This window comes from Suilimivivens aceti, from assembly GCF_025567405.1.
GTDB classification, from domain to species: Bacteria; Bacillota; Clostridia; order Lachnospirales; family Lachnospiraceae; genus Suilimivivens; species Suilimivivens aceti.
The window spans coordinates 115,343-172,095 of record NZ_JAOQKJ010000002.1 but is presented as its reverse complement, the minus strand read 5'-3'; the positions used below and the strand labels follow the sequence as shown (position 1 = coordinate 172,095).

General features: G+C 42.7%; 62 protein-coding genes and 4 pseudogenes (2 of these 66 running past the window's edge). 48 read left to right on the top strand and 18 right to left on the bottom strand.

What is annotated here, in order from left to right; all coding sequences use genetic code 11:
* The 9 genes from OCV77_RS02590 to OCV77_RS02550 form a co-directional block, all read left to right on the top strand.
* Positions 1-425, top strand: partial view of a DAK2 domain-containing protein gene (locus OCV77_RS02590; RefSeq protein WP_262573360.1) — the end only. It extends 1,192 nt beyond the left edge of the window; 425 of the gene's 1,617 nt are visible here — the last part of the coding sequence; its start codon lies off the left edge, out of view; it ends in the stop codon at positions 423-425.
* Between the two features lie 72 nt (positions 426-497).
* Positions 498-2,555, top strand: a complete 2,058-nt coding sequence (gene recG, locus OCV77_RS02585) for an ATP-dependent DNA helicase RecG (RefSeq protein ID WP_262573098.1) — start codon at positions 498-500, stop codon at positions 2,553-2,555.
* A 77-nt stretch (positions 2,556-2,632) separates the two neighbouring features.
* The gene (locus OCV77_RS02580; protein WP_262573095.1) at positions 2,633-3,499 is read left to right on the top strand and encodes a DegV family protein; all 867 of its coding nucleotides are present in this window, start codon (positions 2,633-2,635) and stop codon (positions 3,497-3,499) included.
* 21 nt (positions 3,500-3,520) lie between these two features.
* A complete protein-coding gene (locus tag OCV77_RS02575; RefSeq protein WP_262573092.1) occupies positions 3,521-5,443 on the top strand; it encodes a DNA gyrase/topoisomerase IV subunit B in 1,923 nt (640 codons plus the stop codon).
* Between the two features lie 19 nt (positions 5,444-5,462).
* Positions 5,463-7,703 (top strand): DNA gyrase/topoisomerase IV subunit A, encoded by a 2,241-nt coding sequence (locus OCV77_RS02570; RefSeq protein ID WP_262573090.1) that lies wholly within the window; start codon positions 5,463-5,465, stop codon positions 7,701-7,703.
* An 11-nt stretch (positions 7,704-7,714) separates the two neighbouring features.
* Positions 7,715-8,269, top strand: a complete 555-nt coding sequence (gene rsmD / locus OCV77_RS02565; protein WP_262573088.1) for a 16S rRNA (guanine(966)-N(2))-methyltransferase RsmD — start codon at positions 7,715-7,717, stop codon at positions 8,267-8,269.
* The gene (gene coaD, locus OCV77_RS02560) at positions 8,266-8,760 is read left to right on the top strand and encodes a pantetheine-phosphate adenylyltransferase (RefSeq protein ID WP_118796961.1); all 495 of its coding nucleotides are present in this window, start codon (positions 8,266-8,268) and stop codon (positions 8,758-8,760) included. Before rsmD ends, coaD begins: the two co-directional genes overlap by 4 nt.
* A gap of 12 nt (positions 8,761-8,772) precedes the next feature.
* Positions 8,773-9,384, top strand: coding sequence for an MlaD family protein (locus tag OCV77_RS02555; RefSeq protein WP_262573085.1), 612 nt, complete (start codon positions 8,773-8,775; stop codon positions 9,382-9,384).
* Positions 9,385-9,474: 90 nt separating this feature from the next.
* Positions 9,475-10,662 carry an N-acetylmuramoyl-L-alanine amidase family protein gene (locus tag OCV77_RS02550; RefSeq protein WP_262573083.1) on the top strand — a complete coding sequence of 396 codons (1,188 nt, stop codon included), beginning with the start codon at positions 9,475-9,477 and terminating at the stop codon, positions 10,660-10,662.
* On the opposite strand, the gene OCV77_RS02545 is transcribed toward OCV77_RS02550, so the two are convergent.
* Positions 10,610-11,545 (bottom strand): hypothetical protein, encoded by a 936-nt coding sequence (locus tag OCV77_RS02545; protein ID WP_262573081.1) that lies wholly within the window; start codon positions 11,543-11,545, stop codon positions 10,610-10,612. The two genes, OCV77_RS02550 and OCV77_RS02545, sit on opposite strands and share 53 nt — an antisense overlap.
* Before the next feature lie 41 nt (positions 11,546-11,586).
* On the opposite strand from OCV77_RS02545, the gene OCV77_RS02540 reads away from it, so the two are divergent.
* From OCV77_RS02540 to rsfS, 22 genes and pseudogenes are all read left to right on the top strand, one after another.
* Positions 11,587-12,324 (top strand): pseudouridine synthase, encoded by a 738-nt coding sequence (locus tag OCV77_RS02540; protein ID WP_262573079.1) that lies wholly within the window; start codon positions 11,587-11,589, stop codon positions 12,322-12,324.
* The gene (locus OCV77_RS02535; protein WP_118796965.1) at positions 12,309-12,956 is read left to right on the top strand and encodes an HAD family hydrolase; all 648 of its coding nucleotides are present in this window, start codon (positions 12,309-12,311) and stop codon (positions 12,954-12,956) included. Before OCV77_RS02540 ends, OCV77_RS02535 begins: the two co-directional genes overlap by 16 nt.
* 12 nt (positions 12,957-12,968) lie before the next feature.
* Positions 12,969-13,538 carry a hypothetical protein gene (locus OCV77_RS02530; protein ID WP_262573077.1) on the top strand — a complete coding sequence of 190 codons (570 nt, stop codon included), beginning with the start codon at positions 12,969-12,971 and terminating at the stop codon, positions 13,536-13,538.
* Between the two features lie 11 nt (positions 13,539-13,549).
* Positions 13,550-14,578 carry an RluA family pseudouridine synthase gene (locus tag OCV77_RS02525; protein ID WP_262573075.1) on the top strand — a complete coding sequence of 343 codons (1,029 nt, stop codon included), beginning with the start codon at positions 13,550-13,552 and terminating at the stop codon, positions 14,576-14,578.
* Positions 14,550-15,089, top strand: a complete 540-nt coding sequence (locus OCV77_RS02520) for a Holliday junction resolvase RecU (protein ID WP_118796968.1) — start codon at positions 14,550-14,552, stop codon at positions 15,087-15,089. The genes OCV77_RS02525 and OCV77_RS02520 overlap by 29 nt, the downstream gene beginning before the upstream one ends.
* Before the next feature lie 140 nt (positions 15,090-15,229).
* Complete coding sequence (gene hisZ / locus OCV77_RS02515; RefSeq protein WP_262573072.1) at positions 15,230-16,363, top strand: ATP phosphoribosyltransferase regulatory subunit; 1,134 nt, start codon at positions 15,230-15,232, stop codon at positions 16,361-16,363.
* Position 16,364: 1 nt separating this feature from the next.
* Positions 16,365-17,015, top strand: coding sequence for an ATP phosphoribosyltransferase (hisG, locus tag OCV77_RS02510; RefSeq protein WP_118796970.1), 651 nt, complete (start codon positions 16,365-16,367; stop codon positions 17,013-17,015).
* Between the two features lie 70 nt (positions 17,016-17,085).
* Positions 17,086-18,381 (top strand): histidinol dehydrogenase, encoded by a 1,296-nt coding sequence (gene hisD, locus OCV77_RS02505; RefSeq protein WP_262573070.1) that lies wholly within the window; start codon positions 17,086-17,088, stop codon positions 18,379-18,381.
* A 14-nt stretch (positions 18,382-18,395) separates the two neighbouring features.
* Complete coding sequence (gene hisB / locus OCV77_RS02500) at positions 18,396-18,983, top strand: imidazoleglycerol-phosphate dehydratase HisB (RefSeq protein ID WP_118796972.1); 588 nt, start codon at positions 18,396-18,398, stop codon at positions 18,981-18,983.
* 49 nt (positions 18,984-19,032) lie between these two features.
* Positions 19,033-19,344: pseudogene (gene hisI / locus OCV77_RS02495) on the top strand (phosphoribosyl-AMP cyclohydrolase); the annotation flags it as partial.
* 85 nt (positions 19,345-19,429) lie between these two features.
* On the top strand, positions 19,430-19,831 hold the full coding sequence (locus OCV77_RS02490) for a hypothetical protein (protein WP_262573068.1): 402 nt from the start codon (positions 19,430-19,432) through the stop codon (positions 19,829-19,831).
* A 54-nt stretch (positions 19,832-19,885) separates the two neighbouring features.
* Positions 19,886-21,808: a TIGR03960 family B12-binding radical SAM protein gene (locus OCV77_RS02485; protein ID WP_262573066.1), complete on the top strand. Its 1,923-nt coding sequence runs from the start codon at positions 19,886-19,888 to the stop codon at positions 21,806-21,808.
* Positions 21,792-22,469 carry a TIGR03936 family radical SAM-associated protein gene (locus OCV77_RS02480; RefSeq protein WP_262573064.1) on the top strand — a complete coding sequence of 226 codons (678 nt, stop codon included), beginning with the start codon at positions 21,792-21,794 and terminating at the stop codon, positions 22,467-22,469. The genes OCV77_RS02485 and OCV77_RS02480 overlap by 17 nt, the downstream gene beginning before the upstream one ends.
* Before the next feature lie 104 nt (positions 22,470-22,573).
* A complete protein-coding gene (locus OCV77_RS02475; protein WP_262573062.1) occupies positions 22,574-23,656 on the top strand; it encodes a ribonuclease E/G in 1,083 nt (360 codons plus the stop codon).
* 126 nt (positions 23,657-23,782) lie between these two features.
* Entirely contained in the window at positions 23,783-24,088 is a 306-nt protein-coding gene (gene rplU / locus OCV77_RS02470) for a 50S ribosomal protein L21 (RefSeq protein ID WP_118796977.1), read from the top strand.
* Between the two features lie 14 nt (positions 24,089-24,102).
* Positions 24,103-24,417, top strand: coding sequence for a ribosomal-processing cysteine protease Prp (locus tag OCV77_RS02465; protein ID WP_262573060.1), 315 nt, complete (start codon positions 24,103-24,105; stop codon positions 24,415-24,417).
* A 3-nt stretch (positions 24,418-24,420) separates the two neighbouring features.
* Positions 24,421-24,705: a 50S ribosomal protein L27 gene (gene rpmA, locus OCV77_RS02460; protein WP_118796979.1), complete on the top strand. Its 285-nt coding sequence runs from the start codon at positions 24,421-24,423 to the stop codon at positions 24,703-24,705.
* Between the two features lie 63 nt (positions 24,706-24,768).
* Positions 24,769-26,064, top strand: coding sequence for a GTPase ObgE (gene obgE, locus OCV77_RS02455; RefSeq protein WP_118796980.1), 1,296 nt, complete (start codon positions 24,769-24,771; stop codon positions 26,062-26,064).
* Between the two features lie 14 nt (positions 26,065-26,078).
* Positions 26,079-26,369 (top strand): ribosome assembly RNA-binding protein YhbY, encoded by a 291-nt coding sequence (gene yhbY / locus OCV77_RS02450; protein ID WP_118796981.1) that lies wholly within the window; start codon positions 26,079-26,081, stop codon positions 26,367-26,369.
* A 27-nt stretch (positions 26,370-26,396) separates the two neighbouring features.
* The gene (gene nadD, locus OCV77_RS02445) at positions 26,397-27,011 is read left to right on the top strand and encodes a nicotinate-nucleotide adenylyltransferase (RefSeq protein WP_262573057.1); all 615 of its coding nucleotides are present in this window, start codon (positions 26,397-26,399) and stop codon (positions 27,009-27,011) included.
* Positions 27,012-27,053: 42 nt separating this feature from the next.
* Complete coding sequence (gene yqeK, locus OCV77_RS02440) at positions 27,054-27,617, top strand: bis(5'-nucleosyl)-tetraphosphatase (symmetrical) YqeK (protein WP_262573359.1); 564 nt, start codon at positions 27,054-27,056, stop codon at positions 27,615-27,617.
* Between the two features lie 26 nt (positions 27,618-27,643).
* Complete coding sequence (gene rsfS, locus OCV77_RS02435; protein ID WP_262573055.1) at positions 27,644-28,006, top strand: ribosome silencing factor; 363 nt, start codon at positions 27,644-27,646, stop codon at positions 28,004-28,006.
* Positions 28,007-28,011: 5 nt separating this feature from the next.
* Here rsfS and OCV77_RS02430 read toward each other — a convergent pair whose 3' ends face one another.
* A complete protein-coding gene (locus OCV77_RS02430) occupies positions 28,012-28,878 on the bottom strand; it encodes a helix-turn-helix domain-containing protein (RefSeq protein WP_118796983.1) in 867 nt (288 codons plus the stop codon).
* 344 nt (positions 28,879-29,222) lie between these two features.
* Between OCV77_RS02430 and OCV77_RS02425 the strand changes: the two genes are divergently transcribed.
* The 6 genes from OCV77_RS02425 (at position 29,223) to gnpA (ending at position 36,269) form a co-directional block, all read left to right on the top strand.
* Positions 29,223-30,599 (top strand): ABC transporter substrate-binding protein, encoded by a 1,377-nt coding sequence (locus OCV77_RS02425; RefSeq protein ID WP_262573048.1) that lies wholly within the window; start codon positions 29,223-29,225, stop codon positions 30,597-30,599.
* 75 nt (positions 30,600-30,674) lie between these two features.
* Complete coding sequence (locus OCV77_RS02420; protein WP_262573045.1) at positions 30,675-31,553, top strand: carbohydrate ABC transporter permease; 879 nt, start codon at positions 30,675-30,677, stop codon at positions 31,551-31,553.
* Positions 31,546-32,352, top strand: coding sequence for a carbohydrate ABC transporter permease (locus OCV77_RS02415; protein WP_262573042.1), 807 nt, complete (start codon positions 31,546-31,548; stop codon positions 32,350-32,352). Before OCV77_RS02420 ends, OCV77_RS02415 begins: the two co-directional genes overlap by 8 nt.
* Positions 32,352-32,813, top strand: a complete 462-nt coding sequence (locus OCV77_RS02410) for a hypothetical protein (RefSeq protein ID WP_262573040.1) — start codon at positions 32,352-32,354, stop codon at positions 32,811-32,813. The genes OCV77_RS02415 and OCV77_RS02410 overlap by 1 nt, the downstream gene beginning before the upstream one ends.
* Complete coding sequence (locus tag OCV77_RS02405) at positions 32,764-34,062, top strand: right-handed parallel beta-helix repeat-containing protein (protein WP_262573037.1); 1,299 nt, start codon at positions 32,764-32,766, stop codon at positions 34,060-34,062. The genes OCV77_RS02410 and OCV77_RS02405 overlap by 50 nt, the downstream gene beginning before the upstream one ends.
* Positions 34,063-34,106: 44 nt before the next feature.
* Positions 34,107-36,269 (top strand): 1,3-beta-galactosyl-N-acetylhexosamine phosphorylase, encoded by a 2,163-nt coding sequence (gnpA, locus tag OCV77_RS02400; RefSeq protein ID WP_262573034.1) that lies wholly within the window; start codon positions 34,107-34,109, stop codon positions 36,267-36,269.
* 84 nt (positions 36,270-36,353) lie between these two features.
* Here gnpA and lexA read toward each other — a convergent pair whose 3' ends face one another.
* Positions 36,354-36,968: a transcriptional repressor LexA gene (gene lexA / locus OCV77_RS02395; RefSeq protein ID WP_262573031.1), complete on the bottom strand. Its 615-nt coding sequence runs from the start codon at positions 36,966-36,968 to the stop codon at positions 36,354-36,356.
* Positions 36,969-37,220: 252 nt separating this feature from the next.
* Here lexA and OCV77_RS02390 point away from each other — a divergent pair, with 252 nt between their 5' ends.
* Positions 37,221-37,595 (top strand): hypothetical protein, encoded by a 375-nt coding sequence (locus OCV77_RS02390; RefSeq protein WP_262573029.1) that lies wholly within the window; start codon positions 37,221-37,223, stop codon positions 37,593-37,595.
* Between the two features lie 3 nt (positions 37,596-37,598).
* On the opposite strand, the gene OCV77_RS02385 is transcribed toward OCV77_RS02390, so the two are convergent.
* Positions 37,599-38,615: a tyrosine-type recombinase/integrase gene (locus tag OCV77_RS02385; protein WP_334307694.1), complete on the bottom strand. Its 1,017-nt coding sequence runs from the start codon at positions 38,613-38,615 to the stop codon at positions 37,599-37,601.
* Between the two features lie 168 nt (positions 38,616-38,783).
* On the opposite strand from OCV77_RS02385, the gene OCV77_RS02380 reads away from it, so the two are divergent.
* The 6 genes and pseudogenes from OCV77_RS02380 to OCV77_RS16600 form a co-directional block, all read left to right on the top strand.
* Positions 38,784-40,103: an AI-2E family transporter gene (locus OCV77_RS02380; RefSeq protein WP_262573023.1), complete on the top strand. Its 1,320-nt coding sequence runs from the start codon at positions 38,784-38,786 to the stop codon at positions 40,101-40,103.
* Between the two features lie 56 nt (positions 40,104-40,159).
* A complete protein-coding gene (gene dtd / locus OCV77_RS02375; RefSeq protein WP_262573020.1) occupies positions 40,160-40,612 on the top strand; it encodes a D-aminoacyl-tRNA deacylase in 453 nt (150 codons plus the stop codon).
* Positions 40,613-40,651: 39 nt separating this feature from the next.
* On the top strand, positions 40,652-40,906 hold the full coding sequence (locus OCV77_RS02370) for a hypothetical protein (protein ID WP_262573017.1): 255 nt from the start codon (positions 40,652-40,654) through the stop codon (positions 40,904-40,906).
* 249 nt (positions 40,907-41,155) lie between these two features.
* Complete coding sequence (locus OCV77_RS02365) at positions 41,156-41,332, top strand: hypothetical protein (protein WP_262573014.1); 177 nt, start codon at positions 41,156-41,158, stop codon at positions 41,330-41,332.
* Between the two features lie 149 nt (positions 41,333-41,481).
* Positions 41,482-41,568 (top strand): annotated as a pseudogene (locus OCV77_RS16790) (relaxasome subunit MobC); the annotation flags it as partial.
* Positions 41,551-41,817 (top strand): annotated as a pseudogene (locus OCV77_RS16600) (DUF362 domain-containing protein); the annotation flags it as partial. The pseudogenes OCV77_RS16790 and OCV77_RS16600, both read left to right, overlap by 18 nt.
* A gap of 223 nt (positions 41,818-42,040) precedes the next feature.
* On the opposite strand, the gene OCV77_RS02350 reads toward OCV77_RS16600, so the two are convergent.
* Complete coding sequence (locus OCV77_RS02350; protein WP_262573012.1) at positions 42,041-42,937, bottom strand: LysR family transcriptional regulator; 897 nt, start codon at positions 42,935-42,937, stop codon at positions 42,041-42,043.
* A gap of 125 nt (positions 42,938-43,062) precedes the next feature.
* Here OCV77_RS02350 and OCV77_RS02345 point away from each other — a divergent pair, with 125 nt between their 5' ends.
* From OCV77_RS02345 to OCV77_RS16875, 4 genes are read left to right on the top strand one after another with little or no spacing between them, the layout of a single operon-like run.
* Positions 43,063-43,824, top strand: coding sequence for a DUF4866 domain-containing protein (locus tag OCV77_RS02345; protein ID WP_262573009.1), 762 nt, complete (start codon positions 43,063-43,065; stop codon positions 43,822-43,824).
* Complete coding sequence (locus tag OCV77_RS02340) at positions 43,811-45,151, top strand: threonine/serine exporter family protein (protein WP_262573006.1); 1,341 nt, start codon at positions 43,811-43,813, stop codon at positions 45,149-45,151. The genes OCV77_RS02345 and OCV77_RS02340 overlap by 14 nt, the downstream gene beginning before the upstream one ends.
* 55 nt (positions 45,152-45,206) lie before the next feature.
* Positions 45,207-46,508 carry an adenylosuccinate synthase gene (locus OCV77_RS02335; protein ID WP_262573004.1) on the top strand — a complete coding sequence of 434 codons (1,302 nt, stop codon included), beginning with the start codon at positions 45,207-45,209 and terminating at the stop codon, positions 46,506-46,508.
* Between the two features lie 3 nt (positions 46,509-46,511).
* Positions 46,512-46,652 (top strand): DUF3879 family protein, encoded by a 141-nt coding sequence (locus tag OCV77_RS16875; RefSeq protein ID WP_465245906.1) that lies wholly within the window; start codon positions 46,512-46,514, stop codon positions 46,650-46,652.
* 303 nt (positions 46,653-46,955) lie between these two features.
* Here the strand turns inward: OCV77_RS16875 and OCV77_RS02330 are convergent.
* From OCV77_RS02330 to minE, 13 genes and pseudogenes are all read right to left on the bottom strand, one after another.
* Positions 46,956-47,045 (bottom strand): annotated as a pseudogene (locus OCV77_RS02330) (DUF6061 family protein); the annotation flags it as partial.
* Between the two features lie 521 nt (positions 47,046-47,566).
* The gene (locus OCV77_RS02325) at positions 47,567-48,193 is read right to left on the bottom strand and encodes a cytidylate kinase-like family protein (protein WP_262573002.1); all 627 of its coding nucleotides are present in this window, start codon (positions 48,191-48,193) and stop codon (positions 47,567-47,569) included.
* An 84-nt stretch (positions 48,194-48,277) separates the two neighbouring features.
* Positions 48,278-49,198: an RluA family pseudouridine synthase gene (locus tag OCV77_RS02320; protein ID WP_118797004.1), complete on the bottom strand. Its 921-nt coding sequence runs from the start codon at positions 49,196-49,198 to the stop codon at positions 48,278-48,280.
* Positions 49,199-49,202: 4 nt separating this feature from the next.
* Positions 49,203-49,742: a signal peptidase II gene (gene lspA / locus OCV77_RS02315; RefSeq protein WP_118797005.1), complete on the bottom strand. Its 540-nt coding sequence runs from the start codon at positions 49,740-49,742 to the stop codon at positions 49,203-49,205.
* Positions 49,739-50,851: a 3-dehydroquinate synthase gene (gene aroB, locus OCV77_RS02310; RefSeq protein ID WP_262572999.1), complete on the bottom strand. Its 1,113-nt coding sequence runs from the start codon at positions 50,849-50,851 to the stop codon at positions 49,739-49,741. The genes lspA and aroB overlap by 4 nt, the downstream gene beginning before the upstream one ends.
* Before the next feature lie 61 nt (positions 50,852-50,912).
* Positions 50,913-51,425 carry a cell division protein SepF gene (locus tag OCV77_RS02305; protein WP_118797007.1) on the bottom strand — a complete coding sequence of 171 codons (513 nt, stop codon included), beginning with the start codon at positions 51,423-51,425 and terminating at the stop codon, positions 50,913-50,915.
* Between the two features lie 15 nt (positions 51,426-51,440).
* Positions 51,441-52,133 (bottom strand): YggS family pyridoxal phosphate-dependent enzyme, encoded by a 693-nt coding sequence (locus tag OCV77_RS02300; protein WP_262572996.1) that lies wholly within the window; start codon positions 52,131-52,133, stop codon positions 51,441-51,443.
* Between the two features lie 12 nt (positions 52,134-52,145).
* Positions 52,146-53,537: a biotin/lipoyl attachment domain-containing protein gene (locus OCV77_RS02295; RefSeq protein WP_118797009.1), complete on the bottom strand. Its 1,392-nt coding sequence runs from the start codon at positions 53,535-53,537 to the stop codon at positions 52,146-52,148.
* 84 nt (positions 53,538-53,621) lie between these two features.
* Complete coding sequence (locus OCV77_RS02290; protein ID WP_118797010.1) at positions 53,622-54,041, bottom strand: twitching motility protein PilT; 420 nt, start codon at positions 54,039-54,041, stop codon at positions 53,622-53,624.
* A 101-nt stretch (positions 54,042-54,142) separates the two neighbouring features.
* Positions 54,143-55,144, bottom strand: a complete 1,002-nt coding sequence (locus OCV77_RS02285; protein ID WP_262572994.1) for a D-alanyl-D-alanine carboxypeptidase family protein — start codon at positions 55,142-55,144, stop codon at positions 54,143-54,145.
* Positions 55,128-55,523 (bottom strand): methylglyoxal synthase, encoded by a 396-nt coding sequence (gene mgsA / locus OCV77_RS02280; RefSeq protein ID WP_118797011.1) that lies wholly within the window; start codon positions 55,521-55,523, stop codon positions 55,128-55,130. Before mgsA ends, OCV77_RS02285 begins: the two co-directional genes overlap by 17 nt.
* Before the next feature lie 47 nt (positions 55,524-55,570).
* On the bottom strand, positions 55,571-56,686 hold the full coding sequence (locus tag OCV77_RS02275; RefSeq protein WP_262572991.1) for an FtsW/RodA/SpoVE family cell cycle protein: 1,116 nt from the start codon (positions 56,684-56,686) through the stop codon (positions 55,571-55,573).
* A gap of 24 nt (positions 56,687-56,710) precedes the next feature.
* Positions 56,711-56,753, bottom strand: the 3' portion of a protein-coding gene (minE, locus tag OCV77_RS02270) for a cell division topological specificity factor MinE (protein ID WP_118797013.1). The gene runs 227 nt beyond the window's last position; 43 of the gene's 270 nt are visible here — the last part of the coding sequence; its start codon lies beyond the right edge, outside the window; the stop codon is at positions 56,711-56,713.

The following is a 56,753-nucleotide window of genomic DNA, read 5'->3' as shown; positions in this document are numbered from 1 at the left end:
TGATCCCGACAAAGACAGTTCCACAGGGAATTACAGCTGTGATCAATTATGTTCCGGATCTTTCAGCGGCAGAGAATGAAGAAACCATGAATGCTGAGATCGGTAATGTCAGAACCGGACAGGTTACTTATGCGGTCAGAGATACCACGATTGATGACAAGGAGATCAAACAGGGTGATTATATGGGTCTTGGTGATCACGGAATTCTTTCTGTTGGCACAGAAATGGATACAGTTGCCTTTGAGATGATTGAAAACATGATGGATGATTCCCTGGAACTGATCAGCATTTATTATGGATCAGATGTGGATGAACAGACTGCACAGGCACTTCGTGATAAGGTGGAGGCAGCATATCCTTCCTGCGATGTTGAGCTTCAGTATGGCGGACAGCCGATCTATTATTATATTGTTTCAGGAGAATAAGGAAGAGGAAAATAAAACCAGTTTATAAAAGGGACGGTGAAAGCCGTCCTTTTCCTGTCAGAGGATTTGCATATGCAGTATACAGACAATATTACCAGCCTGAAAGGAATCGGTGAAAAGACGGCCGGACTTTTTCATAAACTGAATATTACGACATTGTACGATCTGATCACCTTCTTTCCAAGGGATTATGAACAGTTCGGAGAAAGAATCCCTGTCAGTCAGGCAGCCGGGCAGGAGCCTGTTACGCTGAAGCTGACACTGACAGGAGATTACAAGTACCGAAAATTTGCATCTCTTGGTGTAGGAACCATAACAGCTGCGGATGAAAGTGGACAGCTTGTCATTACCTACTACAATGCACCCTATCTGAAAAATACGCTAAAAAGAGGTATGTCCTATTACGCACATGGCAAGGTCCGCACCGAGAAGAACCGGATCCAGATGGATCAGCCAAAGCTTTATACAGAGGAACAGTATCAGACTCTGATGAGATTCATGCAGCCAAAGTATGCCCTGACAAAAGGACTTTCGGCTCATATGGTAAGCAAAGCTGTTTCCATGGCTCTTGCTGGATTGTCTTTTGCCGAGTATCTTCCAGAAGATATCCGCATGGAATATCAGCTGTCTGACATTGGAAAAGCCTACCGTCAGATCCATTTTCCGGAAGATTATGAGAGCCTGATCCTTGCCAGAAAACGGCTTGCCTTTGATGAACTGTTTTCTTTTTTTATGCAGCTTCACCGTCAGAAGGAGATCACAAAGGAAACTCCTTCAGCCTTTTCTCTCCTGGAAACTGCCGACACCGGCAGATTGCTGGAAGCTCTTCCCTATAAGCTGACGAAGGCGCAGATGCGTACCTGGCAGGAAATCAAAGATGATCTGACAGGCGGGATAGTCATGAACAGGCTTGTACAGGGAGATGTAGGAAGTGGAAAAACGATCCTTGCTTTTCTTTCACTTCTCCTTGTGGCAGCTAATGGCTGTCAGGGAGCCATGATGGCTCCTACGGAAATTTTGGCAAGACAGCATTATGAAGAGCTGTGCCATATGACAGAAGCTTATCATCTGCCGGTGAAACCGGTACTTCTTACCGGTTCTGTTTCCGCAGCTGAAAAGAAAAAAAGATGTGCCGGAATTGAAAAAGGTGATTATAATGTCGTAATCGGCACCAGTGCCCTGATCCAGGAAAAGGTGGTTTATCAGAAGCTGGTTCTTGTGATCACGGATGAGCAGCACCGGTTTGGAGTCCGTCAGAGAGAAGCCTTTCTTGGAAAAGGAGAACAGGCGCATGTACTTGTCATGAGTGCTACACCTATCCCAAGAACACTTGCCATTATTCTCTATGGAGATATGCATCTTTCACTTGTAGATGAGAAACCGGCAGACAGGCTGCCGGTGAAAAACTGTGTGATTACCAGAAGTGATCACAAAAAAGCTGTTTCTTTTCTTATAAAGGAAACACAGGCAGGACATCAGGCCTATGTGATCTGTCCGATGGTAGAAGAAAATGAAGATATGGAAGGCGTGGCTGATGTGATCTCCTATACAGCAGCTTTAAAAAAGGAGCTGCCGGAACAGATCCGTGTGACATATCTTCATGGCAGGATGCGGCCTTCTGAAAAGGACCGGATCATGGAAGCTTATCTGAACCGCAATATTGACGTGCTGGTGTCTACGACGGTGATTGAAGTTGGGATCAATGTGCCAAATGCAACTGTTATGATGATAGAAAATGCAGAGCGTTTTGGCCTGGCACAGCTTCATCAGCTCCGGGGACGGATTGGAAGAGGAGCAGCACAATCCTATTGCATTTTTGTAGATGGAAGTGGAAAAGACAGTCCATCAGAACGGCTGCAGGTATTAAATAAATCCAATGATGGATTTTATATTGCAGAAGAAGATCTGAAAATGCGGGGACCCGGTGATCTTTTCGGAATCCGTCAGAGTGGTATTATGAATTTTAAGGTTGCTGATATCTATCAGGACAGTTCCCTGCTGATGCAGGTCAGAAAACTGGTAGAGGATCTGCTTATGGACGATCCTGATCTTACAGCAAAAGAGCATGAGAGTATAAGGGGATGGCTGTCCCTTAACTTTGGAAATCTGGTTGACTTTAGAAGTATCTGACGGTAAGATATATTTGTGTATGTTTTTCTAAAAAGCACTAGATGTTGTACTTTTTATTAGAAGAAAGGGATGGAATCATGGGAAAAGTGGCAGTCGTCACAGACAGTAACAGTGGTATTACGCAGGCACAGGGAACAGAGCTTGGGATCTTTGTTCTGCCTATGCCTTTTATGATTGATGAAGAACAGTTCTTTGAAGATGTGAACCTGACACAGGAGCAGTTCTATGAGAAACTGGAAGCCGGTGCAAACGTGGTCACAAGCCAGCCGTCTCCAGAAGCTGTCATGAACCTGTGGAAGGAAATTCTTACAGATTATGATGAAATTGTGCATATTCCCATGAGCAGCGGTCTTTCCGGCTCCTGCCAGAGTGCCATGATGCTGTCTGAAGAATTTGACGGCAGAGTACAGGTTGTAAATAATCAGCGTATTTCTGTTACCCAGAAACAGTCCTGTATGGATGCTCTGATGCTTGCGGGGCAAGGACGGAATGCAGCTGAGATCAGGGAGATCCTTGAAAATGATAAATTTAACTCCAGTATTTATATTATGCTGGATACCCTGTTTTATCTGAAAAAGGGTGGGCGTATCACACCGGCTGCGGCGGCGATCGGAACGCTTCTGAAATTAAAGCCTGTATTGCAGATCCAGGGCGAGAAGCTGGATGCCTTTGCCAAGGCGAGGACAACAGGACAGGGCAAGGCACTGATGGTCAATGCTATCCGTACAGATATGGAAAACCGCTTTGGAGGGGCAGCACCGGATAATATTTATCTGCAGGTTGCTTATACCAAGAACCGTGAAAATGCACTTCATTTCTGTGAAGAACTGAAAAAGGAGTTCCCCGGGTTCGATGTAGAACCAGATCCGCTTTCCTTAAGTGTTTCCTGCCATATTGGCCCCGGTGCACTTGCGGTAGCCTGCTGCAAAAAGCTGCAGCCATAGAAACAGAAAGAGGTTTTTGAAATGGAAAAGGAAGCCAGATATGATGCCTCCAGTATTACTGTACTGGAAGGACTTGAGGCAGTCAGAAAAAGACCCGGTATGTATATCGGAAGCGTATCTACCAAAGGACTGAATCATCTCGTATATGAAATTGTAGACAATGCAGTAGATGAACATCTTGCCGGATACTGTGATGCAATTTCTGTTACCCTGGAGGCTGACGGTTCTGCTACTGTAGAGGATAATGGCCGTGGAATCCCGGTAGGCATGCATGAAAAAGGAGTCAGTGCGGAACGTCTTGTGTTTACAACGCTTCATGCAGGTGGTAAATTTGATGATTCTGCCTATAAGACAAGTGGTGGTCTCCATGGTGTTGGTTCTTCTGTCGTAAATGCTCTTTCAACCCATCTGACAGTCAGGGTAAAAAATGGCGGTAATATTTACGAAGATAAATACGAAAAAGGAAATCCGGTGATCCCGTTAGAGAATGGTCTTTTACCTGTGGTTGGCAGGGCAAAGGGAACCGGAACCAGCATTAATTTCCTGCCGGATGATACAATCTTTGACAAGACAAGGTTCAAGGAGGATGAAATCAAAAGCAGGCTCCATGAGACCGCTTATCTGAATCCTGGGCTGACCATTCATTTTGAGGATAAGAGAAAAGAGATCCCTGAAAAAATCTCCTATCATGAACCAGATGGTATTGTTGGCTTTATCAAGGATATGAACAAATCCAAAGAGGTTCTCCATGATGTGATCTATTTTAAGGGAGAGGTGGATAAGATCACGGTAGAGGGTGCTCTCCAGTATGTGAACGAATTTCATGAAAATGTGCTTGGCTTCTGTAATAATATTTACAATGCAGAGGGAGGTACCCACCTGACAGGCTTTAAGACAGCCTTTACCAATATCATTAATACCTATGCGAGAGAACTGAATATCCTGAAGGAAAAGGATGTGAATTTTACCGGTGCAGATGTCAGAAACGGTATGACTGCAGTGATCAGCATCAAGCATCCGGATCCCAGATTTGAAGGACAGACCAAGACCAAGCTTGACAATCAGGATGCAGCAAAGGCAGTCAGCAAGGTGACAAATGATGAACTGATCCGTTATTTTGATAGAAATCTGGAAACACTGAAAAGCATTATCGGCTGTGCAGAAAAGGCGGCCAAGATCCGTAAGACAGAGGAAAAGGCAAAGACTAATCTGCTGACGAAGCAGAAATTTTCCTTTGATTCCAATGGAAAGCTGGCAAACTGTGAATCCAGGGATGCTTCCAAATGTGAAATTTTTATCGTAGAGGGAGATTCTGCGGGTGGCAGTGCAAAAACAGCCCGCAACAGAGCTTATCAGGCAATCCTGCCGATCAGAGGTAAGATCCTGAATGTAGAGAAGGCAAGTATTGACAAGGTGCTCGCCAATGCTGAGATCAAGACCATGATCAATGCCTTTGGATGTGGTTTTTCCGAGGGCTACGGAAATGATTTCGATATTACGAAGCTCCGTTATGACAAGATCATTATCATGGCCGATGCCGATGTGGATGGTGCCCATATTTCCACTCTGCTTCTGACTCTGTTTTACCGGTTCATGCCAGAGCTGATCTTTGAGGGACATGTGTATATCGCCATGCCTCCTCTTTATAAGGCTATGCCGTCAAGAGGAGAAGAAGAGTACCTGTATGATGATAAGGCACTGGAAAAATACAGAAAACGGCACAAGGGATCCTTTACACTGCAAAGATACAAAGGACTTGGTGAAATGGATGCGGATCAGCTCTGGGAAACCACGCTGAATCCGGATACGAGAATGCTGAAGCTTGTAGAGATCGAGGATGCCAGGATGGCATCTGAAGTCACAGAGATGTTGATGGGGACTGATGTTCCTCCCAGAAAGGCATTTATTTACGATCATGCAACTGATGCAGAGCTGGATGTTTAAGAAAGGCATTTTACTGTAAATGGACGAGAAAATCATAAAAACAGAATATTCTGAACTGATGCAGAAATCTTATATTGATTATGCCATGAGTGTTATCATTGCAAGAGCCCTGCCGGATGCCAGAGATGGTCTGAAGCCGGTTCAGAGAAGAACACTTTATGATATGCATGAGCTGGGTATCCGCTATGACAGGCCTTATCGTAAGAGTGCCCGTATCGTAGGTGATACCATGGGTAAATATCATCCTCATGGAGACAGCTCCATTTATGATGCACTGGTTGTCATGAGCCAGGAGTTTAAAAAGGGGCTGCCGCTTATTGATGGACATGGTAACTTCGGTAATATCGAAGGAGACGGTGCCGCAGCCATGCGTTATACAGAAGCAAGGCTTGAGAGGGTGACACAGGAAGCGTTTCTTTCTGATCTCGATAAGGATGTCGTTGATTTTGTGCCAAACTTTGATGAGACAGAGAAAGAACCGTCTGTTCTGCCGGTAAAATTCCCAAATCTCCTGGTAAACGGTTCTGAAGGTATTGCTGTTGGTATGGCGACCAGTATCCCGCCTCATAATCTTTCAGAAGTCATTGATGCTGTGAAGGCATATATGAAAGATGAATCCGTTTCTACGGCAGAACTTATGAAGTACATAAAGGGACCTGATTTTCCGACCGGAGGAATCGTTATCAATAAAGACGAGCTTCTGTCCATTTATGAGACGGGAACCGGTAAGATCAAGGTTCGTGGAAGGGTGGATATCGAAAAGGGAAAAGCCGGCAGAACCAATGTGGTCATTTCAGAAATACCCTATCCCATGATCGGTGCCAATATTGCCAAGTTCCTGATGGATGTGGCAGCTCTTTCCGAGCAGAAGAAGACTATGGATATTGTGGATATCACCAATCAGTCTTCCAAAGAAGGAATCCGTATCGTTATAGAGCTGAAAAAAGATGCGGACGTGGAAAACTTTGTAAATATGCTTTACAAAAAGACCAGACTGGAAGATACATTTGGGGTCAATATGCTGGCAATTGCCGGAGGTCGTCCGGAAACGATGGGCCTTAAGGAAATCATTAAATGTAATGTGGATTTCCAGTATGAGGTCAATACCAGAAAATATACCACACTTCTTGCAAGAGAACAGGAGAAGAAGGAAATACAGGAAGGTCTCATCAAGGCCTGCAACGTCATTGATCTGATCATTGAGATCCTGCGTGGCTCCAAAGACAGGAGCATGGCAAAGGCATGCCTTGTGGAAGGTAAGACAGAGGGTATCAAATTCAAGTTTAAAGAGTCAAAGATCATGGCATCACAGCTTATGTTTACGGAAAAGCAGGCAAATGCTATCCTGGAAATGCGCCTTTATAAGCTGATCGGCCTGGAGCTGGAGGCACTGATCAATGAGCATGAAGAGACCATGGCCAATATTTATCGTTATGAGGACATCCTTTCCCGTAGGGATGCCATGGCACAGGTTATCATGAATGAACTGGATGCCATTAAGAAAAGCTTTGGACATGCCAGAAAAACACAGATTGAAAATCTTGCAGAAGCTGTTTATGAAGAAAAGAAACCGGAAGAGATGGATGTTGTCTTCCTGATGGATCGCTTTGGCTATGCCAGATGTGTTGACACAGCTACCTATGAAAGAAATAAGGAAGCTGCTGACAGCGAGTCACGGTATGTATTTACCTGTAAGAATACGGGCAAGGTCTGTGTATTTACCAATACAGGCCAGCTCCATACCGTAAAGGTAGCCGATATTCCCTATGGAAAATTCCGTGATAAGGGAGTTCCGATCGATAATATCAGTAACTTCAGTTCGGATAAGGAACATATTATTGCTGTTACCAGTCAGACGTCACTGAATCTGTATCGTGTGATCTTCGTTACGAAGCTTTCCATGATGAAGATCGTCGATGGTGGCGAATTTGATGTATCAAAGAGAATGGTTGCATCCACCAAGCTGCAGGAGGGAGATGAGATCGTGGATGTATCTGTACTGAAGGAGCAGAAGGATATTATACTGCAGACGAAAGACGGATATTTCCTGAAATTTTCCCTGGAAGAAATACCGGAGAAGAAAAAGGGAGCCGTTGGTGTCAGAGGCATGAAGCTGACAGGTACGGATCAGGTTGAAAACGTTTATTATACAAGACCGGGCATAGCAGATCCTGTCATAGAATTTAAGGAAAAACAGTTTGATCTGTCCAGGATCAAAACCGGCAGACGGGATTCGAAAGGAACGAAACCCAGAGTATAAAGGAGATCATTATGAGGGTAATTGCAGGAACAGCAAGACGTCTTTTGTTGAAAACACCGGAAGGAATGGATACAAGGCCAACAACAGACAGAATCAAGGAAACATTGTTTAATATGATACAGGGTGATATTCCGGGAAGTATATTTGTGGATCTGTTTTCCGGAAGCGGAGGTATCGGGATCGAAGCCCTGAGCCGTGGTGCCAGACATGCTTATTTTGCAGAAAATGCGAAGGATGCCATAGCCTGTATCCAGGCGAATCTTTCAACAACCAGATTCGAGGATAAGGCAACATTGTTAAAGCAGGATGCTGTCAGTGCACTGTCCCTGATCTCCGAAAAAGAAGTTGATATTGTATTCATGGATCCTCCTTATCAGCTTCAAGTTGAAAGAAATGTGTTTTCTGCATTAAAACAGCAGAAATATATTACAGAGGATACGCTCATCATAACTGAAGCAGCTCTTGATCGTGATTTTTCCTTTGTAGAAGAACTTGGATTTACCATAGTCCGTGAAAAAAGATATAAGACGAATAAGCACGTGTTCTGCAGAAAGGCGGCACAATGAAAAGAGCAATCTATCCCGGAAGCTTTGATCCCGTAACCTACGGGCATCTGGATATTATAAGGAGGGCAGCAGAAATATTTGAAGAGCTGACTGTCAGTGTACTGAATAACACGCAAAAAACTCCATTGTTTTCTGTAGAGGAACGTGTTACTATATTGAAAGAAGCAACGAAAGATATCCCGAATGTAAAGGTGGAATCTTTCAGTGGACTTCTGGTTGATTATGCGAAAGCCAAAGATGTTCATGTCGTGATCCGAGGACTTCGTGCTATTACCGACTTTGAATATGAATTGCAGAATGCACAGACCAATGCGCTGTTGTCCAAAGGAGCACTTGATACGGTTTTCCTGACCACGAAGCTTGAGTATGCCTACTTAAGCTCTTCAACGGTCAAGGAAATTGCAAGCTTTCATGGTGATATTTCCATGTCAGTACCGGATTTTGTGGCTGAGCGGGTATATAAGAAATTTGGGTATCATATAGACAAATAGGGAGGTTCTTCCATGAGCAGCAGAATCGAGCAGTTAATCGACGAGATCGAAACTTATATTGATAATTGCAAATATCAGCCTTTTTCCAATACCAAGATCATTGTAGACAAAGAAGAGATCGATGAGCTTTTAAGAGAGCTTCGTATGAAAACACCTGATGAGATCAAGCGTTATCAGAAGATCATCAGTAACAAAGAAGCAATCTTAAATGATGCAAGAGCCAAGGCTGAGGCACTGATCAATGATGCTACGATCCATACCAATGAGCTGATCAATGAACACGAGATCATGCAGCAGGCATATGCACAGGCCAATGAAGTGGTCACCATGGCAACCAAGCAGGCACAGGATATCCTGGATAATGCTACGATTGAAGCCAACAATATGCGGAGCGCTGCCATGCAGTATACAGACGGCATTCTCGCCAACGTAGAGAATCTGCTGACACAGACGATGAAAACCACGCAGGATCATTATGACAGCTTTATCAGTTCCCTGAATCAGTATAATGACGTGGTCAACGCTAACCGTGTGGAGCTGAATCCGCCGGAACCGGATACCATCGTAGAGGATCCTGGGGCAGCACAGTCTTCCTCCGAAGACCTTAATCTGGATATGATCTAGAACAGGAACAGCATAAACCGGTTTGCCACAGGGCAGGCCGGTTTTTTTGAGTGCGCCTGGCGGCGCACATTTAAAAGGAGACAACAGTTTATGCCGGATTTACAGGGAAATACCGTTATTGTGATTGATCCGGGGCATGGCGGAGAAAATCTGGGTGCCCAGGTAGATGGATATACAGAAAAAGAAATGACGATGATCGTTGCCAAAGCGATGAAGAAAGAACTGGAAAACTACGACAATGTGGTTGTCTATCTGACAAGGGAGTCAGATCAGGAATTGTCATTAGAAGAGCGTGCGCAGTTTGCAAAAGACAGAAATGCCGATTTTCTGTTCTGTCTTCACTTTAACAGTTCTGTTAACCATAATTTATACGGTTCTGAAGTCTGGGTATCTGCTTTTGGAGAATATTACAGCAAGGGACGCAGCTTTGCTGAGATCAATATGAGAAGGTTTGAAGATATGGGTCTGTTTTCCAGAGGGATCAAGACCAGACTGAATTCCCGTGGAGATAATTATTACGGAATCTTACGAGCCAGTACAGACCTTGAGATTCCAGCGGCATTGATCGAGCATTGTCATCTGGATCAGTCCCGTGACAAGGTTTTTTACCAGCAGAGTGAAGAACAGCTTGTAACGTTCGGACGGGAGGATGGCAAGGCTGCTGCCGAATATTTCGGGTTGAAATCCCCCAAAACAGGCGAAGATTTCAGCGGTCATGTGAACCAGAGCTTTCCTATAAAGGAAATCAACAGACCGGATCAGACAGAAGCGGAAATTTGCCAGATTGAACTTTTATCTGTTGATCCTTATGGACGGGAAGCAGATGTGAAAATTAAAGCATCTGATTCTGATGGCTATATCCAGTATTACTGTTATCGCTTTGACCAGGGAGAATACAGTGAGCTATATCCATGGCCAAGAGAAAACTGGGACAGCTCCCTGCCAGAGCATGAATTTACCGTTGCACTCCCAGAGGAAGAAACGGCAGATCTGCAGGTATGCGTTTACAATGGTTATGATCTGAAAACGGAAAGCAATACAATTACCATTTTTATTCCATTACAGGAAGAGGAAACGGAGGAAATTACCAGTGAAACAGAAACACTTTCCAGAATTCCACTGGATCTTTCCATGTCAGCTTCAGAAATTCGGGCTGAAAAAGGATCCCTGATCCTTCTGATCCTCTGTGTCAGTCTGATCCTGACTGGAAGCCTTTATTTTGTCATCAGGCTGTTACAGAAAAGAAAACGACGTAATAAAGGGCACAAAGAATGGTAAGACAGAGCCGGTTTTTAAAATAACAGATAAGAGAAAACGGACTTCCTGCAAGGACGCTCCCTGTCTGGGCAAGACAACAGAGACCGCAGAATACAAGCAGAATCAGGGAGATACAGGGAGAGGTATCCTGAAGCAGTGCCAGACCTCCTGATATTTCCAGTAGTCCCTGTGCAATCCCGGGATACAGTCCCTGTTTAAGAAACAGGGACGGATATACATTCAGGATCTGGAACAGGATCATATAACCGCCAAGCTTTGTAATACTGTGCAGGGAGGCTGTCACAGATTCATCCAGTGCAGCAAGGAGCGAAGCTTCTTTTTCATAAGAAGCCTGACAGAGAACTGGCGTTTTTCTTGCGGAAGCAGACAACTTACAGCGGTATCTTGTATGGCGGAGAACTATCCCATAAAGCAGTGGTATGCCATACATGCCAAAGAGGCAGGGCAGGAGCGGCGGATTTCCCATGCTGGGAAGGGCGAAGCTGATGAAATAAACCGGTCCGATATTATTACAGAAGGAAAGCAGAAATTCGCCTTCTGTAACAGAAAGCCGTCCTTTTTTATAAAGATCTGTAACTGCCACAGCACCCATGGGGAATCCACACAGAAACCCTATGATGATCACATAAAGGCAGTCAGTATTTACCCTGAATACTTGGGTGAGCAGAGGGCGGAGCAGTGAAACAAACCGGTCTGTCAGATCCATGCGGATCAATATGCCTGACAGTACCATAAATGGGAATAAGGATGGAATCATCTTCTGGAACCAGAGGTTTAAGCCTGTGAGTGCAAAGGACAGGCATTGCCCCGGGAATAGAAGGAGTGTTCCCATAAACAGAAAAAGACATATCAGTGTTAATGGAAATGAATTCTTTTTTAACAAAATGAGTGGTTCTTTTCTCCGTTTGTGTTATTATTATAGCTATGAGAATTGACAGGTTTTTATGCAAACTGAATATAGGTTCCAGAAGAGAAGTGAAGGAGCTCCTGAAGAAGGGAGAGATCCTCATCAATGGAAAGAAAGGGCTTAAGCCGGATGACAAAGTGGATGAACTGACAGCGGTTGTCAGCTACAGGGGTAAGGAATTCCGCTACCGGCCTTATGTTTATTATATGATGAACAAGCCTGCAGGTGTTGTCAGCGCTACAGAAGATTTAAGAGATAAAACCGTACTGGATCTTTTGAAGGAACAGCTTTCCCAGCATGACAATAAAGACCTGTATGGCATTCCTTCAGATGATATCTTTCCTGTTGGAAGACTGGATAAGGATACGGTGGGACTTTTGCTCCTGACCAATGACGGTGCGCTTTCCCACAGACTGCTTTCTCCTGCAAAGCATGTGAAAAAATGCTATTATGTGGAAACGGATCTGACCATTGTTCCAGAAGAGCTCAAAAAGCTTGAAATCGGTGTGGATATCGGAGAAAAGGCACTGACAAAGGAAGCGGAAACTAAGCTGCTATCTGAAAAGAGCTGCCTTCTGACCATTACAGAGGGAAAGTTCCATCAGGTAAAACGGATGTTCCAGGCCATCGGTCTTACCGTCACGTATCTGAAGCGGGTTTCCATGGGAAGCCTTGTGCTGGATGAAGATCTGCCTGAAGGATGCATCCGTGAATTAACAGAAGAAGAGGTAAACAGCTTATGCTCGAACATATAAAGGCGGTCCTGTTTGATCTGGACGGTACGCTGGTAGATTCCATGTGGGTATGGAATGATATTGATGTTGAATATCTGGGACGATTTGGCCTGTCGCTTCCGGAAACCCTGCAGAAGGAGATTGAAGGAATGAGCTTTACGGAAACGGCTGTTTATATCAAACAGAAGTTTTCCATTCCAGATCCCATCGAAAAGATGAAGGAAGACTGGAATGCCATGGCCTTTGACAAGTACGTGAATGAGGTGCCCTTGAAAAAAGGGGTTCCTGAATTTCTTGCGCTCTGCCGGAAGAAAGGAATCCGTCTTGGTATCGCTACCAGTAATTCCAGACAGCTTGTGGATGCGATCATTGCTTCACATGGCCTTACAGAATACTTTGACGGTATCGTGACAGGATGCGAGGTAAACCGTGGGAAGCCGTGGCCGGATGTTTATCTGGAAACTGCCAGAAGATGTGGTGTTTCACCAGAACACTGTCTGGTTTTCGAAGATATTGTTCCGGGTATGCAGGCGGGCAGAAATGCAGGTATGAAGGTATGTGCTGTGGCAGATGCCTATTCGGTTTATCAGGAAAAAGAAAAGCGTGAGCTTGCTGATTATTATATTGAAGATTTCACAGAGATCACAAAATAGAGAGGATAGCAGATGAAAAAAGCAGTTAAGGGTACTTATGGTTATATTAAAACAAAGCGGACTTTTGTTCTGCTGCGTACGATTCTTTATTTCGTTATTTCCCTGGCACTTCTGTTTGCCGGTATTATTTCTACCGGATCACGGAAAAACCTGCTTACGGTTGTAGCGGTGCTTGGCTGCCTGCCGGCTGCCAAAAGCCTTGTGAATTATGTCATGTTCTGCCGGGCTAAAGGCTGTAGTGAAGCAGTAAAGGAACAGGCAGAAGCTGTGACCGGTGATCTGGTTGGTATGTTTGACATGTATTTTACCTCCTATAAGAAAAATTTTGCCATCAGTCATATGGTAGTTGACGGCAAAACAATCTGTGGTCTTACAGAAGATGACAAATGTAATCTGCAGGCCTGCGAAACGCATTTGGCTGATATGTTAAAACAGGGCGGTTTCAAAGACATGACCATCAAGATCTTTCGTGATACCGGCAAATACTGTGACAGACTGGTGAGTCTTAACAAATCAGAGCATGGCAAAACACCTGAGAGGGATGATGAGATCCGTGTCATCCTTTATGATATTTCCCTGTAAGAGAGGCTGTTATGTACCAGTTTACGATCAAAGAGTCAGAAGCAGGACAGCGTTTTAACAAATACCTTCAAAAGCTTCTTCCTGCAGCAGCTTCTTCTTTTCTCTATAAAATGCTGCGCAAAAAGAATATTGAACTAAACGGTAAAAAGGCTGCCGGAAACGAGGTACTGAAAAACGGAGATACCGTAAGGCTTTTCTTTTCAGAAGAGACCTTTCTGAAATTTAAGGCTGCCGGTGGACAGGAAGCCAAAAGCTCTTCCTATGAAAAAGCCTTTCAATCCCTGAAGGGTATTTCTGTTATTTATGAAAATGAACATATGCTTCTTCTGAATAAACCGGAAGGCATTCTGACCCAGAAGGCCAGTGATTCCGATCTTTCCCTGAATGAATGGATGATCGGCTATCTGATTTATCATAAAGTTATTTCAGAACAGTCCCTGCAGACCTTTAAACCATCTGTCTGCAACCGTCTTGACCGGAATACCAGTGGACTTGTGATCTGTGCCAAAACCCTTATGGGAAGTCAGAAGCTGAATGAAATGATAAAGACAAGAGCTGTACGGAAATATTACCGGCTTTTTGTAAAAGGGCGGCTGGAAAAAGAATTGTCTTTAAAGGGATATCTTGTCAAGGACGAAAAAACAAACCGGGTAAGTGTTATTAACAAGCCTGTTGATAACAGTTCTTATATTGAGACACGCTTTTATCCACTTCAGATCTTTTCCGATATGACTTATCTTGAGGTGGAGCTGATCACCGGAAAGACCCATCAGATCCGTGCACATATGGCCTCCATCGGCCACCCGTTGCTGATGGACTATAAATACGGGGAAGCCGCTTTTAATCACCGCTACGAAAAGCTGATCTCCGGAAGGGGACAGCTTCTGCATGCTTACCGGTTGGAATTTCCATCCTGCCGTCTTTTAGCAGAAGAAGAGATCCACCGCTTTACGGCACCGGAGCCGGATGCCTTTCAAAAGCTTCTGCAGATAAAAGGTAAGGAGAATATTGATGACAACATGGAATTCCAGAGGTCTTAGGGGAGCCGGACTTGAGGAACTGATCAACAGAACCAACGAAAAATATCTGGAAAAGGGACTGGCTCTGATCCAGAAGATTCCAACGCCGATCACACCGATCAATATTGATCAGACAAGCAGGCATATCACACTGGCTTATTTTGATAAGAAAAGTACCGTTGACTATATTGGTGCCGTACAGGGGATCCCTGTCTGTTTTGATGCCAAAGAATGTGCTGTGGATACATTCAGTCTTCAGAATATCCATGAACATCAGGTGACCTTTATGGAGGCCTTCGAAAAGCAGAGGGGGATCGCTTTTTTTCTGATCTATTACACTCATCTGGATCTGTTTTATTATCTGCCCTTTGATATGCTGATGTTCTTCTGGAGCCGGGCAAAGGAAGGAGGACGGAAGAGCTTTCGCAGGGAAGAACTGAATCCGGACTATTATCTGCCAAAGCATAATGGTATCCTTGTTCCTTATCTTGACATCCTGCAGAAAGATCTTGAGGATCGAGATTATACATAAACTATTTGACAAGTATTTCTCTTTTCGTTATACTGACAATAGTTTTGAGCACTACCATGGTAGCATATTAGCACTGTAATCTACTAAAGTGTTTGGCGATACATAAAAAACCATACTGCACCAGAAAGGATTTTATCACCATGAATAAGAAGCCGGTACATACACCTGAGGGCGTCAGGGATATCTATGGAAAGGAATACGCAGTCAAGCTGGCCATAGAAGAACATATCCATGGACAGTTAAACAGCTACGGCTATGAAGATATCCAGACACCGACTTTTGAATTTTTTGATGTTTTTTCCAAGGATATCGGGACTACACCGTCCAGAGAGCTGTACAAATTTTTTGACAAGGAGGGTAATACCCTTGTCCTTAGACCAGATTTCACACCTTCCATGGCACGCTGTGCTGCCAAATATTATATGGATGAAGATGTACCGATCCGTTTCTGTTATCTAGGAAATACTTTCACAAACACCAGCAATCTGCAGGGTAAATTAAAGGAAGTCACCCAGATGGGTGCAGAGCTGATGGGGGATGACAGTGTGGAAGCTGACGGAGAGATCATTGCCCTTGCTGTTTCCTCCCTGCTTGCGGCAGGACTTCAGGAATTTCAGCTTAGCATTGGTGAGATCGAATATTTTAAGGGAATCTGTGAGGAAGTAGGACTGGATGAAGACACAGAGCTTTCTCTTCGTGATTATATTTCCGGCAAGAACATTTTCGGTGCCGAAGCTCTTCTCCTTGAAAAGGGTATTGACGAAAAGCACAGGGAAATGCTTCTGAAAACTACAGATTTCTTTGGAAGTGCGGAGATGCTGAAGGAAGCAGCTGCGATTGTCGATAATGACAGATCCAGAAGTGCCGTAGAAAGACTGTTTGCATTGTATCAGGTGCTTTGTGAATACGGTGTGGAGAAATATATCTCCTTTGACCTTGGCATGTTAAGCAAATACAATTATTATACCGGTGTGATTTTCAAGGCCTATGCCTACGGTGTCGGGGATGCGATCTTGAAAGGCGGCCGCTATGACAATCTGTTATCCCGTTTCGGAAAGGAAGCACCGGCTGTTGGTTTTATGGTTGTGATCGATGATCTGATGCAGGCTCTTTTCCATCAGAATATACAGCTGCCTGAAAAGGAATCTGTCAGGACCATTATCTATGCGAAGGACAGCTTCAGGGCAGCCCTTAGAGAAGCGAAAAAACTCCGGCAGGAGGGCATCCGGGTGGCACTTGTTCCGGAAAAGAATATGCAGGAAAGAGGAGAGTAGCATGAACAACGACAGATATCTTACCTTTGCCCTCGGTAAGGGAAGACTTGCCAATAAAACACTGGAGCTTCTTGAAAAAACTGGAATCACCTGTGAAGAGATGAAGGATAAGAATTCCAGAAAGCTGATCTTTGTCAATGAGGAGCTGAAGCTTCGTTTTTTTCTTGCCAAAGGACCTGATGTCCCCACTTATGTGGAATATGGTGCAGCTGATATTGGTGTGGTCGGAAGCGATACCATCATGGAAGAAAACAGACGTGTTTATGAAGTGCTGGATCTTGGCTTTGGAAAATGCCGGATGTGTGTCTGTGGTCCTGCACAGGCCAGAGAGCTGTTAAAGCATCACGAAAGGATCCGCGTAGCCAGTAAATATCCAAATATTGCCAAAGACTATTTCTTCAACAAGAAGCATCAGACTGTAGATATCATCAAACTGAACGGTTCTGTAGAGCTTGGCCCTATCGTCGGGCTTTCAGATGTGATCGTTGATATCGTAGAGACCGGTTCCACCTTAAGGGAGAATGGCCTTGAGGTGCTGGAGGAGATCTGTCCCCTGTCTGCAAGAATGATAGTCAATCAGGTCAGCATGCAGATGGAAACAGAGCGGATCCGCAGCCTGATCCAGAAGCTGAAGCCTCTGTGTGAAGCCTGAGAATCAGTATGAAACAGGTAATGATGAACTATAAGAATATACAGAAAGCATACCAACAGGAGGAAGCCTCATGAAGATCATCAATCTGAATGAAAATACAAGAAAAGAACTGCTTTTGCAGCTGCAGAAAAGAAGTCCTTCAAGCTATGGCGGTTATGAAAAGACGGTCAATGAGATCATTGAAAATGTAAGACAGCATGGTGACAAAGCCCTGTTTGATTATACGGAGAAATTTGATCACTGCAGCCTGAGCAGGGAAACTGTACAGGTCACCCGGGAAGAGATTGAAGAGGCCTATACAAAGATCAGCCCTGAATTTGTAGCTGTTATGAAAAAGTCAGCAGAAAACATCAGGGCTTTTCATGAGAAGCAGTTTCATGCAAGCTGGATCATCCCCAAAGAAGACGGGACAATCCTTGGACAGAAGATCCTGCCTATTGCCATTTCCGGTGTTTATGTTCCCGGTGGCAAGGCAGCCTATCCCTCCAGTGTTCTGATGAATGTGCTCCCTGCCAAAGTAGCAGGTGTTAGCCGTATTATCATGACAACCCCTCCCGGAAAGGACGGAAAGGTAAATCCAGGCACACTGGTTGCTGCAGATATTGCAGGGGTAGATGAGATCTATAAGGTAGGCGGTGCACAGGCAATCGCAGCCATGGCGTTTGGTACAGAAAGCATTCCCAAGGTAGACAAGATCACAGGACCAGGAAATATTTTCGTAGCCCTTGCCAAGAAGGCATGCTTTGGTTTTGTAAGTATTGACTCTATCGCAGGCCCCAGTGAGATCCTGGTTCTTGCCGATGAAAGTGCAAATCCCAGATATGTAGCAGCGGATCTTCTTTCCCAGGCAGAGCATGATGAACTGGCAAGTGCGATCTTGATTACCACAAGCAGAGAACTGGCTGATCAGGTTGTTACAGAAATTGAACAGTTTACAGAAAAACTGGAGAGAAAGGCTATCATTCAGGCCTCACTTGATAATTACGGTACCATTTTCCTTGCAGATTCCATGGAGGATGCGATCCATGCTGCCAATGAGATCGCCAGCGAGCATCTGGAGATCCTGACGAAAAATCCGTTTGAAACCATGACCAAGATCAAAAATGCAGGGGCAATTTTCCTTGGAGAATACTCCTCAGAGCCGCTTGGTGATTATTTTGCAGGACCGAACCACATCCTGCCAACCAATGGCACGGCAAAATTCTTCTCTCCCTTAAATGTAGATGATTTTATGAAGAAGACAAGCATCATTTCCTATTCAAAAGATGCACTTGCCCGTGTTCATAAGGACATCGAACTGTTTGCAAAAGAAGAGGGTCTGACTGCCCACGCCAATTCCATTAAAGTACGATTTGAAGAAGAGTAAGAAAGGAATCTGTTATGAGCCGAAACGCTTCTGTAACACGTAAAACAAAAGAAACTGATATTACTGCAACGCTGGAGCTGGATGGCACCGGCAATTCCAACATTGATACCGGCATCGGATTTTTTGATCATATGCTTGAGGGATTCTCCAGACACGGATTCTTTGACCTGATCCTGGAAGTGGAAGGGGATCTGCAGGTAGACGGACACCATACCGTAGAAGACACTGGTATTGTAATCGGTTCTGTGATCAAAAAGGCTCTTGGCGATAAGGCAGGAATCCGCCGGTATGGCTCCTGTATTCTTCCCATGGATGAAACACTTGTTCTCTGTGCGGTAGATCTGTGTGGCAGACCCTATCTGAACTTTGACTGTAACTTTACAGTAGACAGGGTCGGAGAACTGGATACCGAGCTTGTAAGGGAGTTTTTCTATGCCATTTCCTACAGCGTGGGCATGAACCTTCATATCAAGCTTTTGGATGGCAGCAATAACCATCATATCATTGAAGCCATGTTCAAGGCCTTTGCCAAAGCACTGGATATGGCCGTTGAAAAGGATCCGAGGATCCAGGATGTACTCAGTACCAAGGGGAGCTTATAATATGAAAAAAATGACTTATACACCGGTATCTGTCGTAAATCATATTCCATGGAGCGAGCTTAAAAAAAATACGGATGGCCATGTTACGGTAGTGGTCCAGGACGAAGAGACGCTGCAGGTACTGATGGTAGCTTATATGAACGAAGAAGCCTACGAAAAGACCCTTGCCACCGGCAGGATGACCTATTTCAGCCGGAGCCGGAATGAACTCTGGATCAAGGGTGAGACAAGCGGTCATTTCCAGTATGTGAAGGAGCTTTATGCCGACTGTGATAAAGATACCCTCCTTGCCAAGGTGGATCAGGTTGGAAATGCCTGTCATACCGGAAGCTACAGCTGCTTTTTTGAAAAAATAATCTGAAACAGATAAGAATGGTGACATGCACTGCATAGATTAAAAATGCAGTGCATATTTTTTAGTAAGGTTTGTCTGAAAAGAGAATGATATGGAAAAAGTCAGTGCAGATCAGAAGCTGAAACTGATACAGTCCATCCGGACAGAAAATCAGTATAACCGTATGAAATGCAGAGAACGGGAAAAACTGCTTTATGGAGCAGAGGCAGTACATATGGATGGATATGGTGGTGTGGGAAGCAGCTATGGAAGCATGGATGGCATTTCACCTCCTTCGTCAGACGATCCCCATCCATCCACCGGAAAAGGGCTTCTTTCCGGATTCCGCTTCCGGTTCTTTCTGGCGGTCTGCCTGTCTGCTGCTTTTATTTACATGGATAAGCAGCAGATCCTGGTTCTCGGAGAGCCCCTGCGGTCTTACTGTGAAAAGCTGACAGAAGAGGATGCCATTTTTGACCGGATCCTTCAGAGTCTGAATCTATTTGATTTCTGATCTGTTATTCGTTATACTGAAAAGGCAGGAAAAACAACAGACAAGGAAAAAAACATGAGAACATTAGCATTAAGTGATGAAATTCTTATGCAGGTAGAAAAACCTGCCAGATATATCGGCGGCGAGATCAATGCCGTCATGAAGGATCCGGAGGCAGTAAAGGTACGTTTTGCCATGTGCTTTCCGGATGTTTACGAAATTGGTATGTCCCACCTTGGGATCCAGATTCTTTATGGTATGCTGAACAGCTATGATGATGTCTGGTGTGAAAGAGTCTATTCTCCCTGGGTCGATCTGGATGCCATCATGCGGAAGGAACAGATTCCTCTGTTTGCACTGGAATCCCAGGATCCGATCAGAACATTTGATTTTCTCGGCATCACCATCCAGTATGAAATGTGTTATACCAACATTTTGCAGGTACTTGATCTGTCCGGCATTCCCCTGCTTTCTAAAGACCGTACAGCAGAAGATCCCATTGTGATCGGCGGCGGCCCCTGCACATACAATCCGGAGCCGGTCTGTGATTTCTTTGACCTCTTTTATATTGGAGAAGGAGAGACCAGATACCGTGAGCTGATCGATCTTTATGAGGACTGCCGTGGCAGAGGACTTTCCAGACAGGACTTTCTAAAGAAGGCTGCCTGTATTCCCGGAATTTATGTGCCTTCCCTATATGAGGTAAGCTACCATGAAGACGGCACCATAAAGGAAATGAAGCCTCTGGAAGAAGGAATCCCTGAAAGAATCCTCAAGGAAATGGTGACCGAGGTATCTGATACCTATTATCCGGATAAGCCGGTGGTTCCCTTTATCAAGGTGACACAGGACCGTGTTGTGCTTGAGATCATGCGTGGCTGTATCAGAGGCTGCCGTTTCTGCCAGGCCGGCCAGCTCTATCGTCCGGTCCGCGAAAGGGATGTGGAATTCTTAAAGAAATATGCTATTGCTATGCTGGAAAATACCGGTCACGAAGAAATATCCTTAAGCTCCTTAAGCTCCAGTGACTATCAGAAGCTTCCTGAGCTGATCGATTTCCTGATTGAGGAGTGCAGCAGGCGGAAAGTCAATATTTCCCTGCCGTCCCTCCGGATTGATGCCTTTTCCCTGGATGTCATGAACAAGGTGCAGGATGTAAAAAAGAGCAGCCTGACCTTTGCACCGGAAGCCGGCAGCCAGCGCCTTCGTAACGTGATCAATAAGGGGCTTACCGAGGAAGTGATCCTGCAGGGTGCAAAGCTTGCCTTTGAAGGCGGCTGGACAAGGGTCAAGCTGTATTTTATGCTGGGGATCCCCTTTGAAACAGAAGAGGATATTCAGGGCATCGCAGAGCTCTGTAATAAGATTGCTGCTGAATTTTATGATACGGTTCCCAAGGAAAAACGAAATGGAAGAGTACAGATCGTTGCCAGTACCTCTTTCTTTATCCCAAAGCCCTTTACCCCTTTTCAGTGGGCACCGCAGTGCAGAAAGGAAGATTTCCTGAATAAAGCCTATCTGACAAGGACAGCTATTATGAGCCAGTTAAATCAGAAGAGCATCAAGTACAACTGGCATGAAGCAGATGCCAGTGTGATGGAAGGCATTCTTGCCAGAGGTGACAGAAAGGTGAACCAGGTTATTTTGAGAGCCTATGAAAAGGGCTGCTTCTATGATGCCTGGGGCGAATATTATAAACATGATGTGTGGCTTGAAAACTTTGAGGAATGTGGTGTGGATCCTGACTTTTACACAGTCAGGGAGCGGAGTGAGGATGAAATTTTCCCCTGGGACTTTATCGACTGCGGTGTGACCAAGGCATTTCTTCTCCGCGAATGGAAAAGGGCTGCAGAAGCTGTTGTCACCCCCAATTGCCGGATGCAGTGTCAGGGCTGTGGCGCTGCCAGGTTCGGGACAGGCGTCTGCTTTGATAAGCATACCGGTGTCACAGAAATTCAGACAGAAACGGAGGAAAACGGAAATGAAGGTACGGATTAAATTTTCCAAAGAGGGTCCTGTCCGTTTTATCGGGCATCTGGATATCATGCGCTATTTCCAGAAAGCAATCCGGAGAGCCGGAATTGATATTGCTTATTCCACCGGCTTTTCCCCTCACCAGATCATGTCCTTTGCATCTCCTCTGTCAGTAGGGCATGAAAGCTGCGGTGAATATTTCGATGTGGAATTAAATTCCATAACGGATACGGAGGATATTAAGATGCTCCTGAATCAGACCATGGCAGAAGGAATTCAGATCCTGCAGGTGGCTGTTCTTGACGAAACGGAAGGAAATGCCATGGCAAGCGTTGCCGCTGCCGATTATCTGATCTCTTTCCGGGACAGTGTTTCCCTTCCGGATGACTGGAAAGAAAAGCTGACAGCTTTCTACGAAAAGGATAAGATTCCTGTCATTAAAAAGACCAAAAAGGGGGAAAGAGAAATAGATCTGAAGGAGACCATTTATCAGCTTGAGATACGGGAGGATCAGGTCTATATGCTGCTGGACGCTGGAAGCGGAAGCAATATGAAGCCTGGATTTGTACTGGAAACCTTCTGCACTGCTGAGAATATTTCCCTGCCGGAATATCCTTTCAGGGTACGCCGTCTGGAAACCTATAAAAGAACCGGAGAAGGAAGGCTTGTTCCTTTAATACCATGAATAATATTGTAATTACCCGTCAGAACAACCGATATCTGTCAGTCCTTTTCACAGAGGGACGGCCTTCCCGGATGCACTGCAGCCCTCTCTTGCAGGAGGAGGGGATGCTTTCACAGATCTGCCTTGCCAGAGTGAAGGATGTTATCCCTGCCATGAAAGGTGCATTTCTTACTGTTCCTGAAGGCAGGACTGTCTATCTGCCGCTTTCAGAGTCCGGTGATTTCCTGTGTGCAAACAGAAGCTTTTCTTCCTTATCTGAGCTTCATCAGGGAGATGAGATCGTTGTCCAGATCACCGGAGAAGCGGTAAAGACCAAGCCGCCTCTTGCCAGTGCAATGCCTGTACTGACAGGACAATACTGTGTCTGTTCCCTTTTTGGACATGGTATCCATGTTTCCAGAAAGCTTGCACCGGAAAGACAGAAAGAGTTAAAGACTGCCATTGCAGAGGCTGGTATCGAAGGCAGGAAAAACTTTCAGTTCACTGTCCGCACCAATGCAGATACCCTGAAGGAGCTGACACCTCTTTTTCAGGAAATGCAGGAATTTATCTGCTTTTTTCAGGAGCTTACTGAAATTTACCGGCACAGAAGCTGTCCTTCCTGTCTGTACAGACCGCTGCCAGAACTGATCCGTCAGATCCAGGATATCCCTCTTACAGCATATGAAGAGATCGTTACGGATGAACCGGAAGTATGGCAGCTTCTGAAGGATACTTTTCCGGAAAAGACTGTCAGGCTGTATCAGGATCCTTCCTTAAGCCTTTCCAGGCTTTACCGGCTGGATTTCTTTCTACAGGAAGCCCTGTCAAGAAAAGTATGGCTGCCCTGCGGTGGTTATCTGGTGATAGAACCGACAGAAGCCATGGTTGTCATCGACGTCAATTCCGGCAAGGCTGTCCATAAAGGCCGCTCCAGTCAGGACTATTACCGGAAGGTCAACCGGGAAGCAGCAGCCGAAATTGCAAGACAGCTGCAGCTTCGGAATTATTCCGGCATGATCATGGTTGACTTTATCAATATGGAAAGCGAAAAAGATCAGAAAGAGCTGCTTTTCCTGCTGGACCAGCTCCTGAAGAAGGATCAGGTACGGACAAGACTGGTTGATATGACAGCACTTGGAATTGTAGAAATTACAAGAAAAAAAATCAATCGTCCGTTATTTGAAGAAATGCAGAAAAACTCTTGACATACATGGGTCTTAATGTTATATTTTATGAGTATGCCGCATAGCGGGGTAGAAGTGTGCCTTACGGTGCCACCGAAGCTAGCGAGTAAAATCAGTTTCGGCTGATTAGAAGGAGGATTATCCATTATGTACGCAATCATAGCAACAGGCGGAAAGCAGTATAAGGTTTCCGAAGGTGATGTGATCAAGGTCGAAAAGCTTGATGCTGAACCCGGAGCTACTGTTACATTTGACCAGGTTGTCGCTGTAAGTGACAAGGAGCTTAAGGTTGCCGGAGACGTAGCTAACGCTAATGTTACTGCAACAGTTATGGAGCAGGGCAGAGGTAAGAAGGTTATCGTTTACAAGTATAAGAGAAAAACCGGTTACCATAAGAAGAATGGTCATAGACAAGCATACACTCAGGTTAAGATCGAAAAGATTAATGCTTAGTTATGACGACCATTATGATTTATCAATCCAATAAGGGAGAATATCAGAGAATGACCTGTAAGGGTCATGCAGGCTATGCAGATTACGGTAAGGATATCGTATGTGCTTCCATATCCTGTCTGGTGATCAACACAATCAACTCACTGGATGAATTAGTCCATGAGAAAATGGAGATTACTACAGAGGAAGAGCAGGGTTATATCGACTGCAGATTTGAAAGTCTTTCCGATCAGGGAAAGCTTCTCATGGATTCTCTTATTCTTGGATTACAGAATATCGTAAGCGATTACGGTAAGAAGTATTTGGAACTAAAATTCAAGGAGGTGTAAACCATGTTAAAGATGAACCTTCAATTTTTCGCTCATAAAAAGGGAGTTGGTTCTACTAAGAACGGTAGAGATTCCGAATCCAAGAGATTAGGCGCGAAAAGAGCTGACGGACAATTCGTAAAAGCAGGAAACATTTTATACAGACAGCGTGGAACCAAGATTCATCCTGGTATCAATGTTGGTATCGGCGGAGATGATACTTTGTTCGCATTAGTTGACGGTGTACTTAAATTCGAAAGAAAAGGCAGAGACAAGAAACAGGCTTCTGTATATCCTGTAGAGAAATAGTACGATGGATCGGGCTTCAAACAACTTTACGTTTGAAGCCCATTTTTTTGAAAGGAAAACGTTATGTTTGCAGACAGAGCGAAAATATATGTCAGAAGCGGTAAGGGCGGCGATGGTCATGTGTCCTTCCGACGTGAAAAATATGTGGCGAATGGCGGACCAGACGGAGGCGATGGCGGTGATGGCGGCAGTGTTATTCTGGAAGTTGATGATGGAATGAATACTTTAAGTGATTACCGTCATGTCCGTAAATATCAGGCAATGGACGGCGAAAACGGAAAAAAGCGGAACTGCCGTGGGAAAAACGGTGATGACCTGATCCTGAAAATGCCTGCTGGAACTGTCATTAAAGAATTTGAAAGCGGCAAGATCATTACGGATCTCTCTGGCGATAACAGACGTTTTGTTCTTTTACAGGGCGGCAGAGGCGGGAAGGGGAACCAGCACTATGCCACCAGTACCATGCAGGTTCCCAAATATGCGCAGCCAGGCCAGCCGGCAAGGGAGCTTACCCTGCAGCTTGAACTGAAGGTAATTGCCGATGTAGGACTTGTGGGATTTCCCAATGTCGGGAAATCAACACTGCTTTCCAAAGTCAGCAATGCCAGACCGGAAATTGCCAATTATCATTTCACCACCATCACACCCCATCTTGGCGTGGTAGACCTGGATGGTGCAAAGGGATTTGTCATGGCAGATATTCCGGGACTTATTGAAGGTGCATCCCAGGGTGTTGGCCTTGGCTTTGAATTCCTGCGTCATATTGAACGTACCAAGGTGATCATCCATATGGTAGATGCTGCATCCACGGAGGGAAGAGATCCGGTTGCGGACATTTATGCCATCAACGAAGAACTGGAAGCCTATAATCCTGAGATTGCCAGAAGGCCGCAGGTGATCGCAGCCAATAAAACTGACATGATCTTTGATGACGGGGAGACAGAGGATCCTGTAGAACGTCTGAAAAGGGAATTTGAGCCAAAAGGCATCCCGGTGTATCCAATTTCTGCCATTAGTGGGAAAGGCCTGAAAGAGCTTTTGTATCATGTAAGTGAACTGCTTTCAAAAGCGGATCAGGAGCCTGTTGTTTTTGAACAGGAATTCTTCCCAGAATATATGCTGCCGGTATCCGATGAGCCTTACTCGGTTACTTATGATGAAGATGCAAATGAATATGTTGTAGAAGGACCCCGTATTGAAAAAATGCTTGGTTATACCAATCTCGACTCCGAAAAGGGATTTACCTTCTTCCAGAATTTCCTGAAGGACAATGGTATTCTGGATGAGCTGGAAGCACTTGGTATTTCAGAGGGAGATACTGTAAGAATGTATGGTCTTTCTTTTGACTATTACAAATAACGGAGGAGACGAATATGACAAGTAAACAGCGTGCCTATTTAAAGGGACTTGCCATGAATATTGAACCGGTATTCCAGGTCGGCAAATCAGGCCTTACACCGGAAATCACAGAAGCTGTTCTTGAGGCTTTTAATACAAGGGAGCTGATCAAGCTTGCTGTTCTGAAAAACTGTCTGGAAGACCCAAAAGAAATTGCAGCAGTGATCGCTGAAAGAACCCATTCACAGGTTGTCCAGGTGATTGGCAAGAAAATCGTTCTGTATAAGGAAAACAAGGACCACAAGAAGATCAATCTGCCTTTATAATATTCAGAATCATGGAGTATTCCTTATATGACAAATAGAAAAACAGGCCTCATAGGCGGAACCTTTAATCCTGTTCATTATGGTCATCTTTTTCTGGCAGAGCAGGCGATGGAATACTGTCATCTGGATCAGGTGCTCTTTATACCAAGTGGCATTTCCTATATGAAAAATGTGAGAGAAATTGCCAGTGCAGAAGACCGTCTGCAGATGGTCAGGCTGGCAACAGAAAATCACCCGGACTTTCATGTTTCTTCTGTGGAAACAGACAGGCCGGGAGAAAGCTATACCTGTGAGACGCTTCTTACTTTGTCAAGGGAATATGCTGATACCAGATTTTACTTTATTATCGGGGCAGACAATCTTTTTTCTATTGAAAAGTGGAAAGAACCTGCAGAAATCTTCAGAAGATGTACACTGGTCGCGGCATTTCGCGGTGATGAAGCCAGAAGTGCACTGGAAGAAAAAGCAGAAGATCTGTATCATAAATATCAGGCAGAAATTATTCTTCTGCCAAAGCGCAGGATAGATATTTCTTCCACAGAGATCAGACAACGGATTACTGAAAAGAGATCCATCCGTTATATGGTACCTGAACCGGTGAGAAACTATATCACAGAACATGGATTGTACCAAAAGGCATAAATCTTAAAAGCAGGGAAAGGGACAGAGGTTATTGTGAAAGAAATCAGTCTGAAAGAATTACGGAAAGAAATAGAAAAATCACAGGATGAAAAACGTTTTGAACATACACTTGGTGTTACCTATACAGCAGCTGTTCTTGCCATGTGTCATGATGAGAATGTCGAAAAGGCCAAGATAGCAGGTCTCCTGCATGATTGTGCCAAGTGTATCAGTGATGAAAAGAAGATAAAGCTCTGCCAGAAGGCTCATATGGAAATTACAGAGGTGGAGCTTCGAAATCCATTTCTTCTTCATGCAAAGGCTGGTGTCTGTCTTGCACGTGACAAGTTTGGTGTGCAGGATGAGGATATCCTGAATGCCATCCTATATCATACAACCGGGCGACCTGATATGTCGAGGCTGGAAAAAATCATTTACATTGCTGATTATATGGAGCCTTCAAGGAAACAGGCAGAGGATCTTCCTGATGTCCGCAGACTGGCTTTTCAGGATCTTGATCTGACTCTTGTCCGGATATTAAAGGATACTCTTTTTTATCTGCGGGAAAATGGAAATGAAACAGATCCCATGACACAGAAAACCTATGATTTTTATGCGGGATTCTAACTACATCCTGTCGGAAAGGAACAATTATGATCGAACAGAATATAAAAGAAATGGCACTTCTTGCAGTGGATGCACTGGAGGATAAAAAGGGTGAGGATATTACCGTTATTGACATCAGTGAAGTTTCTGTCATTGCAGACTGCTTTATCATTGCAGGCGGTTCCAACAAAAGTCAGATTCAGGCAATGAGTGATTCTGTAGAAGAGAAGCTTGGCCGGGCAGGTATGCCGCTTAAGCAGTCAGAAGGATATGGCAGTGCCAACTGGATCCTTCTGGATTTTGGAGATATCATTGTCCATATTTTTGATAATGAGAACCGTTTATTCTATGATCTTGAAAGAATCTGGAGTGATGGCAGGAAGATTGACCTTACTGGGTGGAGATCCTGAACGTGTCAGCAGGACGCTTCTTTGTCCTGATCCTGATCCGATTTGCTTGTCCTGCGGTAGCAGCTGGGAGACACACCCGTTATCTTTTTGAAGGTCTGGGAAAAGTAGCTGGAGGAGGAAAAGCCACAGGTACGGCTGATGACAGAAAGAGAGTAATCCGTGGTTGCCAGCAGCTTTTCCGCCTTTTTTACACGGGTACGCATGAGGTAGCTGATAGGAGAGATCCCATACTCGTCGGTAAAGGTATGCACCAGATAATATTTGTTCACATGAGAAAATTTTGCCAGCTGCTCCAGGGAGAGATCATCCCCGCAGTTCTGGTCGATGTAGCGTCGCACTGAATCACAAAGGTGGGACGCTTTTTTATTTGCCGGGCTAAGAATTGTAGAGAAATTTGTCTGGCGTCCGAAGAGAACAATAAGAATCTCCATCAGATCCTGGCAGATGGTTTCATGACCAGGAGAGCGGTTTTCAATTTCTCTGAGCATCATCTTTAAATAGAAGTTGATAGTATCCTTGATTTCTTTAAAATTTACAATACAGAAGTTGGCGTTGTGATTTTCCACGGAAAGTTCCAGCCCCTCGATTCCAAGGACGATATATTTTAAAGGATTAGCATTGAAACCAAGCTCCGTGTGGGAAACGTTAGGATTGATAACCACAAGATCATTGGCTGAAACTGGAAAAATATGATCCTCCACCTGAAATTGCCCCATACCGTCAATGACATAGAAAAGTTCGGAGCAGTAGTGGGTGTGAGGAGTACTGAGCCAGTCCCCGCCATAGGTTGCAGAGGAAACATATAAAAGTTTTGCTTTATCTTTTGTTAAATATTCTTTTGGAGCAGAAAAGTCGTAACGCTCATTTCCCATAAAAACCTCCTGAAAAACCGTTTTTTTCATTATACTACTAAAAAACAGTGATGTATTGTGCTAAATTGCTATAAAATGTTAATATCTTGCTAAACAATATAGCAAAACAAAAATAAGCATATCAACAATTTGTACACTAAAGTAAAATTAGAAAAATAAAAATGGGATAAAATGACGAAAAAATAAGTGCAAAAAAAGAGGAATAAGAGCTGAATAAATATATTTTTTAACAAAAACAGCAATATATTGATAAAATAGAACAACATAGAAATTGAAAAGAAAAATTGGCACAGATATAATGAAATCATCAACAAATAATATATTGTTTCAAAGGAGGATTCAATATGAAAAAAAAATTAGTAGGTGCACTGCTCATTACAGCGATGATGGCTACTATACTGGGAGGCTGTGGCAACAGCAATGATACAGCAAACGCTCCTGCCTCCACTGATGCAGCAGAAACCTCAGAAAGTGCAGCAGACTCTGTTACAGAAACGGAAAGTACAGAAGCTGAGGCAACTGATGGCGAAGAAGTTCTCACTGTATGGTGTTGGGATCCCACTTTCAACGTATATGCAATGAAACAGGCTGAGGCAATTTACCAGAAAGACCATCCTAACTTCAAACTGGATATCCAGGAGAAGGTTTACACCGACATTGAGCAGAGTATCATTACCGCTGCTGAGGCTGGCAACTATGATACTCTGCCTGACATCTTCCTGATGCAGGACAATTCTTTCCAGAAGAACATAGCAAATTATCCTGAAGTTTTCACAGAGTTATCCAACTCTGGTATCAGCTTTGATGATTTCTCAGGTGGTAAATTAGGAGATTCTACTGCAGATGGCAAACACTACGGTATTCCTTTTGATAACGGAGCAACTATTATGGCAATCCGTTCCGACATGGTAGAGGCTGCTGGCCTTACGGTTGAGGATTTCAAGGATACAACCTGGTCTGAGTTTATGGATTTAGCAAAAAAGGTTGTTGATGCAAACGGTGTTCCCATGCTGACAAGCTCAGGCGGTTCTGAAATCGTTATCGAGATGCTGCAGTCTGCAGGTGCATCTCCTATCGTTGATGGTAAAGTCCACCTTGTTGACAATGCAGCGCTGAAAGAAGCAATCAGTGTTTATAAAATGCTGATCGATGAAGGCATCATGGTTGACTACACTGACTGGGATCAGTACATCGCATCCATGAATAAGGGAGACGCTGCCGGTGTTATCCAGGGATGCTGGATCATGTCCTCCATTCAGGCAGCAGAAGACCAGTCCGGTAAATGGGCTATCGTAAATATGCCTGCCCTGAATGACGTTGACGGTGCTACTAACTTCGCGAACTGTGGTGGTGCAAGCTGGGCAGTATCTTCTAACTGCCAGAACACCGAGCTTGCATTTGATTTCTTAAAGACAACCTTCGGCGGAAGTGTTGAATTATATGATGAACTGCTTCCTAACGCTGGTGTAATTTCCAGCTATCTGCCTGCAGCACAGTCTGATGTTTACAACCAGAATTCTGATTTCTACGGTGGACAGGCAGTATATAAGGATATTGTTGAGTTCGCAGGTAAAGTACCCGCAATCAACTATGGTGCATACTACAATGATATTAGAAGTGCACTGACTGATGCAATCACTAACGTAGTACAGAATGGCGCTGATATTGATGGAGAAATCCAGAACGCACAAGATACTGTTGAATTTAACATTAGTGAATAAATAAGTAAAAAATGAGCCAGTACCGGGAATGCAGTGTATTGCGTTCCCGGTATTTGTTAAATCAGGAGAATTTATATGAAACAGAAGAAAGTAAAAATGAGTTTGGAAAAAAAGCATAACCTGACTGGATGGGTATTCTTGATTCCGGCTGCACTTCTTATCTTTATCTTTTGCTTTTATCCCATGGTGCAGGCGATCATCCTGTCCTTTTCCAAAAAGAATTCAGGCTTTGTAGGATTGGCAAACTACCAGAGAATATTAAAAGATAAGACCTTCCAGCAGTGTCTGTTTAATACGGTATTTTACTTTATTGTCCAGGTTCCGATCATGCTGATCCTGGCACTTGGTCTGGCACAGCTTTTAAACAGCCCGAAGATTAAAGGAAAGAGTATTTTCCGTACTCTCATCTTTCTGCCCTGTGCAACATCACTGGTATCATATTCAATGATTTTCAAATCTTTATTTGCCCAGGATGGTCTGGTAAACAATATCATCACAACGCTTGGCTTTGTCAGAGTGGACTGGTTTCAGAACGCATGGGCAGCCCGTTTTGTTATTATTATTGCGCTGATCTGGAGATGGACAGGATACAATATGGTTTTCTATCTGGCAGGCTTACAGAATATTGACTATTCCGTATACGAGGCAAGTTATATTGATGGTGCTACCCCTTTCCAACAGTTTATGAAGATTACCATTCCATTACTAAAGCCTACCATTTTGCTGACAGCTATTATGTCAACCTCCGGTACGCTACAGTTATTTGATGAGTCTGTTAATCTGACTTCCGGCGGTCCCGGTAAGTCTACTATGACACTGGCACATTATGTTTATAATATCTCTTTCGTGGAAACACCTAAGTTTAATTATGCAGCAGCAATTTCTGTGTTTATTCTTGTAAGCGTGGCAATCCTTTCTGCGATCCAGATGAAAGTAGGTGACAAACGTGACTAAAGTAAAGACGGCTATTACTTATATTATTTTAATCGTTGCCAGTTTTCTGTCAGCGTTTCCCCTGTACTATATGATTTGCGGAGCAACCAATTCCAGTATTGCTATTGTCCGTGGGAAACTCGTGCCTGGCACTTATCTATTGGAAAACTATCGGAGTCTCATTGCCAACCAGAATCTGGGACGTGCCATATTTAACTCCTTCCGCAATGCCATTGTGATCACTGTAGTTGCGCTGCTGATCTGCTCCATTGCAGGGTACGGCTTTGAAATCTATCACGATAAAGGAAAAGACCTTTTGATGAACATCCTGCTTCTTGCCATGATGCTCCCTTTTGTGGCTATAATGATTCCTTTGTTTAAAATGTTTTCCTCCTGGAAAATGGTCAACACCTGGATCGCACTGGCACTGCCTTCCATTTCCACGCCTTTTCTTATCATGATGTTCCGGCAGGCAGCTCGTTCCTTTCCTCACGATATTATCGAGGCATCGCGTCTGGAAGGACTTAGTGAGATTAAAATTTTCTTTACCATGTTCCTGCCTGTTATGAAGTCCACCTACGGTGCTGCTATGACTGTAACCTTCATGAATGCCTGGAATAATTACCTATGGCCAACTATCATCCTGCAGGACAGCAATCAGATAACGATGCCTATGCTGGTAGCTAATTTAAAGAGTGGTTACAGCGTAGATTACGGAATGTTAATGCTGGGAGTATTGATTTGTACCCTTCCTACCGCAATTATCTTTCTGTGCTTACAAAAAAGCTTTGCCAATGGAATTGCAGGAGCAGTGAAATAATGAATCAGAAATATTGTCTGGATAAAAAGGAATGGAAGGAGGCACAGGCAGCCCTTCTTCTTGCAAAACAATTAGGACTTATTGAAGATGCAGGCATCGGGGCTTTGGAGAAAAGACGGGCAGAAAAAAATGAAAAAAACAGGCAGGCAGAGAAAGCCGGGGATTTTTTTTATGGACCTCATTTTTACACTCCGGCTATGTATCTTCAATATGAACTCACCCGTTTTAAGCTGGATTTCGTGCAGCCCTCGGAAAAGATAAAAAAGCAGGGACGCTGTCCTGACTTTAGTGAAAAAGAAAAACGGGCATTTTATGAAAATAACCGGGATCTGTTCGGACGCTATCATGGGGATCTGTTCGATTATGAGGATGTCCGTCAGGTTATCGAAAAAAGACTGAGGGAGGATGTCTATGACAAGCTCATACAGGACATTTTATGTCAATCAGAAAACGGGGTGTGATACCAATGACGGATTGACCATGGCTTCCCCTTTTGCCAGCCTTTTTTCCATAAACAGATTGACACTGAAACCTGGCGACAAAGTGTTATTAGCTCAGAATTCTATTTTTACAGGGCAATTTTTACAGATTAAGGACAGTGGAACGAAGGAACATCCTATTGAAATTGGAGCTTATTCACCGGATGGGGAAGAGGGAAATATGCCCCTGATTGCAGCCGATGGACAGGGTATCTGGTACCAGGATTATGGAACATCCCTGGATTCCCCCAATCACGTGTATCAGGGCTATGTATCCTCAGCAGTACTTTTGTACGATGCAGAGCATATAATCATCCACGATATTGAGATCAGCAACCGGGCTTTGGAAATTCCGGGAGAAAGCTATAGTGCCCCTCATAAAATGAACCGTACTGGTGTGGCTGTAGTGGCAAAGGATAAAGGAATACGCAACGGCATCATCCTGCAGAATCTTTCTATCCATGATGTCAATGGTAACGTCTATGACAAACATATGAACAATGGCGGCATTTATATGACAGCTTTAAAGCCTGCCAATGAAAAAGCCACTGGTGTGGCACGTTTTAAGGATATTACTGTGACAGGATGCTTTGTATACAGAGTTAGCCGCTGGGGGATCGCCGTTGGTTATACCTATTCCCATGACAAGTTCAAGGGTGCAGAGCTGCCTGAGGATGCCTTCCTGAAATATGGACATGAGAATATTGTCATCCGGGACAATTATGTGAAAGCTGCCGGAGGTGATGGAATTACTGCGATGTACGCTTTACGTCCTTTGATCGAACACAATACAGCAGATTCTGTTGCCTGCGAGATCAATGACAGAATTTACAACAAGCCGGAAAACCGTGCCGGAAAAGTAGCAGCAGGCATCTGGCCCTGGAAGTGCAAGGATGCTCTGTTTCGTTACAATGAGGTCACGGATACCAGACTGAATCAGGATGGGATGGCTTATGATGCAGATTCTGGTGATGGCACCATTTACGAATATAATTACAGCAGACAGAACGAAGGTGGATGCATTATGTTTTGCTTACAGGAGGCAATTCACAATACCTTTCGATATAATGTGAGCTTTGACGACCTGGGTGGCACGGTGAGCCCGTCGGAGAACCCAGACGCTTTACTTGCCCATAATATCTTTTATGTGAGAGAAGGTGTACCCTTTATCCGTAACAAGATGGATGGTGGGAGCTACACCGAGGAGGATAATACGATTATCCCGTTGTAAGCTGCTGCCGCAATGACTTAATTTATTGCAGGAGGAAAATACCGATGAGTATAACAAAGGGACGGGTAACCATTCCAACTAATCTGGATGTTGTGCCTGAAACGATAGAATTGATGAACCGCTGGGGAGCTGATGCCATCCGTGACTGCGATGGTACAGAGTTCCCTAAGGAACTGATTATGACCGGGGCAAAAATATATGCTACTTATTATACCACACGAAAGGATAATGAGTGGGCAAAGGCAAACCCGGATGAGGTACAGCAATGCTATGTGATGACTGCTTTTTATACCGCTGTGGAGTCTGAGCTGTTGATTCCTCTTATGAAGGGTATTTCCAAAGAACTGATGATGGTCAATACCAGAGATGACAGAAAACGATGGTGGGAGGTTATTGACCGTTCGACTGGGGAGGTTGTGTCCGTAGATCACTGGGAATATGATGAGGAAAAGGGGTGCGTGATCGTTCACGATGCTATCCCTTTCCATGAATATACCGTCAGCTTTCTGGCTTATATTATCTGGGATCCGGTACATATGTACAATGCAGTCACTAACAATTGGAAAAACTTTGAGCATCAGATTACGTTTGATGTGAGACAGCCGAAGACTCATAAATATTCCATGGAGCGTCTTCGCAATTATTGTGCCGCACATCCTTATGTGAATGTAATTCGATATACTACCTTTTTCCATCAGTTTACTCTGATGTTTGATGAGTTAAAAAGGGAAAAATATGTGGACTGGTATGGTTATTCTGCTTCTGTCAGCCCCTATATCTTAGAACAGTTTGAAAAGGAGGCTGGCTATGTGTTCCGGCCCGAATATATCATTGACCAGGGTTACTACAATAATCAGTATCGTGTACCAAGTAAGGAATTCAAGGATTTCCAGGCATTCCAGCGCAGAGAAGTTGCAAGGCTTGCCAAAGAGATGGTGGATATTACCCATGAGTGTGGCAAGGAGGCAATGATGTTCCTGGGTGACCACTGGATTGGAACTGAACCGTTCATGGAAGAATTTGCCACTATTGGTCTGGATGCAGTAGTAGGAAGTGTTGGAAATGGAAGCACACTTCGCCTCATCTCTGATATTGAAGGGGTGAAATACACGGAGGGCAGATTTTTGCCTTATTTCTTTCCTGATACATTTCATGAGGGCGGTGACCCTGTGAAGGAGGCAAAGGAGAACTGGATTACTGCAAGACGTGCCATCCTGAGAAAGCCAATTGACAGAATTGGTTACGGCGGGTATCTGAAGCTGACTCTGGATTTCCCTGAATTTCTGGACTACGTGGAGAGTGTGTGCAATGAGTTCCGGGAGTTGTATGCGAATACAAAGGACACCATCCCGTATTGTGTTAAAAAGGTAGCCGTTCTAAACAGCTGGGGAAAAATGAGAAGCTGGGGATGCCATATGGTACATCATGCACTGTATCAGAAACAGAATTACAGCTATGCAGGAATTATTGAGGCATTGAGTGGGGCGCCATTTGATGTAAGCTTTATTTCCTTTGATGATATTCTGGCAGACAGGAAAATCCTAAAAGACCTGGATGTGATCATCAATGTAGGGGATGGAGATACCGCTCACACTGGCGGCAGCATATGGGAGAATCCTGATATTTCTTCTGCAATCAGAGCGTTTGTATATAGCGGCGGTGGTTTTATCGGTGTCGGAGAGCCTTCCGGACACCAGTTCCAGGGACATTACATCCAGCTTGCAGACATGCTTGGTGTGGAAAAAGAAACTGGATTTACATTAAACTACGATAAATATAACTGGGAGGAGCATCCAGATCACTTCATTCTGGCAGATACCATAAAAACCGTGGATTTTGGCGAGGGAAAAAAGAACATTTTTGCTTATGAAGGTACAGAAATTCTGGTACAGCAGGAGAAGGAGGTGCAGATGGCAGTCCATGAGTTTGGAAGGGGACGCTGTGTTTATATCAGTGGTCTGCCTTACAGCTTTGAAAACAGCCGCATCCTGTACCGCAGCATTCTCTGGAGTACTCACGGTGAAGAGGAACTGCATCAGTGGTTCAGCTCCAATTTCAATGTGGAGGTTCATGCCTATGTTAAAAATGGTAAATTCTGTGTGGTAAATAACACCTATGAAAACCAGAAAACCGTGGTTTACCGCGGCGATGGCAGCAGCTTCTCTTTGGAGATGGAGGCAAATGAAATTAAATGGTATAATATTTAATATATGAGAAAAAAGGATGGGTCACAGTCCACAGATAAATCTATGAACTGTGACCCATCCTTTTAAAAATAGAACTTTGAACCGTTATAAAATACGGAAAATTCCAAATACCTTTCCAAGAATCTGACAGTCATTGACAATAATCGGATCCATGGTATCATTTTCAGGCTGGAGACGGATATGTCCATCTTCTTTGTAAAATGTCTTGACGGTAGCAGAATCATCGATCAGGGCAACCACAATCTCACCATTTCTGGCAGTATTACAGGCATTGACAAAAATCTGATCTCCGTTAAAAATACCTGCATTGATCATAGAATCTCCCTTGACGTTCAGTATGAAGGATTCTCCATGAGGTACCACCTCTGCTGGAACAGGGAAGTAGCTTTCAATATTCTCTTCAGCCAGGATCGGCTGTCCGGCTGCCACCTGTCCGATCACGGGAAGACTTACCATTTCAGTACGTACCATCTGAAAATTGTCATCACAGATTTCAATCGCACGCGGCTTCGTAGGATCCCTTTTGATATACCCATTCTTCTCAAGTGTTTCCAGGTGGGAATGGACGGAAGAGGTGGATTTCAGATTCACAGCTTCACAGATCTCACGAACAGCCGGCGGATAACCTCTCTTTAATATTTCTTCCTTAATATAATCCAGTATTTCCTGTTGCTTCGCTGAAATCTTACCATATGCCATGCTTGATCCTCCCATATCACTGACCGATAACCTGCCAGTATCAGTTCTTTCAATTTTGATTCAGTAGTTGATAAATAAAGTATATCATACCTCATTTCCGAAAGCAAACATATATTCCAAATATTTGTTCGATTATTTGCACATAATCTATTGACATGGGAATGTATGTTCGATATAATCAAAACATAAGAACAAACGTTTGGAGCATACGTTCGATATTTGTATAAGGATGATTATCAGGGAGGCAGAATCATGAATAATCAGATCAGTGAAAGAAGGATCAGAAATAATAAGAAAAAAAGATGCCGTCAGCTCAGACGACATCTTATGATTACTGTTATAACCTTACTCTTAACAATAGGTATTTCCGGTGCTTTCTTCAGTATCGGTTCCAGAGCCCAGGCGGCAGGAGATCATAACATCAGCTATAAGTATTATAAAAGCGTTACTGTAGCCAGTGGAGAAACTCTCTGGAATTATGCCGATCAGTACGCTGACAGTGAATTCTATGATTCTCATGATGATTATATTAAAGAGGTGATGAATATCAATCATATGGAAAAGGATACTATTATCTATGGACAGCATATCATTCTTCCCTATTACAGCAATGTATTTGTAGAGTAAAGATTATGGTTCTCTGAGGCGTACAGCATTGGCAGCCTTCCGTTTACGCATATCAGACTGGGCTGCATAGTGCTTTCGGGTAGTATTCACATCCTTGTGTCCAAGAACATCTGCTACCAGATAAATATCACCGGTTTCCTGGTAGAGGGCAGTACCATAGGTACTTCTCAATTTGTGAGGAGTAATTTTTTTCAGTGTCGTTACGGTAGAAGCGTATTTTTTTACAAGATTTTCTACAGCCCGGACAGTGATCCGTCTGTTCTGCAGGGATAAGAACAGTGCATTTTCATGACCTTCAATCGGTATCATATGATGCCGCTTTTCCAGATAATCGTGTAGTGCATCTGCCACTTCATCTCCGAAGTAAACTACAGTTTCATAGCCGCCTTTTCGTCTGATCTTAATTCCATTATTTTTAAAATCCACATCATTGATGTCCAGTCCCACACATTCAGAAACACGTATCCCGGTTCCCAGTAGAAGAGTAAGAAGTGCCACATCCCGTATCACTGTTTTTTTATGATAGATCTGCTGGGTCTCACTCAACTTTGTTCCATCTTCGACCTGGTCAAGAAGCATGGCAACTTCGTCTGCATCCAGACGGATGATTTCCTTTTCATGCTGTTTGGGAAGAGGTACGAGGGCAGCCGGGTTTGTCTGTATCTGTTCTGCACAGAAATAATAATTATAAAAGCTCTTTAAGGCAGACAGCTTTCGTTTTTTCCCGCGTTCATTATTGGTATATTCCTTACCATCCTTTTTGTACAGACTCAGATAATCCATATATTCCTCAATGTCCTCCTTACAGATACTGTCCAGGATAGAAAGAGGATATTCTGTAATCTCCAGTTTTTTGCACATGCTGTTATTATCATGCAAAAATTCAAAAAATACCCGGAGATCATAGGCATAAGCAAGACGTGTCCGTGAAGAAGTATATTCCTGGATACCGCGGAAAAAACTTTTGCAGAAGCCCGGCAGTGTAGCAAGAACTTCTCTCATATGGGTTATGTTGATCATGCTTTGCTCGTCATGATAATTTTTACTGTTTTCCAATGTTCAGTCCTCCAGTTCCTATAAACTATGATAATATTATCATAAATCAATAAGAATCCATAGTATATTTTCAGAAATAATGGTATGATAGATTAATATGAGTTAACATTTTGAGGAAGGAACAAATATATAATGAAATTGAAATTTGAAAAAAAATACATCTACTTTGGAATTACTGCATTCCTTGTAATTGCAGCTTCCATCTGTTTTTATTATTTATTATTTCATTGGGATCGTTTTTCAGCTAGAATAGATTCCATTGTAAAGATTGCAAGTCCTGTTCTTTATGGTATGATTCTGGCCTATCTGCTGACACCATTGGTGAATACACTGGAAAGAAAATTTTTGATCCCGGCATTTACAAGGAAATCGAAAATCAGCTCAAAAAAGAAGAAAGGAATCCGTTTTATTTCTATCACACTGACAATTATTATTGTTATTTTAGTCGTTTATGGTTTCTTTTCTATTATGATCCCCAACCTGATCAACAGTATTCAAAGTATTTCCATGGCTCTTCCCATTTATGTGAACAATCTGATGAAATTCATGGACAAGTATTTTGAAGCCAATCCAAATATTGAGAATCTTGTACAGCAGCTTATGACCACATATTCTACCGAATTTAATCATTATGTTAATAGTAATGTGCTGCCCCAGATGGAATCTTTGCTGCGGACAGTTTCTCTAAGTCTGATCAGTGTTTTAAAGGCTATGTGGAACCTGATCATTGGTCTGATTATTTCCATCTACGTTCTGTTCAGCAAAGAAACCTTTTCTGCACAGACTAAAAAAATTATCTACAGTATTTTTCCTACATCAAATGCCAATGGACTGATCCACGATATGCGTTTTGTCAGTGATACTTTTATTGGATTTATCAGTGGAAAGATTGTAGATTCTATCATTATTGGATTGTTATGTTTTATTGGAACCACGCTTTTGAATATCCCCTATGCGTTGCTGGTTAGTGTAATTGTAGGTGTTACCAATGTGATCCCATTCTTTGGCCCTTACCTTGGTGCTATTCCAAGTGCACTATTAGTCCTAATGATCAGTCCCATGAAATGTCTGACATTCCTGATCTTTATTTTGATCCTGCAACAGCTGGATGGTAATTTTATCGGGCCAAAGATCCTTGGGCAGTCAACGGGATTGACAGGATTCTGGGTTATTTTTTCTATCACTATTTTTGGAGGATTATTTGGTGTACTTGGCATGATCATAGGTGTACCTTTCTTTGCTGTTGTTTATGCCTTTATCAAGCGCCTAGTTGAAAAAGTGCTACGTAAGCGGGAACTTTCTGTGAAAACGACCGATTATATTAACCTGAACTATATTGATGAAAGCAGAAATATGATTCCCAAAGATGAAAGCCTTGAGAAACCTTTCTTTAAATTTTCCTTTAAGAAGAAAGCAACTCATGATAACAATAGTGATAAGAAAGAAGATTAGTATCTTACAGTAAAACCTATAAAAAATGCTTGGAAGAAATAGGAGAGTAGTAAATTATGAAATTAGTCATTCAACGTGTTCAGGAAGCCTCCGTTAGTGTGGATCAGGAAGTTGTCGGTAAAATTGGTCATGGATTTATGGTATTGCTGGGGGTCAGTCAGACTGATACAGAAGAAATTGCAGATAAAATGTTCCAAAAACTTTTGAAGCTTCGTATTTTTGAAGATGAAAATGGGAAAACAAACCTGGATATTAAATCTGTAAATGGAGAATTGTTAATTATTTCACAATTTACATTATATGCCGATTGCAGGCATGGAAACCGACCCTCATTTATCGGTGCAGGAACACCTGATCAGGCAAATGCCTTGTATGAGTATTTCCTGTCACAGTGCAGGAAGGAAATTCCTGTTGTTGAACAAGGCATTTTCGGTGCACATATGATGGTTTCCCTGATCAATGACGGTCCCTTTACCATAGTGCTTGATTCAGACGAAATCATTAAATAATTCCATGAAATCAATATATAATATTGAAAGGCAGCTTATATGAAGATATTAATTGGTCTGATCGTGGTGTTTCTAGCAATTGTATATATCTATACCTTTCTAAAAATCAGAAAGAAAAGGAAAAACATAACACCAGATGCTGTACAAAGCTTTCATCAGAAATATGATCGTATTCGCAATAAACCTAAGCCAGATACTAAAATAAGGAATCATACTAAACAGATTACCCGTTACAATAGTGCTGTAGATTATATTACCAGGGAAGATCTGGCTGAGGACAAAAACCGCAACTGATCGTGATGGTCAATTACTATTATTTGTTAAACTTGTGATGTTTCAAGAAAGTGGACTTTCCGCAGGAAAGGAAACGGTAATTGATTGCGTGCGACACTCATTTTCCAACAGGAGCACGCAGGTTATCAATTATTTTTGAAATAATAGTTTAACAGAACAGTGAAATATCGAATGAAATCATTCAAGCGGTTTTTGACCGTCCTAGAAAAATCTAGGGCGGTTTTTTTATTGCTCGGAAAGGGGGTAAAAATGGAAATGCCGTTTACAGAACACTTTCAGGATGTTTTACAAGAATATAAAAAGGTGTTTATGGAAGTTACTGGAATTGATGAGTCTTTAATTGATGATGAATCTTTAATACTTGGAGTATTGGCTCACGATATGGAGCGTATGAAGAAAACCCAAAGATTTAGTTTACCTCAATAAGAATGAGTAGCCCCCACATGGGGGCTACCCCCTCAATAAAAGAAAAGGAGGAAAACATTCCGGCTTATCAATGCTGTGTTGTGGGAGGCCGGTAAGTAGTTGCCTGTTCTGAAAAATTCGTATTGACAGTAGGGGCGCCCGTGTTAGCCTTACCAAAGTTGATAGGCTTCTTAAAAAGACAGGAAAAAAACGGGAAGTTTTTCTCAAAAGCGATGCAGAAAGAATTAGTTACAGATTGTAATACCCTTTATGTGGGAAGCAGAAAGAATGCGCTTGATCATTTGGATACGGCATATGTGAATGGTTTTTCTCCGCTGCAGACAGGCTGTCATGTGTTGATCGGTGATGGTTTAAAAGGGACAGATGAGACGATTGTGCCTATTGATGGAGAATATGTAAAAGAAGCTAAAATCGGTCATGCAATCATGGATGCAGACGTATTTATTTCATTGACGTATTTTAAGGGACATGAGACTGCTGGTTTTGAGTGTATGCTGAGTTGCCTGCCTTCTGTTACATCAGTAGGAATGGCGAGTCTGCTTCCACATAAAGAGATGCAGGTGGATGGCAGCTTGAATGTGACTGTTGGCGTTTCCTTTTTGCTTGCATTGCTTTTTCGCACTTGTGGTGTATTGCTTTGCATTCATTATATTTTTTTGAGAACAGATTGTATAATACTTAAAAACATTGCTTGTTCATAGCTATAAACTATGACAAATGATTTTCCAGAATCATTTTCCGGAATTGTCGGGCGGCTGAGTTCAGCGGATGTTGGCAATCGTATAGCATGCATATATTTCTTTCCGGAATGTTTTCTTTTAGTGATATCTGGACAATTTCTCTTTTTTGAATAGAATCATGTGCCATTGCTTCTGGAAGAAAAGCCAGACCCAGCTCACATTTGACAAGAGGGAGAATCTGATCGGTCGTGGCGGTTTCGGTATCAGGGGCAAGTTCGAGTCCGTGAGAGAGAAAGAGTGCATGATAAAACTGAAACGTCGTTGTTTCACGTCCAAGCGAAATCAGCGGATAGTTTTTTAATTCTGAGAGAGATAATTCCTGGCTGCCGAGTGCGGTAAAAGTTGTACCACCGACAAGGATTTCCTGAAAAGGCTGCAGCATAATCTGTCTGAGTGGTGATTCCACGGAAGCTGGAGTTGAAACAATAGCAAAGTCGATTTTTTCACTTTTTACGGCATCAATGGCCTGTGGGGTGGAGTAATTGTACAGTTTCAGGCGGATGCCGGGATAGGTCATATGAAATGCTTTAAGTTTATTAAAAAGAAAAATATTTAATGCGGTCTCGCTGACACCGATCGCAATGCTTCCATGTAACAGCCCCGTACTATCCGATAACTCCTCTTCTGCGGCAAAAATCTGTGACATTGCAGCGGAAATATGGGTATAAAGTTTTTCCCCTTCCGGGGTAAGCTGAATGCCCCGGTTGGTACGTACAAACAAAGTTGTATTAATCTGCTGCTCCAGACAGTTCATGGCCCTTGTCACATTTGGCTGACTGCTGCCGAGTGTATGTGCGGCTTTGGTAAAGTTGTGGTATTTTGCAACATAATAAAAAATTCGATAGTATTCAAAATTTACATTCATCGATAGAACCCCCTCTGACATATCAAAATGTTATTTATAACATATCAATTATAGTTTTTACTTATCCCTAATGCAAAAGTATAATCATAGAAGATGAAAAAAGCAAGAAAGGAAGCGCATGAAGCATGAAGGAACAGACGATTTTTCCACGAGAGGAAAAGGCAGAGGTTTTGTTTCAGAAAATATTAAATGATCATTGGGCATGTGAAAAGTTACAGGAAACATTTTGTAACTGTTTATTTTGCAATGATGATTCGGATGCCGGAATTTCTCCGGCAGAATTTTCACTGGCTTTGTTCAATGCGTATACGAACCGGGACCTGTCGGCCTTCCTTATGGGCATATGTCAGAATACATTGTTTGACCTGTTGAGAAATTCATTTCTGATTCCCTATCGTTTTGATGCAGACGGAAAGCAAAATCCGGTCATTATGACGGATGAAAATGGGCAATTACTTCCTGCATACAAAGGCACAGCTCATGAAAAAGAATACCGGCATTTTCATGAGGTATACAAAGATCTCTGCAATCAGAAAAATATATATTTTGCACAGGCATACCGTTACAGCCATGAATATCAGTCGGATTACATGGATGTGAAACAAAAGATTCTTGAAAAAAATATGGGTGTGCTGCTCATTCGTGAACTGCCGGATACCGTAAAGGAGAAGGAGACAGAGGCAGAAGCATATTCTGCCGTGTGGGATCTTATGATTGAGCTGGAAAAGAATCTTCCAATGGCTTACGTATTTTATGGACAGGATTCGCTGATGGAGAATAACAACCGATATGATGAAATTGGAATTTTCCTTCCGAATTCTATCTTCCTGAAAAATCTCGAACGTCATGTTGCAAAAGCGGAGGAGATCATTTATGGCGAAAAATGATTATATAGAAATCATGGAAAAAAATCATATGGAGATTCCGTGGCACGATTATACAGAGAATGACAGTGAAGTGCTGATTCAGCAGGCAGGACTGATTGAAAAGGCATCGGTTGTCGGCCGGGTTGGTCTGATTATGCTTTCCTGTGGAACCGGAGCATGGCGTGTGCGGACTTCTATGAACAGGCTTTCCAAGGAACTTGGAGTAACCTGTACAGTGGATGTGGGACTGATGTCCATAGAGTTTAATTGTTTTGATGGAAAAGAGTGTGTTTCACAGTCTCTTAGTATTGCAAATACCGGAGTAAATACTTCCAAGCTTTATCGGATGGAACAGTTTGTAAATAGTTTTCCATATCAGGAAGCGCATTTGACCGGAGAAGAAATCCATAAGCGGCTGGATGAAATCGAGCAGATCCATGAACTCTATTCTCCGGTAAAACTCGGATTGGCAGCGGCACTTGCATGTTGTGGATTTACATTTCTGCTGGGTGGTGGCCCGGTGGAGATGATATTTGCATTTATTGCCGCTGGTGTTGGTAACCTTATCCGGATGAAGCTGATCAAACATCATTACACATTGTTTTTAAACATTGCGGTATCTATTTCAGCTGCATGTCTGACGTATGCTGTCTGTCTGCATATGGCAGAGCTGTTGTTACACGTTTCCGCAGTGCATGAGGCCGGATATATCTGTTCCATGTTGTTTATTATTCCGGGATTTCCGTTTATCACAAGTGGAATTGACTTGGCAAAGCTGGATTTGCGATCTGGTCTGGAGCGGCTTACCTATTCCATTATTATTGTTCTGGTTGCAACGATGTTTGCATGGATCATGGCACTTTTGTTAAAGCTTCAGCCACAGGATTTTGTAGCTTTGCATCTAGGAAGTATGATGCATCTGGTTTTACGTCTGATCGCAAGTTTTTGCGGAGTATTTGGATTCTCGATTATGTTTAACAGTTCAGTCTATATAGCAGCAACGGCGGCATGTATCGGTGCCGTTGCAAATACATTGCGGCTGGAACTGGTCGATTATACAGGGATGCCATCTGCGGCAGCAGCTTTCATAGGAGCACTGACTGCAGGTCTGCTTGCATCCATCATAAAGAGAAATCATGGATATCCGAGAATTTCACTGACAGTGCCATCCATTGTAATTATGGTGCCAGGATTATATTTGTATCGTGCGATTTATAATTTTGGAATTATGTCACTAACAGAGGCAGTTTTGTGGTTTGCAGCAGCGATCATGATTATTGTATCGTTACCGCTTGGACTTATTTTTGCGAGAATACTTACCGACCGGACATTCCGGTATTGCTCATAACAGATTATGCATGGGTTTATGTTCAAAGACAGTGTCAATAGAAGGAGGATAAAATATGCTTACAGCTGTAACAGGAATTAACTGGGGAGACGAAGGAAAAGGTCGTGTGATCGATCTGCTTGCGGAGAATGCAGATGTTGTTGTCCGCTATCAGGGCGGCAATAACGCTGGTCATACAGTGGTTGCCAAACAGCAGAAATTTGTCTTAAATCTGCTGCCATCCGGTATTCTGCATGAGAATGTAATATGCGTACTCGGCGATGGTATGGTGGTAGACCTGGAACATCTGACAAACGAAATTGCACAGATCAGGGAAAAAGGTGTTGTGGTCACACCAAACAACTTAAAACTTTCCAAACGGGCAACAATCTCTATGCCTTGGCACAAAATTCAGGATGAACTCGAAGAAACACGTCTTGCAAAAACAGGAGAAGCGTTTGGTTCCACAAAAAGAGGCATTGCCTATGCATACAGTGACAAATACAGAAAGAAGACACTGCGTCTTGGGGATCTGCTTCATCTAAAAGAGGAATCCGTACAGAATCGTTTGAAAATGATGCTCGAGGCAAAGAATCTGGAGCTTGCAGGATGCTATTATCAGGAACCGATGTCCTATCCGGCACTGCTTTCCTGGTGTGAAGCTCAGGCAGCAGAGTTATGGCCATATATAGTAGACACAGGTGCTTATCTCGAGGAAGCATTAAAGGAAGGAAAACGTGTTGTTTTAGAGGCACAGCTTGGAGCTATGCGGGATATTGATTATGGCATTTTTCCATATACGTCAAGTTCTTCAACGATTTCTGCCTACGGTCCGATAGGGGCGGGGATACCGGGAAAGCAACTGGACCATATCGTTGGTGTACTGAAAGCTTATTCAACCTGTGTAGGTGCAGGGCCATTTACAGCAGAAAAAGCCATGCCAGAATCCTGGATGGAACTTTTGCGCAAGTTTGGCGGAGAATATGGTGCTGCCACAGGACGTCCGCGCCGTGTAGGACCGTTTGATGCAGTTGCAAGCCGGTATGGATTAAAGTGTCAGAACGCGGACAAGATTGCATTAACTAAGCTTGATGTGCTCAGTATGATGAAAGAAATCCCTGTGATTGTAGGTTACAAAAAGGGAAATCAGGAAGTGACGGATTTTGATCCGATAGAGGATCTAGAAGAATATGTACCAAATGTGAGAATGCTTCCCGGCTGGCAGACAGACATCAGCGGTTGCGTAACCTATGATGAACTGCCGGATGCAGCCAAAACGTATGTAGAGACGTTAGAGGATCTTCTGCAGCATGAAATACAGTTCATATCCGTAGGTGCAGAGAGAAGTCAGTATTTAACAAAAGGAGAGTGGTTATGAGACATTTCGACTAATCCAAATTGGAAACCGGGACAAAAGTTTGATACAAGTATTCTTGATAATGTCAAAAGAGAATCAGTGGAATCTACTCTTGTCAAAAATGGTAATAGGTTAGTTCACAATTCTATTGATGTATCAGTATAAAATTAGGAGCTTTAGATAAATATCACAAGGGAAAAAGTTTTCAAAAACTTCTGGTAACTCTTTGAAATACGTATCATATCAATAGATACGATAATATAAATTATTTTTGTATTTGTTGATAACAGGTTTATATCGGAAAAATTGTAAATTTATTTTCTATGCAAATTTCATTTTTGTAGGGCTGGCATTAGACCAGCCCTTGATTTCATTATAATTGATAAAAAGATATTGAATATATGCACGGTAAAATGACTATTCTCAATAACGATGTTGAAAAAAGTAACTTTAGTGCTGTTGAAAAAATCACCATAGTTCTAATGAATCTTCTGCATCAACCCATATCTGCATTGTTCCATCAAGATATAATTTTGCATATTCCAGCGGTTTATCAATAGTAGCCGAAACCTGCAAGAGGTACAGATTGAGGATTATTGCCTGACACGTGAGGAAATAGATCAGATCATTGACAGCTTATCGGAAAACATAACTTATGCTAAAACGATTGATGTAGCAATTCTTGACCAGTCTGTTAGAATATTGGAAGTTAGTGAAAATAACTAAAAAACACACTAAGGCGCCATAGGAAAAACTGTGCAACATTCACGAAAAAGAAAAAACCGCTTTACATGGTGAGTATCAGGTGTTATCATCATTTCAAGAAGTCTGTCACTGTTCGTTAAACTTGTGTTTTGCGAATAGTTTTCTGTATCTTTCAGGCTTCTTTTCTTCGACCAGATTTCCTTTGTTTTTCTTTCTTTTCCAGTTTCTTTTTCCTTTTTCTTTTTTCCCTTTTTCCGTGTTTCTTTTTTTCTTTGTGGCAGACAGAAAAAACCTGTTGACTTCATGTACCCGTGCACCGAAAAAGCCATACCGATTTCTGACAGTATGGCTTTGATATCTTTTATATACTTCATTTACTGATTCTTAGCTTCAAAGTCTTCAACATACTGGACAAGGAGCTTTACTGTTCCTTCTACACCAAGAACACTGCTGTTAATGCAGAGATCATAGCTGTCAGCACGTCCCCATTTCTTGGAGGAATAATAATTATAATAGCTCTGTCTCTGTTTATCCTTTTTAATGCACATATCCTTTGCTTTAGCAGCATCTACATTATATTTACCCATAATTCGTTTGGTTTTGGTTTCTTCATCACCATAAATAAAAATGTGGACACAATTCTTCAGATCATTTAATGCATAATCAGCACACCGTCCGACAATAACGCAAGGGCCTTCACTTGCAATTTTTTTAATAGCATCAAACTGCGCCAGGAATACCTTATGACTGATAGGCATATCTACGAAATGGGATGCATTATAACCAAAGGAATACGTATCCATAACCAGATTATAAAGAAATGAGCTGGTTGGTCTTTCATCATGATTTTCCAGCATTTCTTCACAAAAACCACTTTCCTTTGCTGCTCGGCTCAATAACTCCTTATCATAACATTTAATTCCAAAATACGCTGCAACCTTTTCACCGATCTCGCGGCCGGCAGAACCAAACTGCCTTCCGATTGTAATAACTGTATTCATACGGAACCCTCCTTTTTTTTCACTGTCAGTGTTATTTCTATTATATCAAAAAAACGAAAAAAATCCAGTTTATTGTCTGAAAGATCATGCAAGGATTGTGAGCAAATGCTCAAAATATCCAGGAAGTGATGCATCTGTTTCAATATACTTTCCTGTGGAAGGATGTGAAAATCCAAGGATTTTTGCATGCAGACACTGTCCCTGTAGTTTATACTGTTTTGAAGGTGTTCCATAGATTTCGTCTCCGAGAAGGGGGTGTCCAATACTTGCCATATGTACACGGATCTGATGGGTCCGGCCGGTTTCCAGTATACATTCCACGTAGGTATATTTCTCGAACTGCTGCAGTACCCTATAGTGAGTAATGGCATCCTTTCCACCCTCTCTCACAACAGCCATTTTCTTACGATCTGTGGGGTGACGTCCAATTCTTGTATGGATCGTTCCCTCGATTTCCGGCAGTCTGCCGCACACAATGGCATGATACTTTCTTATAATACTGTGTTCTTTTAACTGCTCGGCAATGGAAGCATGGGCGGCATCATTTTTGCAGGCAATGATACTGCCTGTGGTATCCTTATCAATACGGTGTACGATTCCTGGACGTAAAACACCGTTAATACCGCTTAAATTATGGCAATGGTATAAAAGTGCATTGACCAGTGTACCACTGTAATGTCCGGGAGCCGGATGTACAACCATACCTTTGGGTTTATTGACTACGATAACATCCTCATCTTCATAAAGAACCTCCAAAGGAATATTCTCCGGAAGGATATCCGGTGTGATCAGGGGTGGCAGCAATACTCTTACTGCATCTTCAGTTTTGATCCGGTAATTCGCCTTTACCGGCTGTCCTCCTACAGTCACATGTGATTCCTTTAAAAGCTTTTGCAGATAAGAACGGGAAAGAGAGTCCATAAGCATCGTCAGATACTTATCGACTCTCTCCCCTTCTGATTCTTCTGAAACAATAAATTCATATTCCTTTAATTCTTCCGCCATATGTTTATTTAAGTTCCCTGAATTTTTTCTGATTAAAGCTTAAAAAGTTAAAATCATTGTCCTTATATACAAACAGAACCTGAATGATCAGTATCACTGTGGCAAATGTTACATACATATCTGCCACATTGAAAATCGGGAAATTAATGAGGACAATATAAATAAAATCTACAACATAATCAAATCTGAGCCGGTCGATCATATTACCAATGGCGCCGGCGGCAATCATGGTCAGCAGGATATGCAGCTTTCTGTATTTTCTGTCATCCGGGGTACGGAGCAATACAAATATGATAACGCTTAAAAAGATCACTGCAATAAATACGAAAAAGATTTTCTGATTCTGAAGCATACCAAATGCAGCACCTCTGTTTTCCAGATAGTTAAATTCCAGTACGCCATCAATGATATTAAACGCTGCCTGATTTTTCAGTTTGATCACAGCCAGGTATTTTGTATAATAATCGATCAGAACAAGTACGACAAGCATGACCAGATCCATACATAACAGTTTTATTTTCTCTTTGTTCAATGTTTTCTTCATTCTGCTGAATTCTCATCCTCCACATAAAGAATTTCTTTTACGGCATTCAAAATATCGTCATCTGTAACATTTCTGTCAATGACAGCTTTTCCAACCTTCTTAAGAAGTACAAATTTTATACTTCCGTTTTCTGCCTTTTTATCTGATTTTGTCAGAGTGAGAATTTCCGCAGGATCAATATCTTCTATCGTGATGGGAAGGTTAAATGGCACAAACATGTCACGGATTTCATAATATTCCTCCATGGAAAGCCATTCATGCTTCCAGGAGATATAAGCAGCCGCCACACAGCCAAGAGCAACACATTCTCCATGTGTCATATTAAAATTCTTTGCTTTCTCAATGGCATGACCGATCGTATGTCCAAAATTTAAAAGAGCCCTGTCTCCTTTTTCAGTAGGATCCTTCTCCACTACAAGCTTTTTGATCAGGCAGCTCTTTTGTACCATTTCCAGCATGGTTTCAGGATTTCTTTCATGGATCTCATACATTTTGTCAAGAAGCCATTCATAAAAATTGCTGTCCTTGATCAGTCCATGCTTCATCACCTCTGCAAACCCACCATAAAACTGTCTGTCGTCCAGTGTGCCAAGCACAGAAACATTCATATAAACCAGCTTCGGCATATAAAATGCACCAACCATATTCTTATAGCCTTCAAAATCAACACCTGTTTTTCCACCAATGCTGGAATCACACTGTGCCAGCAGTGTTGTGGGAATCTGGATAAAATCCACCCCCCTCAGATAGGTTGCTGCTGCATATCCTGTGATATCACCGGTCACACCACCGCCAAGTGCGATCAGCAGATCTTTGCGGTTAAACTTCTCTTCAATCAGAAAACGGTAAATATCTCTGACAGTATCCAGTGTTTTATTTTCTTCTCCTGCTGGAAAAGCATACATAACTGCTTTCAGGCAGAATGGAGTAATCCTGTCTAAAAGCTCAGTACCATAAAGGGATTCTACATGGGAATCCGTAATGATGCATACCTTACGGTCTTTCGAATCCAGCTTCAGAAGTTCTTCAGGAAGATCTTCAAAGGAAGCAGTGAACAGAATATCGTAGCATGGTTTTTTGTCATAATTGATTGTCATTCGTTCAGACATCGTTATTCTCCTTTAGTAACAGTAGTAAAAAAGCTTCCCGGCATCACCAGGAAGCTTGCTTCTATAATCCATTATTGATCGGTGGTACATCAAAGGAACCTGATAAGATTTCCTGAAAATCACCGGAAATATCTACAATAGCCGGTGTTATGATGAATATATAATGAGATATCTTCTGCAGATTCCCACTGATTGCAAAACAGGATCCTGAAGTAAAATCAATGATACGCTGTGCAATATCTACATCAAGACCTTCCAGGTTCAAAACAACTGTCCGGTTTGCCAGTAGTGTTTCTGTAATCTCTCTCGCATCTTCAATGGATGTCGGCTTGATCACACATACCTCCATGCCATTACCAGTCTTCTTATTCTGGCGCATGGGTGTTACCTTTGGCGTCACCTTCTTTGGTGCAGGCTTCTCATCTTCTATTTCTGCATTACTTTCTTTTGTAATAGAAGGAAGCTTCTTTGGTTTGGACTCTACTGGTTCCTCATCATAATAGTCATCATCATAGTAATCATCATCGTCATCGTTCAGTTTCATCGCATTGAGGAATTTATCCATTACTCCCATTTTAAGCACCCCTTTTTATACTGCATAATGCCTTTCACCAAAGATGCCTGTACCAATACGTACATATGTAGCACCTTCTTCTATGGCAACAGCGTAGTCTCCTGTCATGCCCATTGACAAAACATTCATATTAACATTATCAATGTTTTTTGTTGCAATGTCAACAGATAATTGCTTTAAATCAGCAAAATATTGACGATTTTTTTCCTCATCCTCTACATATGGTGCTATTGTCATAAGACCACATATTTTTATCCCGTCAAGCAATGCAATCTTGCGGATCAATGGTTCAGCTTCCTCCATGCTTACACCGAACTTGGATTCTTCCCCTGCAACATTCACTTCAATCAGAATAGAAACGGTAACCTGTTTCTTCTGTGCTTCTTTGCTGATCTCCCTTGCAAGCTTAATGGAATCTACACTGTGGATCATGGTTACCTTATCAACGATATACTTCACCTTATTGGTCTGCAGATGTCCGATCATATGCCAGTGGATATCCTTTGGCATTACTTCGTATTTATCAACAAGCTCCTGTACCTTATTTTCTCCAAACTCACGGCAGCCTTCCTGATAAGCTTCCATCAGATCCGGAACCGGTTTGGTCTTACTGACAGCGATCAGTGTTACTTCCTTCTCATCCCGCCCTGCTTTCAGGCAGGATTTCTGTATTCTTTCATTTACATATTTCAGATTTTCTGCGATCATCCTTGACACTTCCTATTCATTAATAATTTCATTATCTTCTACTGCCATAGCATCCAGTGCGATATAATCATATACGCTGAGACCATACTGTGTATTGGACTTTACAATTGCGTATTCTTCGTTCTGGTATAAAATGTCGATCTGCTTGAAATCGGCATAACCCTTGTTGATATTATAAACGCCCATCAGGCTTCCCTTTTTACTGACAGCATACTTTTCTGTAGAATCAGGTTTGATCAGATAATCGCCGCTCCTTAAGGTGCTGTCATCCAGATAGTATTCTGTTTCTGTGGCATTATAGATCGTTGTTTCAACAAATTCAGTCGTTGCGGTACCTTCTTCTGTATAGCTTTCCCGCATGACCCCATCACGACCGTATTCACCGCCCTGGATCACGTATTCACTGGGAACAATGAAAAAGTCCTTCTGTATAATGGAAGAAACCGGGATCTTCAATCCTTTTTCATCTTCTGTGATCAGTTCGATCTCTATAAAACGGTCTGTGCAGAAGGTAACCATGGAATTGGTAAAGGTAAGGGATACAAAGGTATCTCCATCAGGATTGGTGTAGCTCTTTACCTCAGCCCAGGAAGTATCCTGATTTTTCAAAAATCTGATCTTTACATATTCAAGCTCAAGAAGCTCCTGTGCCTTTGCTTCATCCACCTGGATCACAATGGACCAGTCCTCATCCTCAGACAGCTTATATACAGGATCACCACGGGCGATAAGGTCATTACTGATGAGCTGTGTTTTTTCATAATCCTTGTTATCAAACAGATCTTTCGTAAAGTCTTCAAGCTTCAAAGCCTCATAACCATCTACAGAATAGATCACAACACCGGTATCAGGTGCATTACAGAAGGAAACAAGGCTTGTCGTTCCGGCATTGAGCTTATCAATATTTTTCAGAATATTGGCATTAGCCAGTTTCAGTACAGTCCCTTTAACGTCATATTTGAATTCATACACAGTTGAAAAGTTTGTTGCATCAAAACCAGAAACAAAACCAAGGATCTCTGATTTCAGTTCTGCCAGATCTTTATCAGACAGTGTTGTTTCTCCACTGTTTTCGGCAGAAACATAATCAGAAAGCTTACCAGATTCATCCAGTGTATAAACAAGATTTCCTACGCCGACACGTTCACCTTCTCTGGCATAGTAATTAATGTACCCCGCCTGGTCAGCTGTAATGATCTTTTCATTTCGCAAGGCGATTCCCTGATAAATATTATTGGCTGAGAGAGACCCCTCCTTTACTTCATAAGGGACTACATGCTTGGCTGTGAAGTATCCGAACACACAGATGATAATATAGATCAGGATAACAGCGAAAATGACCATTCCAATATTGATATTCAGAGGTTTTCTGTATTTTACCACATTGTTCCGGGATGCATTCAATGGTCAGACTCCAATCTTTTCCTTTTCAGAACAAGAACCCCAGATATTTTCCGGGGTTCCTGCTGTTACCTTTTCTACTGCTGATTATAATGAAACGATGATCTTTTCTTTCAGTGAAGCAGGAAGCTCCGCTTCGTCACGGGAAACACTAAGTACAAAATCAATTCCAAACTTTTCTCCAATAGCATCAAGCTTTTTGATGATAGGCTCGATCTCAGCTTCTTCTGCGCATGCAATCTTTAAGAAGCTGTCAAAATACATCTGCTGCAGATCATGATCCTGTGAAACAATACCGCAGACAAATCCGAGAAATTCCTCCGGACTGGTGATCAGATAAGAGGAAACGTCGATTAATCTGATCTTATTATTTAATTCATACATATGTTTGGTGCTTTTATCCAGATATACAATATTTCCAGATACAGACTGTACTTCACTATTTACTTTGTCAAGAAGCTGTTTTGTTTTGCCTTTTCCCTTTTTTCCTACAATTAACTGAACCATCGGTAAACCCTCCTGTAGTATGATTTGGTACTGCTTTTGACAGCACCTTCAAGAAATAACCCTGTTTTTATTATAAGATAGAAAGTGCCAAATGACAACCGTTATTTGTTAATTCCGGAAAGGAGGCTGCTCATCTCATCATACAGATCTTCCCTGCTTTCGGCTCTCATGATCACAGAAATGTAAGGATTTCCGGATGTATCTCTTGACACAAGCACAAGGCAGTGTCCGGCTGCATTAGTTGTTCCTGTCTTTCCTCCAAGTACTGTGATCCCGGAAGGTGCATCTGCATTTCCCTGCAGATAATAATTGGTACTGTTAACCGACAGATCCTTGGCGTTTCCGCTTTTGTCATAATATACTGTCTGATATTCTTTCATATGTATGATCTCATTGAACCGGTCATACTGAATCGCTGCATTGGTGATCAGATACATATCATATACCGTTGTATAATGGTCATTATCAGAAAGACCATGGGGATTTACAAAGTGAGAATTGGTTGCCCCGACCTCAAGTGCTTCCTGATTCATCATGTCGGCAAACGCTTCGACTGATCCGGCAATTCCTTCTGCAATCATAATGGCGGCATCATTGGCTGAATTGATCAGAAGTACATGAAGTGCCTGATCCAGGGTCATCTGATCCCCTTCCTTCAGCCCGCAGGTCTGCGCTCCGGATTCCAGATTCCTGACATTGGCAGATGCTGTCAGTGTGGTATCCATGGAACCATATTTTAATGCTACCAGTGCCGTCATGATCTTGGTCAAACTGGCCGGATACAGCTTTTCATATACGTTTTTGGCATATAAAGTATTTCTGCCATTTACATCGAACAATCCGGCACCATCGGCCTTGGAGGTATCTATGCCGGGAATAGATATATCTGAGGATACTACACAGAGATCAGAAGCAAACGGCTCTGCATTTAAATTTTTTTCTTCAATATTAACAAGACGCAGACTGCTGACATCTGAATTGACAGTATATGCCATATCATATCTGCTCTGTCCACAGCCTGTCAGTAAAAAAAGCATCATACAGGAGCAAAGAACTGATACGCTGCGCTTTATCTGCATTTTCTGCCTATTTGTAATTTTCACGCCACTCCATATCTCCTCTGTCCAGGGACTTGATCAAAAGCTCAGCGGTGGCAAGATTGGTTGCCAGTGGAATATTATATACATCACAGAATTTGACTACATTGTTTACATCCGGTTCATGATGCTTCTGTGTCAGCGGATCTCTCAGGAAAATAACAAGATCAAGCTGATTATGTTCAATCTGCGCACAGAGCTGCTGTTCCCCACCTAGGTGCCCTGCCAGATATTTATGTATCGTCAGATTGGTTACTTCCTCCACAAGACGTCCTGTTGTTCCTGTAGCATAGAGTTCATTTTTGCTCAATATGCCCCGATAGGCAATGCAGAAATTCTGCATCAGCTTCTTTTTGGCATCATGGGCAATTAATGCAATATTCATAAGTAATTTGCCCTTCCCTTCTCACAGATTTTCTCTTTTAGTATACACTATTTTTGTTTACATTGTAACCCCACATTTAAAACTAATCCAATTCCGATAAAGGAACTGATCAGCGATGTCAGACCATAACTGACAAACGGCAGAGGAAGACCGGTATTTGGCAGCAGATAAGTAACTACACCTATATTGATAAAGCTTTGGAAACCGATCAGGGCACCGATCCCGGTAGCAATCACCGCTCCTGCTGTATCTTTTGCTTTTCTTGCCACCGCAAAGCATTCAAGACTGATCAGGAGAAGCAGGATCACAACTGCGGAAGAACCAATAAACCCAAACTCCTCCCCAATGACCGCATAGATAAAATCTGTTTCCTGTTCAGAAATAAAGTTTGCATTTTTTACCGAACTGATCTGGTTTGTCTTATAGCCTTTTCCGGTAAGCTGTCCGGAGCCGATGGCCATTACCGAGTATTCCTGCTGATAGCCAAGGGTATTGGCATACTCTTCTTTGTTAAAGAAGGCAATGATACGATTGCCCTGATATGTAGTATCTCCGCTGAATATCTTCTGATCCGGCTGCAGAATGAGAAAGATCAGGATTACGGCAGCCGGAATGGCTACAGCCAGAACACCAGCTATCAGCTTCCAGCTGATTCCTGCCACAAACATGATGGATGCAAAAATAAGGCAGAACACAATGGTTGTAGAAAGATCTGGCTGTGAAACGATAAGAAATGCCAGAATACCGAATAAAACGACAGACAGCACAATATACTTTACTGTATTCAGTCTTTCCCTGTTCTTTCTCAGAAACTCGGCAAAGAACAGGATCATGAATATTTTGGCAATCTCGGACGGCTGGAACCGGAAACCACCGATATCCAGCCATCTCTGTGCACCGCCGCCTTCATCCCCGATGAAGATGACAAGAGCAAGCAATATTACATTTGCTGCATAAATGAGCCAGTAGAGCTTCAGTATGATCGAATAGTCAAACAGGGAAAGTGCGATCATGATAGCCACACCTGCCGCAAATCCGCCAATCTGTCTTGACTGCAGACTTTCCTGTGCACTTCCTACGGCAATGATCCCGATCATCGATATGGCAAGCACAAGAAATATCAGTTTGAAATTATAATTCCGTAATTTATACTGTCTCAGCATATAAGTAAATCCTTACCTCTTCTATCATTTGCTGTGAAGATCCAGAATCGGAATATTGGCATACAGT

What these genes read in the sequence shown, in the direction of transcription:
- OCV77_RS02570 (WP_262573090.1), top strand. Translation starts at nt 5,463, where the DNA reads ATGGACGAGAAAATCATAAAAACAGAATATTCTGAACTGATGCAGAAA.
- lspA (WP_118797005.1), bottom strand. Translation starts at nt 49,742, where the DNA reads ATGAAGAAAACATTGAACAAAGAGAAAATAAAACTGTTATGTATGGAT.
- lexA (WP_262573031.1), bottom strand. Translation starts at nt 36,968, where the DNA reads ATGGCATATGGTAAGATTTCAGCGAAGCAACAGGAAATACTGGATTAT.
- OCV77_RS02345 (WP_262573009.1), top strand. Translation starts at nt 43,063, where the DNA reads ATGAAGGAACAGACGATTTTTCCACGAGAGGAAAAGGCAGAGGTTTTG.
- OCV77_RS02370 (WP_262573017.1), top strand. Translation starts at nt 40,652, where the DNA reads ATGAAGATATTAATTGGTCTGATCGTGGTGTTTCTAGCAATTGTATAT.
- rsfS (WP_262573055.1), top strand. Translation starts at nt 27,644, where the DNA reads ATGATCGAACAGAATATAAAAGAAATGGCACTTCTTGCAGTGGATGCA.
- mgsA (WP_118797011.1), bottom strand. Translation starts at nt 55,523, where the DNA reads ATGAATATTGCATTAATTGCCCATGATGCCAAAAAGAAGCTGATGCAG.
- OCV77_RS02485 (WP_262573066.1), top strand. Translation starts at nt 19,886, where the DNA reads ATGAGAACATTAGCATTAAGTGATGAAATTCTTATGCAGGTAGAAAAA.
- OCV77_RS02530 (WP_262573077.1), top strand. Translation starts at nt 12,969, where the DNA reads ATGAAAAAAGCAGTTAAGGGTACTTATGGTTATATTAAAACAAAGCGG.
- OCV77_RS02535 (WP_118796965.1), top strand. Translation starts at nt 12,309, where the DNA reads ATGCTCGAACATATAAAGGCGGTCCTGTTTGATCTGGACGGTACGCTG.
- OCV77_RS02320 (WP_118797004.1), bottom strand. Translation starts at nt 49,198, where the DNA reads ATGGCGGAAGAATTAAAGGAATATGAATTTATTGTTTCAGAAGAATCA.
- yhbY (WP_118796981.1), top strand. Translation starts at nt 26,079, where the DNA reads ATGACAAGTAAACAGCGTGCCTATTTAAAGGGACTTGCCATGAATATT.
- OCV77_RS02340 (WP_262573006.1), top strand. Translation starts at nt 43,811, where the DNA reads ATGGCGAAAAATGATTATATAGAAATCATGGAAAAAAATCATATGGAG.
- OCV77_RS02520 (WP_118796968.1), top strand. Translation starts at nt 14,550, where the DNA reads ATGACAACATGGAATTCCAGAGGTCTTAGGGGAGCCGGACTTGAGGAA.
- OCV77_RS02425 (WP_262573048.1), top strand. Translation starts at nt 29,223, where the DNA reads ATGAAAAAAAAATTAGTAGGTGCACTGCTCATTACAGCGATGATGGCT.
- OCV77_RS02365 (WP_262573014.1), top strand. Translation starts at nt 41,156, where the DNA reads ATGGAAATGCCGTTTACAGAACACTTTCAGGATGTTTTACAAGAATAT.
- OCV77_RS02300 (WP_262572996.1), bottom strand. Translation starts at nt 52,133, where the DNA reads ATGATCGCAGAAAATCTGAAATATGTAAATGAAAGAATACAGAAATCC.
- OCV77_RS02380 (WP_262573023.1), top strand. Translation starts at nt 38,784, where the DNA reads ATGAAATTGAAATTTGAAAAAAAATACATCTACTTTGGAATTACTGCA.
- OCV77_RS02420 (WP_262573045.1), top strand. Translation starts at nt 30,675, where the DNA reads ATGAAACAGAAGAAAGTAAAAATGAGTTTGGAAAAAAAGCATAACCTG.
- OCV77_RS02275 (WP_262572991.1), bottom strand. Translation starts at nt 56,686, where the DNA reads ATGCTGAGACAGTATAAATTACGGAATTATAATTTCAAACTGATATTT.
- OCV77_RS02575 (WP_262573092.1), top strand. Translation starts at nt 3,521, where the DNA reads ATGGAAAAGGAAGCCAGATATGATGCCTCCAGTATTACTGTACTGGAA.
- OCV77_RS02410 (WP_262573040.1), top strand. Translation starts at nt 32,352, where the DNA reads ATGAATCAGAAATATTGTCTGGATAAAAAGGAATGGAAGGAGGCACAG.
- rplU (WP_118796977.1), top strand. Translation starts at nt 23,783, where the DNA reads ATGTACGCAATCATAGCAACAGGCGGAAAGCAGTATAAGGTTTCCGAA.
- hisG (WP_118796970.1), top strand. Translation starts at nt 16,365, where the DNA reads ATGAACAACGACAGATATCTTACCTTTGCCCTCGGTAAGGGAAGACTT.
- OCV77_RS02540 (WP_262573079.1), top strand. Translation starts at nt 11,587, where the DNA reads ATGAGAATTGACAGGTTTTTATGCAAACTGAATATAGGTTCCAGAAGA.
- coaD (WP_118796961.1), top strand. Translation starts at nt 8,266, where the DNA reads ATGAAAAGAGCAATCTATCCCGGAAGCTTTGATCCCGTAACCTACGGG.
- OCV77_RS02385 (WP_334307694.1), bottom strand. Translation starts at nt 38,615, where the DNA reads ATGATCAACATAACCCATATGAGAGAAGTTCTTGCTACACTGCCGGGC.
- OCV77_RS02325 (WP_262573002.1), bottom strand. Translation starts at nt 48,193, where the DNA reads ATGAATACAGTTATTACAATCGGAAGGCAGTTTGGTTCTGCCGGCCGC.
- OCV77_RS02465 (WP_262573060.1), top strand. Translation starts at nt 24,103, where the DNA reads ATGATTTATCAATCCAATAAGGGAGAATATCAGAGAATGACCTGTAAG.
- OCV77_RS02555 (WP_262573085.1), top strand. Translation starts at nt 8,773, where the DNA reads ATGAGCAGCAGAATCGAGCAGTTAATCGACGAGATCGAAACTTATATT.
- OCV77_RS02480 (WP_262573064.1), top strand. Translation starts at nt 21,792, where the DNA reads ATGAAGGTACGGATTAAATTTTCCAAAGAGGGTCCTGTCCGTTTTATC.
- OCV77_RS02550 (WP_262573083.1), top strand. Translation starts at nt 9,475, where the DNA reads ATGCCGGATTTACAGGGAAATACCGTTATTGTGATTGATCCGGGGCAT.
- OCV77_RS02390 (WP_262573029.1), top strand. Translation starts at nt 37,221, where the DNA reads ATGAATAATCAGATCAGTGAAAGAAGGATCAGAAATAATAAGAAAAAA.
- OCV77_RS02290 (WP_118797010.1), bottom strand. Translation starts at nt 54,041, where the DNA reads ATGGTTCAGTTAATTGTAGGAAAAAAGGGAAAAGGCAAAACAAAACAG.
- OCV77_RS02490 (WP_262573068.1), top strand. Translation starts at nt 19,430, where the DNA reads ATGGAAAAAGTCAGTGCAGATCAGAAGCTGAAACTGATACAGTCCATC.
- hisD (WP_262573070.1), top strand. Translation starts at nt 17,086, where the DNA reads ATGAAGATCATCAATCTGAATGAAAATACAAGAAAAGAACTGCTTTTG.
- hisZ (WP_262573072.1), top strand. Translation starts at nt 15,230, where the DNA reads ATGAATAAGAAGCCGGTACATACACCTGAGGGCGTCAGGGATATCTAT.
- OCV77_RS02475 (WP_262573062.1), top strand. Translation starts at nt 22,574, where the DNA reads ATGCTTTCACAGATCTGCCTTGCCAGAGTGAAGGATGTTATCCCTGCC.
- hisB (WP_118796972.1), top strand. Translation starts at nt 18,396, where the DNA reads ATGAGCCGAAACGCTTCTGTAACACGTAAAACAAAAGAAACTGATATT.
- OCV77_RS02350 (WP_262573012.1), bottom strand. Translation starts at nt 42,937, where the DNA reads ATGAATGTAAATTTTGAATACTATCGAATTTTTTATTATGTTGCAAAA.
- OCV77_RS02430 (WP_118796983.1), bottom strand. Translation starts at nt 28,878, where the DNA reads ATGGGAAATGAGCGTTACGACTTTTCTGCTCCAAAAGAATATTTAACA.
- OCV77_RS02525 (WP_262573075.1), top strand. Translation starts at nt 13,550, where the DNA reads ATGTACCAGTTTACGATCAAAGAGTCAGAAGCAGGACAGCGTTTTAAC.
- OCV77_RS02580 (WP_262573095.1), top strand. Translation starts at nt 2,633, where the DNA reads ATGGGAAAAGTGGCAGTCGTCACAGACAGTAACAGTGGTATTACGCAG.
- rpmA (WP_118796979.1), top strand. Translation starts at nt 24,421, where the DNA reads ATGTTAAAGATGAACCTTCAATTTTTCGCTCATAAAAAGGGAGTTGGT.
- OCV77_RS02305 (WP_118797007.1), bottom strand. Translation starts at nt 51,425, where the DNA reads ATGGGAGTAATGGATAAATTCCTCAATGCGATGAAACTGAACGATGAC.
- nadD (WP_262573057.1), top strand. Translation starts at nt 26,397, where the DNA reads ATGACAAATAGAAAAACAGGCCTCATAGGCGGAACCTTTAATCCTGTT.
- OCV77_RS02335 (WP_262573004.1), top strand. Translation starts at nt 45,207, where the DNA reads ATGCTTACAGCTGTAACAGGAATTAACTGGGGAGACGAAGGAAAAGGT.
- aroB (WP_262572999.1), bottom strand. Translation starts at nt 50,851, where the DNA reads ATGTCTGAACGAATGACAATCAATTATGACAAAAAACCATGCTACGAT.
- gnpA (WP_262573034.1), top strand. Translation starts at nt 34,107, where the DNA reads ATGAGTATAACAAAGGGACGGGTAACCATTCCAACTAATCTGGATGTT.
- obgE (WP_118796980.1), top strand. Translation starts at nt 24,769, where the DNA reads ATGTTTGCAGACAGAGCGAAAATATATGTCAGAAGCGGTAAGGGCGGC.
- recG (WP_262573098.1), top strand. Translation starts at nt 498, where the DNA reads ATGCAGTATACAGACAATATTACCAGCCTGAAAGGAATCGGTGAAAAG.
- dtd (WP_262573020.1), top strand. Translation starts at nt 40,160, where the DNA reads ATGAAATTAGTCATTCAACGTGTTCAGGAAGCCTCCGTTAGTGTGGAT.
- rsmD (WP_262573088.1), top strand. Translation starts at nt 7,715, where the DNA reads ATGAGGGTAATTGCAGGAACAGCAAGACGTCTTTTGTTGAAAACACCG.
- OCV77_RS02405 (WP_262573037.1), top strand. Translation starts at nt 32,764, where the DNA reads ATGACAAGCTCATACAGGACATTTTATGTCAATCAGAAAACGGGGTGT.